41 protein-coding genes, 1 tRNA gene and 1 pseudogene (1 of these 43 running past the window's edge) are annotated in these 46211 nt (G+C 64.3%); 30 read left to right on the top strand and 13 right to left on the bottom strand.

Annotated features, from left to right (window positions below; genetic code table 11):
- Positions 1 to 111 (top strand): annotated as a pseudogene (locus tag FYJ44_RS05025) (IS5/IS1182 family transposase); the annotation flags it as partial.
- A 633-nt stretch (positions 112 to 744) separates the two neighbouring features.
- The gene (locus FYJ44_RS05020) at positions 745 to 7566 is read left to right on the top strand and encodes a VCBS domain-containing protein (RefSeq protein WP_154509734.1); all 6822 of its coding nucleotides are present in this window, start codon (positions 745 to 747) and stop codon (positions 7564 to 7566) included.
- A 271-nt stretch (positions 7567 to 7837) separates the two neighbouring features.
- Here the strand turns inward: FYJ44_RS05020 and FYJ44_RS05015 are convergent, their stop codons facing one another.
- The 4 genes from FYJ44_RS05015 to FYJ44_RS05000 all read right to left on the bottom strand — a co-directional run bounded on the left by FYJ44_RS05015 (position 7838) and on the right by FYJ44_RS05000 (position 12858).
- Positions 7838 to 9388 carry an ATP-binding cassette domain-containing protein gene (locus FYJ44_RS05015; protein ID WP_154509732.1) on the bottom strand — a complete coding sequence of 517 codons (1551 nt, stop codon included), beginning with the start codon at positions 9386 to 9388 and terminating at the stop codon, positions 7838 to 7840.
- Positions 9389 to 9582: 194 nt separating this feature from the next.
- On the bottom strand, positions 9583 to 10419 hold the full coding sequence (locus FYJ44_RS05010; protein ID WP_154509730.1) for a histidinol-phosphatase: 837 nt from the start codon (positions 10417 to 10419) through the stop codon (positions 9583 to 9585).
- A 188-nt stretch (positions 10420 to 10607) separates the two neighbouring features.
- Positions 10608 to 12026 (bottom strand): NADPH-dependent glutamate synthase, encoded by a 1419-nt coding sequence (gene gltA / locus FYJ44_RS05005; RefSeq protein WP_154509729.1) that lies wholly within the window; start codon positions 12024 to 12026, stop codon positions 10608 to 10610.
- Positions 12016 to 12858 (bottom strand): sulfide/dihydroorotate dehydrogenase-like FAD/NAD-binding protein, encoded by an 843-nt coding sequence (locus FYJ44_RS05000; protein WP_154509727.1) that lies wholly within the window; start codon positions 12856 to 12858, stop codon positions 12016 to 12018. The genes gltA and FYJ44_RS05000 overlap by 11 nt, the downstream gene beginning before the upstream one ends.
- A 433-nt stretch (positions 12859 to 13291) precedes the next feature.
- Here FYJ44_RS05000 and FYJ44_RS04995 point away from each other — a divergent pair, with 433 nt between their 5' ends.
- Both FYJ44_RS04995 and FYJ44_RS04990 read left to right on the top strand, forming a co-directional pair.
- A complete protein-coding gene (locus FYJ44_RS04995; protein ID WP_154509725.1) occupies positions 13292 to 13573 on the top strand; it encodes a hypothetical protein in 282 nt (93 codons plus the stop codon).
- Positions 13574 to 13862: 289 nt separating this feature from the next.
- Positions 13863 to 14075: a hypothetical protein gene (locus FYJ44_RS04990; RefSeq protein ID WP_154509776.1), complete on the top strand. Its 213-nt coding sequence runs from the start codon at positions 13863 to 13865 to the stop codon at positions 14073 to 14075.
- Positions 14076 to 14215: 140 nt separating this feature from the next.
- On the opposite strand, the gene cobM is transcribed toward FYJ44_RS04990, so the two are convergent.
- From cobM to FYJ44_RS04970, 4 genes are read right to left on the bottom strand one after another with little or no spacing between them, the layout of a single operon-like run.
- On the bottom strand, positions 14216 to 15016 hold the full coding sequence (gene cobM / locus FYJ44_RS04985; RefSeq protein WP_154509723.1) for a precorrin-4 C(11)-methyltransferase: 801 nt from the start codon (positions 15014 to 15016) through the stop codon (positions 14216 to 14218).
- Positions 15017 to 15026: 10 nt separating this feature from the next.
- Complete coding sequence (gene cbiE / locus FYJ44_RS04980; protein WP_154509721.1) at positions 15027 to 16478, bottom strand: precorrin-6y C5,15-methyltransferase (decarboxylating) subunit CbiE; 1452 nt, start codon at positions 16476 to 16478, stop codon at positions 15027 to 15029.
- A complete protein-coding gene (gene cbiD, locus FYJ44_RS04975) occupies positions 16475 to 17725 on the bottom strand; it encodes a cobalt-precorrin-5B (C(1))-methyltransferase CbiD (RefSeq protein ID WP_288229000.1) in 1251 nt (416 codons plus the stop codon). The genes cbiE and cbiD overlap by 4 nt, the downstream gene beginning before the upstream one ends.
- Before the next feature lie 7 nt (positions 17726 to 17732).
- On the bottom strand, positions 17733 to 18602 hold the full coding sequence (locus FYJ44_RS04970; protein ID WP_154509719.1) for a histidine racemase CntK family protein: 870 nt from the start codon (positions 18600 to 18602) through the stop codon (positions 17733 to 17735).
- A 299-nt stretch (positions 18603 to 18901) separates the two neighbouring features.
- Between FYJ44_RS04970 and FYJ44_RS04965 the strand changes: the two genes are divergently transcribed.
- Together FYJ44_RS04965 and FYJ44_RS04960 are read left to right on the top strand one after the other, a co-directional pair.
- Positions 18902 to 19900: an OmpA family protein gene (locus tag FYJ44_RS04965; protein WP_154509717.1), complete on the top strand. Its 999-nt coding sequence runs from the start codon at positions 18902 to 18904 to the stop codon at positions 19898 to 19900.
- Positions 19901 to 19976: 76 nt separating this feature from the next.
- Positions 19977 to 20555 carry a translation initiation factor 2 gene (locus tag FYJ44_RS04960; RefSeq protein WP_154509715.1) on the top strand — a complete coding sequence of 193 codons (579 nt, stop codon included), beginning with the start codon at positions 19977 to 19979 and terminating at the stop codon, positions 20553 to 20555.
- Positions 20556 to 20766: 211 nt separating this feature from the next.
- On the opposite strand, the gene thrB is transcribed toward FYJ44_RS04960, so the two are convergent.
- Entirely contained in the window at positions 20767 to 21324 is a 558-nt protein-coding gene (thrB, locus tag FYJ44_RS04955; RefSeq protein ID WP_154509713.1) for a homoserine kinase, read from the bottom strand.
- A 291-nt stretch (positions 21325 to 21615) separates the two neighbouring features.
- On the opposite strand from thrB, the gene FYJ44_RS04950 reads away from it, so the two are divergent.
- The 12 genes from FYJ44_RS04950 (at position 21616) to FYJ44_RS04890 (ending at position 32777) form a co-directional block, all read left to right on the top strand.
- The gene (locus FYJ44_RS04950) at positions 21616 to 22275 is read left to right on the top strand and encodes a hypothetical protein (RefSeq protein WP_154509711.1); all 660 of its coding nucleotides are present in this window, start codon (positions 21616 to 21618) and stop codon (positions 22273 to 22275) included.
- 506 nt (positions 22276 to 22781) lie between these two features.
- Positions 22782 to 22916: a 50S ribosomal protein L34 gene (rpmH, locus tag FYJ44_RS04940; RefSeq protein WP_154509707.1), complete on the top strand. Its 135-nt coding sequence runs from the start codon at positions 22782 to 22784 to the stop codon at positions 22914 to 22916.
- A gap of 43 nt (positions 22917 to 22959) precedes the next feature.
- The gene (gene rnpA, locus FYJ44_RS04935) at positions 22960 to 23343 is read left to right on the top strand and encodes a ribonuclease P protein component (RefSeq protein ID WP_288229006.1); all 384 of its coding nucleotides are present in this window, start codon (positions 22960 to 22962) and stop codon (positions 23341 to 23343) included.
- A gap of 112 nt (positions 23344 to 23455) precedes the next feature.
- Complete coding sequence (gene yidD / locus FYJ44_RS04930; protein WP_154509703.1) at positions 23456 to 23719, top strand: membrane protein insertion efficiency factor YidD; 264 nt, start codon at positions 23456 to 23458, stop codon at positions 23717 to 23719.
- Between the two features lie 8 nt (positions 23720 to 23727).
- Positions 23728 to 25383, top strand: a complete 1656-nt coding sequence (gene yidC, locus FYJ44_RS04925; protein ID WP_154509701.1) for a membrane protein insertase YidC — start codon at positions 23728 to 23730, stop codon at positions 25381 to 25383.
- 64 nt (positions 25384 to 25447) lie between these two features.
- The gene (jag, locus tag FYJ44_RS04920; protein WP_154509699.1) at positions 25448 to 26632 is read left to right on the top strand and encodes an RNA-binding cell elongation regulator Jag/EloR; all 1185 of its coding nucleotides are present in this window, start codon (positions 25448 to 25450) and stop codon (positions 26630 to 26632) included.
- Positions 26633 to 26712: 80 nt separating this feature from the next.
- Complete coding sequence (gene mnmE, locus FYJ44_RS04915) at positions 26713 to 28137, top strand: tRNA uridine-5-carboxymethylaminomethyl(34) synthesis GTPase MnmE (protein WP_154509697.1); 1425 nt, start codon at positions 26713 to 26715, stop codon at positions 28135 to 28137.
- Between the two features lie 6 nt (positions 28138 to 28143).
- Positions 28144 to 28794 carry a 3'-5' exonuclease gene (locus tag FYJ44_RS04910; protein WP_229772501.1) on the top strand — a complete coding sequence of 217 codons (651 nt, stop codon included), beginning with the start codon at positions 28144 to 28146 and terminating at the stop codon, positions 28792 to 28794.
- Positions 28791 to 30044 carry a GAK system CofD-like protein gene (locus FYJ44_RS04905; protein WP_154509695.1) on the top strand — a complete coding sequence of 418 codons (1254 nt, stop codon included), beginning with the start codon at positions 28791 to 28793 and terminating at the stop codon, positions 30042 to 30044. Before FYJ44_RS04910 ends, FYJ44_RS04905 begins: the two co-directional genes overlap by 4 nt.
- Positions 30045 to 31094 carry a pseudouridine synthase family protein gene (locus tag FYJ44_RS04900; protein WP_154509693.1) on the top strand — a complete coding sequence of 350 codons (1050 nt, stop codon included), beginning with the start codon at positions 30045 to 30047 and terminating at the stop codon, positions 31092 to 31094.
- A gap of 56 nt (positions 31095 to 31150) precedes the next feature.
- The gene (locus FYJ44_RS04895; RefSeq protein ID WP_154509691.1) at positions 31151 to 31780 is read left to right on the top strand and encodes a DUF47 domain-containing protein; all 630 of its coding nucleotides are present in this window, start codon (positions 31151 to 31153) and stop codon (positions 31778 to 31780) included.
- Complete coding sequence (locus FYJ44_RS04890) at positions 31773 to 32777, top strand: inorganic phosphate transporter (RefSeq protein ID WP_154509689.1); 1005 nt, start codon at positions 31773 to 31775, stop codon at positions 32775 to 32777. The genes FYJ44_RS04895 and FYJ44_RS04890 overlap by 8 nt, the downstream gene beginning before the upstream one ends.
- A gap of 172 nt (positions 32778 to 32949) precedes the next feature.
- Here FYJ44_RS04890 and FYJ44_RS04885 read toward each other — a convergent pair whose 3' ends face one another.
- From FYJ44_RS04885 to FYJ44_RS04870, 4 genes are all read right to left on the bottom strand, one after another.
- The gene (locus FYJ44_RS04885) at positions 32950 to 33171 is read right to left on the bottom strand and encodes a TraR/DksA family transcriptional regulator (protein WP_154509688.1); all 222 of its coding nucleotides are present in this window, start codon (positions 33169 to 33171) and stop codon (positions 32950 to 32952) included.
- Between the two features lie 164 nt (positions 33172 to 33335).
- On the bottom strand, positions 33336 to 34535 hold the full coding sequence (locus FYJ44_RS04880) for an aspartate aminotransferase family protein (RefSeq protein ID WP_154509686.1): 1200 nt from the start codon (positions 34533 to 34535) through the stop codon (positions 33336 to 33338).
- 44 nt (positions 34536 to 34579) lie between these two features.
- On the bottom strand, positions 34580 to 35104 hold the full coding sequence (gene dut / locus FYJ44_RS04875) for a dUTP diphosphatase (protein WP_154509684.1): 525 nt from the start codon (positions 35102 to 35104) through the stop codon (positions 34580 to 34582).
- Positions 35104 to 35565 carry a hypothetical protein gene (locus tag FYJ44_RS04870; RefSeq protein WP_154509682.1) on the bottom strand — a complete coding sequence of 154 codons (462 nt, stop codon included), beginning with the start codon at positions 35563 to 35565 and terminating at the stop codon, positions 35104 to 35106. The genes dut and FYJ44_RS04870 overlap by 1 nt, the downstream gene beginning before the upstream one ends.
- Positions 35566 to 35659: 94 nt before the next feature.
- Here FYJ44_RS04870 and trmFO point away from each other — a divergent pair, with 94 nt between their 5' ends.
- The 12 genes from trmFO to tkt form a co-directional block, all read left to right on the top strand.
- Positions 35660 to 37018 (top strand): methylenetetrahydrofolate--tRNA-(uracil(54)-C(5))-methyltransferase (FADH(2)-oxidizing) TrmFO, encoded by a 1359-nt coding sequence (gene trmFO / locus FYJ44_RS04865; protein WP_407643773.1) that lies wholly within the window; start codon positions 35660 to 35662, stop codon positions 37016 to 37018.
- Between the two features lie 103 nt (positions 37019 to 37121).
- Positions 37122 to 37198 (top strand) — tRNA-Val (locus tag FYJ44_RS04860).
- 149 nt (positions 37199 to 37347) lie between these two features.
- A complete protein-coding gene (gene thrS / locus FYJ44_RS04855) occupies positions 37348 to 39312 on the top strand; it encodes a threonine--tRNA ligase (protein ID WP_154509680.1) in 1965 nt (654 codons plus the stop codon).
- 7 nt (positions 39313 to 39319) lie between these two features.
- Positions 39320 to 39844: a translation initiation factor IF-3 gene (gene infC, locus FYJ44_RS04850; RefSeq protein WP_154509768.1), complete on the top strand. Its 525-nt coding sequence runs from the start codon at positions 39320 to 39322 to the stop codon at positions 39842 to 39844.
- 99 nt (positions 39845 to 39943) lie between these two features.
- Positions 39944 to 40141 (top strand): 50S ribosomal protein L35, encoded by a 198-nt coding sequence (gene rpmI / locus FYJ44_RS04845; protein WP_022655705.1) that lies wholly within the window; start codon positions 39944 to 39946, stop codon positions 40139 to 40141.
- A 290-nt stretch (positions 40142 to 40431) separates the two neighbouring features.
- Positions 40432 to 40785: a 50S ribosomal protein L20 gene (gene rplT, locus FYJ44_RS04840; protein ID WP_154509678.1), complete on the top strand. Its 354-nt coding sequence runs from the start codon at positions 40432 to 40434 to the stop codon at positions 40783 to 40785.
- 233 nt (positions 40786 to 41018) lie between these two features.
- Positions 41019 to 42053, top strand: a complete 1035-nt coding sequence (pheS, locus tag FYJ44_RS04835) for a phenylalanine--tRNA ligase subunit alpha (protein ID WP_154509676.1) — start codon at positions 41019 to 41021, stop codon at positions 42051 to 42053.
- Positions 42054 to 42063: 10 nt separating this feature from the next.
- Positions 42064 to 42444: a translation initiation factor IF-2 gene (locus FYJ44_RS04830; RefSeq protein WP_229772500.1), complete on the top strand. Its 381-nt coding sequence runs from the start codon at positions 42064 to 42066 to the stop codon at positions 42442 to 42444.
- 27 nt (positions 42445 to 42471) lie between these two features.
- On the top strand, positions 42472 to 44877 hold the full coding sequence (gene pheT, locus FYJ44_RS04825; protein ID WP_154509672.1) for a phenylalanine--tRNA ligase subunit beta: 2406 nt from the start codon (positions 42472 to 42474) through the stop codon (positions 44875 to 44877).
- Positions 44878 to 45056: 179 nt separating this feature from the next.
- Positions 45057 to 45398: a MerR family transcriptional regulator gene (locus FYJ44_RS04820; RefSeq protein ID WP_154509670.1), complete on the top strand. Its 342-nt coding sequence runs from the start codon at positions 45057 to 45059 to the stop codon at positions 45396 to 45398.
- 47 nt (positions 45399 to 45445) lie between these two features.
- On the top strand, positions 45446 to 46168 hold the full coding sequence (gene rpe, locus FYJ44_RS04815; RefSeq protein WP_154509668.1) for a ribulose-phosphate 3-epimerase: 723 nt from the start codon (positions 45446 to 45448) through the stop codon (positions 46166 to 46168).
- 22 nt (positions 46169 to 46190) lie between these two features.
- Positions 46191 to 46211, top strand: the 5' portion of a protein-coding gene (gene tkt / locus FYJ44_RS04810; RefSeq protein ID WP_154509666.1) for a transketolase. The gene runs 1977 nt beyond the window's last position; 21 of the gene's 1998 nt are visible here — the first part of the coding sequence; it begins with the start codon at positions 46191 to 46193; the stop codon falls past the right edge of the window.

The following is a 46211-nucleotide window of genomic DNA, read 5'->3' as shown; positions in this document are numbered from 1 at the left end:
TTTGGTCGGCTCAAGGACTGGCGCAGAATTGCCATGCGCTATGACCGATGCGCTCACACGTTCTTCTCGGCCATATGCCTCGCTGCCTCCGTTATTTTTTATCTCAATTAATGAGTCCTGAGCCTAGTTGGAGACGCCGCCGGGCAGAATCCGCCGGGTTCCCAATGTCGGCCCTTTGCCCAGCGCGGCGACCATGCCCGTCCAGGCGAATAATCACAGCGTCATCTATCCCGTCTGCCCGTTTGGGGTGGGCGGGCTTTTTTGTGGCAGCCTCCCGGGTGCGCGGAAATTTCGTATTATCGTGCGTCTCATCCTTACTATTTCCGTGCCGCCGAAGGGTATTAGCTGGTTCGGGCCAAAGGGGGCGGCGGGAAAAGGCGGTCGGGAGTGACCGTCGGCGTATATTTGGCGATATATCAAAATTATGAATAATTTATGCTTGTGAAGGTAAATTTTATGATATATACATTTTTTCAAACGAAATTAAGTCAATTTACGACATAGAAAGTTTTTATTGACCTGCCTTTTTGTTGGAGACGTCGCCGGACAGAGTCCGACAGCTTCCCAATGCCGGACTTCTGTCCGGCGCGGCAACCCCGCCGCCCAAGCGAACTATACCGTAGTGTCATGCAGATGATCTGCCGGATCGTCCGCGTCGGAATGTCAGGTGTTTCCGAAGCGGGATTCGCGCGTATGCTCCGGTAGGCCACTCTTGGGCGGCCTCTCCGGTTTTGTGAGGTTGCCATGTACATACTGCATAAGCCGGAGGCCGCGAAGCGCGTGACCCTGCCCGGCGAAAAAATCCGTGACGCCCAATTGGACTTCAATCTTGCCGATGTGAACGCCGCGCGGCAGGGGGACGATCTTGTCCTGTCCTTTGAGGACGGCGCGCAGTTGGTTTTCACCAACTATTTCCAGATCCACGACGGAAATTTACCCGAGCTGAATTTTGCTGACGGCCTGAAACATCTGGGACCGGACGACTTCCGTTCGGACTGGGAACGCCCGCACGACAAAGCCGAGGCCGCACCCGGCACGCGCGAAGGCGGCATGGACGGGGCGGACGCTTCCGGCAGGCTGGCCGGAGTCAGCGCTGACTCCGGAGCCGACGCCCGGGCGTCGGCTCCGGACAGCTCTTCTTCAAGGCCAACCGCGCAGAGTCCGCAGACTCCGCCACAGGCCGACGCGTCCCGCGCCGGAACCAACAGTCAGGGGCCGGTGCAGGATTCCAATTACCACGTCTGGGACAGTCTGGAACTGCTGGATGGCAGACCCCATCTGGGGCCGCTGGATGTGGGCTGGAACCGGGGCTGGAATCAGGAATGGCAGCGTACAAGCGCGGGCCGCGAGGACGGCGGGGACAGTTTCACGCTGGCGCAAAATACCGTGGTCTCGCCCGCGTCCGGGGGACAGACGCCTCCTCCCAATACCCTGCCGGTCATCGACGGCGCGGACCTGACCCTGCGTGTGGACGAGGCGGGCGTCAGGGGCGACAGGGCTGACCTGAGCGGCCTTGCCGATGCCAATACCCTTCATCCCGGTATTCCCATGGCCTCCGGCAGCGCCGACGCCATGGACCCGGACGGCGACGCACTGACCTGGCTGGTGCGGGGCACGGGGGACAACGGCACAAGCGTCGTGACGCGGTACGGCACTGTGAGCGTCGGCCCTGACGGCACGTATGAATATACGCTGGACGCAAGCCGCAGCAATGCGCTGGCCCAAGGCGAAACGGCCACGGATTCCTTCACGCTGCTGGTCAGCGACGGCAGGGGCGGCACGGCGGAACAGATCGTCACGGTGACCATTACCGGCACTAATGACGCGCCGGAACTGAGCTTTGCCTCTCCCGACCAGGGACAACTGGAGGCTTCCGTCACGCAGGCGCGGAACGACGGCCGGTTCGACGTGGCCGATCCCGACCACGATGGCGCGCTTGGCGGTTCGAGCGGCGGCGCCCCAAATCAGAGCTTCAGTATTGTGGGGAACGGCGCCACCCCTGGCTCAGCCGGACCCAACCCTGATGGCGGCGCTTCGCTGACGACCGCCTACGGCACATTGACCATCCACAAAGACGGCACATACGATTATGTGCTGAACCCCGACGGCGCGGTGAAGAACCTTCCCGCCCACAACGGCGTCCACACGGAAAATTTTGTAGTCACAGTCACGGACGCGCACGGCTCATGGGACAGTCTGCCCATCAGCGTCGTCATTCACAATGACGCCAACAACGCGCCCACTGTGGATGTTTCCGGACCCGGCAGCGTCTTGGACGTCAGCGTCACGGAAGCCGGCGTGCAGGAGGGCGGCAATCTTCCTTTCACGGACACGCCTTCAGCAAGCGGCCGGGTCGTGGCCACGGACGCGGACGGCGACAGTTTGTCCTACAGCGTGGACAGGAACGACGGCACATATGGCAGGCTGGAACTCCATGCCGACGGAAGTTACGTCTACACCCTGGATAATACGAAAGGGGCCACCCAGGGGCTCAAAGCAGGTGAAACGAAGACCGACGTTTTCACCGTCACGGTGAGCGATGACTACGGCGGCACGGTGGAAACCACAGTCACCGTCACAATCACGGTCACCAACGATGTGCCCGAGTTGAGCTTCGCTGACGGCGGGGCCGATGCCGGCAAGCATACGTTGAGCGGACGCGGCAGCGGAGACTCGGGAACGCTTGGCAAGCTGAATGTGCTTGATCCGGACGCGGACGGCAGACTTGGCGACATCATGGAGGACGGCATTACCCCCGCCCAGAGCTTCAGCATTGCCAACGGCGCCGCCACCGTTGGCACGGGTACGGCGCATTCTGACGGCAGCGCCGTGTTTGAAACGGAGTTCGGTTCGCTGACCGTTGACAGAAACGGCAACTATTCCTTCTCCTCCACGAAAGGGGTCACCGCCGACACGACGCTGAATTTTGTGGTCACTACCACGGACGCCCATGGGGCGGTTTCCAATGCGCAGACCATTACCGTCATCCTCACGCCTGATCAGGTTCCGGTCATCACGTCCACGAATCATACCCACAGCGTTACGGAAGCCGGCGTGCGGGAGGGCGGCAATCTTCCTTTCACGGACACGCCTTCAGCGAGCGGCAAGGTCGAGGCCACGGACGCGGACAACGACAGCCTGTCCTACAGCGTGGACAGGAACGACGGCATATATGGCAGGCTGGAACTCCATGCCGACGGAAGCTATGTCTACACCCTGGATAATGCGAAGGGAGCCACTCAGGCGCTCAAAGCCGGCGAAACAAAGACCGACGTCTTCACCGTTACGGTCAGCGACGGCCACGGCGGCACGATCTCGCAGGTTATCACCGTCAATGTCACGGGCACCAACGACGTGCCCGAGCTGAGCTTCGCGTCCGGCACCACGGGCGTACACACGCTGGCGGACAACGGCACGGCCCGGACCGCCACCGGAAAGTTCAATGTCGCGGACCCGGACGCCGACGGCATACCGGGAAACATGGTGCCGGTCGACGGCGGATCCAAAGCCAGTCAGAGCTTCGGCATCGCCGGGACGGACGGAACCATGGGCACGGGTACGCCTCACGCCGACGGCAGCATATCTTTCACCACCGAGTACGGCACGCTGACCATCGACAAAAACGGGAACTATACCTATACCCTGAATCCGAACGCTGAAAAGGTCATCGCGCTGAGTTCCAGCCAGACGCACGACGAGCATTTCACGGTCACGGTCACGGATGCGCACGGAGCTGTCTCCGAAACAAGACCCATAACGGTGACGATCACCGGCAAGGACGATCCGCCCAAAATCCACGGAGCCACGGGCACGCATTCGGTGAAGGAGGAGGGCGTCGCGCCCCAGAGCAATACGGATGATCCAGGCACCCCCTCCGTCAGCGGCATGCTGAACGCGGAACATACGGACGGCGACCGCAGCGACGCCATCATTTTCGACCTGGCGGGCAGTGTGAAGATTAACGGCACGCCGACACCCATTACGCCCGGCGCGGGCGGCACGGTGTTGAACACGGCCTACGGCACGCTGACGCTCAATCCCACGGGCGACAATGCCTGCGCTTACGAATTTGTTCTGGACAATAACGCGGCTATCGTGAACAGACTGGCTGAAGGTCAGACAGTCACCCTGACCTTCCAGGTTCGGGTTACGGACGGCGGCGGCGCCCATTACGAAGATCTGATCATCACCATCACCGGCAGCAACGACCGTCCGGTGATCAGCAGCGTGGGCGCCCCGGCGGCGGTAGCGGAAGATGACGGCTCCCATGCCGTAACGTCCGGCCAGGTCATTGCCTCGGATGTGGATGCGGGCGACAGCCTGAGCTACAGCCTGAATGACCAGGGCGGAAACCAGGTGCAGATTCTGCAGGGCGAGTACGGCCGTCTGGAGATCATCCAGGGCACGGGCGCGTATACCTATTATCTGGACAACCGCAAGGCCCAGTCCCTGGCGGAAGGGCAAACCGGCTATGACGAATTCACGGTGCGCGTCGTCGATAAGCTGGGCGCGTATACCGAGGAAACCCTCCGCATTCCCATCACGGGCAAAGACGACCCGCCGGTGCTGGGCAATCTGAGCGGCAGCGTGACGGAAGATAACGGCGCGCATGATGCCACGCCGTTGCCCGGCGGTTCCGTAACAACCACGGGACGGGTGACCGCCACGGATGTGGATACGCTGGACACGGACAAACATTTCTCGCTGACCGCGTCGGTGGATGCCCCCGGCAACTCCGTCAGCGGCGACGGCAGCGCCGTAGCCCCCTATACGGTGGAAGGAAAGTACGGCACGCTGACCTTCCACAGCGACGGCAGCTATACGTATACCCTGCGGGATAACGCGTTAAACGACATCCAGAAGCTGAACGTGGAAGACCAGCTCACGGACAGCTTCACGATCAAGGCGACCACCGGCCACGACGGCATCGACTCTTCCTCGAGCACCGGCAATCTGGTCATCACCATTCAGGGCAGCAACGACAATCCGGTGGTGGACGCCACGTACACGTATGACCTGAATGTCTCGTGGGACGGTACCGGCGCCGTCACTCCGGAAAACGGGCAACTTGTCGTCACGGACGCGGATGCCAATGAGGCGGTGGTGCAGGATACGTCGAACGCTGGCCATCCCGGCGCGATCACTTCCACCCACCACAACTTTTATTTCCTGACGAAGAACGGCGGGGCCGGCGATCCTGAAAGCGATGACGCCCAGAAATTTCAGTCCGCCGAAGGGAAATTCGGTGTGCTCACCGTGGACCCGTATACCGGAAAATATGTATATACCCTGAACCAGTATGCCCCGAACCTGGACACGGGCGGGGATGAGCGCTTTGTCATTTACGTGGCGGACGGGCACGGCGGCTGGACTTCCCAGGAAATCACGGTGCACGTCGCTCCCGTGCCTTCTCCGCCGATAGGGCCGGGGCCGAGTTATGATCTCACCGGTACGGATATGGTTGTGACGGAGGATAAGCTGGAAACCTTCGGGAGCGACGGCTCCGTCCGCGTGTGGGACGAGGGGCAGGCTTCCGGGGCTCCGAGCGGCGAACTGTACGGTTTTTATGTCAATGGCCATTTCGTCACTACGGTGACCGGCCTCTATGGTACGGCCACCATTGATCCTGTGACGGGCAAGTACGTTTATGTGCTGAACAATTCCCTGGCGGCGGTGCAAGAGCTTCGCCAGGACGCGGAGTTGACGGAAACATTGACGCTGTGGCATGGAGCCGAGTCAAGCAAGATCACTGTCACCATCAAGGGCACCAACGACCGGCCGGAAGTCTCGCTCTCCGATGTCCATCTCTCCGTGACCCAGACGGATGGAGCGGACGCCGCCACGGCGGTGGGCACGGCCTTGGCGACGGACATCGATCAGGGCGATACGCACACCTTCTGGCTGGACGCCGCCTGCACGACAAAAACGCAATACTATGCCTTCACCCTTGACGGCGACGGCAAGATCATCGGAGGGCCGACGCTGACCAGCGCGGCGGGCGCGCACTTCCGCGTGGATATTGATCCGGCCACAGGCAAGTATACTCTGACATATCTGGCGGGCGGACCGCATTTTACGCAGGATGATACGCGGGACGTCAGCTTTACGGTCTATACCTGGGACAATTCCGGGGCCACGGACGGCAGTGACGTGTCCGAGCCGCAAACCGTCACGGTGACCATCAACGGCACCAATGCCGCCCCGGAGTGGCACATCCCCCTGACCAACGCGGTTACGGAAGACAACGGACTGCCGACAACCCCCGCGGGAACGAACGTTACCTGCTCCGGCGCTTTCCTGACCGACGGCGGCGTGACGGACGACACCGGCAACTCGGCGGATTCCGGCCTGTCCTTCAGCATCAACGGCAGCACCTCGCTGCTCAAGGGGATGTACGGCACCCTGCTGATCACCGACGCGCGCACCGGCGCTTATACCTATACGCTGGACAATGCCCTGGACTCGGTGCAGAGCCTGGGCGTCGGCGAACACGTGACGGAAACATTCACCATCCGGGTGACGGACAAGCACGGCGGCTACAGCGAGGAAACCGTCACCATCACCATCAACGGCACCAATGACGCGCCCACGCTGAATGCGTGCTCGGATCTGCATCTGACGGCCACGGCCAACAGCGCGAGCGCAACTTCGGCGAACGCCGCGGCCGTGGGTCACGACGTGGACGTTCACGACAGCCTGACCTACAGCTTCAGCTATGATGCTTCCGCCGGCGGCGACAATCACGGCCTGGACTATAACGACTACGGCACGTTCGGCATTGATCCGAATACCGGCAGGTATACGTTCACTCTGGACAACAGCAAGGATGCGGTCAGAAGTCTTTCCGAGAATGACTCCGTGGACCTGCATTTCAGCGTGACAGTGAGTGACGGGCACGGCGGCACGGCCAGCCAGGATATGGTCGTGCATATTTCCGGCGTCAACGACGCGCCGGAGTTTGTGGACGGCAGCAACCAGCCGCTGGCCGATGGCGTTGCCGTGACCGGTTCGCTTGCCTGGGACGCGGGCATGCCGCTGACAGGCACGGTCCATGCCGCGGATGCGGAAAACGATACGCTGAGCTACGGCATTCAGGGTTCGCTCACGGGCACGTACGGCGATCTGACTATCGACAGCGCCACGGGCCAGTATACCTATACGCTGCACCCCGGTCTGACGCAGGATATGCTGCCGCCGGACGCGACGGACAAGTTCACTCTCGTCGTGTCCGACGGCCACAGTCAGAACGGCACGGATACGGTGGATCTGGGCATCAGCATCACCGGCGGAACAGCCGTTTCCGCCCCCCTTTCCCTGTCCTCGTTGCTGACGGATGTGCCGCAGGAGGGCGATTCCGAGGTAATGGCCAACCTGCTGGCCGAAGGGATGAGCCTGAACGAGTTGCTGGGCGGCGGGGACAGAGGGACTGATGCCGCTGTTTCCGCGCCCGCCGCGCAAGCCGTCGCGGACGCGGCGTCGTTTGCCGCTCCCGTGGATCTGATCTCCCCCCCAGGCGGCGAGGAGGAAGCCATGGTCCGTCTGGTTCTGGAACATCAGGCCGGATAGGTGAAAGTAAAACCCGCATTATTAGAGCAAGTTCACGTTGAAATTGCTTTGGCGGCTGCGAGAGCAACCGCCTGCCACAAAGGCGTGCGTGCAATGTATTTGCGCAGGTAAGCGCCGAAGTGGGCGTCCTTACACGTTACGAATGCACATTTTTAACGTTAATCTGCTCTAAAGAACGGTTCCCGGAACGCACTGTTTCGCGGGAGCCGTTCTTTGTTTCGTCCGTTGCGCTAAAAGGCATCCGGCGCTGATTCGGGCTGATCAGTCCGGATCAGCGCAGAACAGTCAGCCGCCCGTCCTCCATGCGCGCCTCGCGGTTGATGCAGAGCGGAGCGTCCTCCCCGTGGTGGGAGACAAAGATCAGATGCACGCCCAGGCCTCCGGCTTCCGCCGGGGCGGCCAACTGGTCCAGCAGGGTCAGATAGCGGGCACGGCTTTCCGCGTCCAGGCCGGAACAGGGTTCGTCCAGCAACAGGATGTCCGGGCGGCCCATCAGGGCGCGGGCCAGAAACAGGCGGCGCAACTGTCCGCTGGAGAGCAGGCGGATGGATTTTCCCGCCACGCGGGCCGCGTCCCCTTCCGGAAAAAGCCCTGCAATGGCTCGCCGGGCCTCGTCTCGCTCCGCTTCCGTAAAATCCCGGTACAACCCGATGCTGTTGTCAAAGCCGGAGCAGACCAGTTCCAGCCCGCTGAGCGTGAAGCCGTAGAGGGCCTGGGAAAGGTCGGATACCAGGCGCACGCCCTTGCGCACGTCGGCCAGCATTTCCACATGCCCGCCCCGGCCCGGCAGCCAGCGGCTGACGGCGCCCCCGGCGGCCGCGAATTCGTCCCCGGCCAGCAGGCGCAGCAGGGTGGACTTGCCCGAGCCGTTGGCCCCGGCTATCCGCCAGTGTTCGCCTTCGTGCAGACTCCAGGTGACATTGTGCAGAACCTCGTGGCGGTCGATGAAGACCGACACGTTTTCCAGTGAGAGCAGAATACGGCCCGTGGCGCTGTATACCGGACGGTTTGGCTTGGCGCGCGCGGGTTTGCCCGCCCCGGCGCCATGGGCGGACGGGATCGGGGGCGGCGCGTCCAGCAGGCGGCCCTCGCTGATGTAGCGGCGTTCCGCGCACCAGTCCGGCAGGGCGCCGGTCCGGTGCGCGGTGAGAATCACGGTGCAGCGGCCGGAGTATTCCTCCAGCACATCGAAAAAGATTTTTTTATGGGTCGCGTCCAGGCCGTCGGTGCATTCATCCAGCAGCAGCAGGGCGGGCGCGCGCAGCAGGGCCCGGCCCAGCAGCAGCAGGCGCAACTGGCCCTGCGAAAGCGTGGGCAGGTCGCGGGACAGCAGGCCCTGGGCCTTCATGCGGACGGCCAGGGCTTCCACGGCGGCCTCGCGCTCGACGTCCCCCCATGCGCCGGACTGATTGTAGAGCAGGGGCGCGTCCTCCAGGCCGGTGAGCAGCAGGTCGCGGCCCGTGATATCCCAGGCCTGGCGCTGGTAATTCTCCTGTTGTGCCGGGGAAACCAGCGCGCTCATGGCCCGCCCGGCCAAGGGGGATTCTTCCGCTCCTTCCGGCGTATGCCAGTAAATATGCCCCTGCGCGGGCCAGAGTTCGCCGCGCAGCAGGCGCAACAGGGTGGATTTACCCGAACCGTTGGGACCCAGCAGGGCGCAGTGGCGGCCGTGCTCCACCCGCCAGTTGATATGGTGCAGAACCATTTCCTGGCGGGAGTCGCCGGGCAGAAACAGGCTGACGTCGTTCACCGTGACCAGAGGGATACCTTGGGGCCTTGTGACGGCATCGGACAGAGAAGGTCTGGACTGGAATTGGGACATGGCTCGTGTCGGTGTTGCGGTTAGAGCATGTAACACTTGAGCAATCTAGAAGGTGTCGCCATAAGATGAATTTTCGTGTTATATCAAGGAGAAAGAGCCTTTTATGAAGGAAGTGCACTCTTTTGGTACTCGACCGGAATAAAAGGCGAATTTCGACGCAGAGGTAACCGGAAAGACGCGCATGGCGACACCCTCTACAGAGGGAGGGCGGTCATCCGTCCCTTGTCGAAAAACACATATTCCGTGAAGCCGAAGGCCTTGGCGTAGGAGGCCAGCCGCGCGAAGCCGTAAGCCACGTCGTCCGTGCCGTGGGCGTCCGAGGCGAAGCTGACGGGCAGGCCCAGCTCGGCGGCCAGGGCCATGATCGGCGGGGCCGGGTAGATTTCGCGGCAGGTTTTGCGCAGCCCGGCCGAGGAGATTTCCATAGCCATGCCCGCATCGCGCAGGGCCGTCAGGCAGCGGCGGATGTGCGCCAGGCTCTCCAGCTTGGCCAGCCAGATGTGGAACTGCTCCACGGAGAAAATTTTGATCAGGTCCGGGTGGGCCGCGATATTGAACAGGCCGGAGCGGAGCATGGCCTCCCAGGCCGTGAAATAGGCCGTATAGCGGCTTTCGCACTCCTCCTGGGAGGCGTTTTTCCAGGGCTCCACGCCGTCGTCAAAGCCCCAGCGCCCAAGAAAATGCACGCTGCCCAAGAGATAGTCGAAGTCATAGGCCTTGCAGGCGGTGCGGGTAAAGTCCTCCTGCCCGTCCAGCCAGTCCATTTCCATGCCGAAAAGCACCCGGCAGGGGCCGTGCGCCCCTTCGCGCGGCGCGGCCTTGAGCGCCAGCACCTCGCGGGCGTAGTCCGGCAGATGGCGGCTGAGCCGCTCACGGTATTCGTGCTGGTAGTCAAAGCCCTGCGGGCGCGGCGAGTGTTCGGAAAAACCCAGCAGGGTCAGGCCCTTGTCCAGGGCTGAAGCATACATCTCCGCGGGCGTGTTCGCCCCGTGGGAATACTTGGTATGGGTGTGCAGATCGACTGTTATCATAATTTTTTCAGGCGGAGCTTCTCAAAAGCGTCTGTTGCCCCCCGGCCGCGTCAGCCGCCGATGCCGGTCAGGTCTGTATTATAAAGATACTATCCCTGATCCGTCATCGGCGGCTTCCTTGCCGGAAAGCAAAATACATCTTTTGAGAAACGCCGCCAGGTAAAAGTCCGTCTTTTACGACGCCGGTGCTATCCGATGAGTCTCTTTACAATTTCCTGCCCGGCCTTTCGCCCCGCGCCCATGGCCAGAATGACCGTGGCCGCGCCGGTGACGATGTCGCCCCCGGCAAAGACGTTGGGAATGGACGTTTCGCCGGTTTCTTCATTGGTCTGGATGTAGCCCCACTTATTCTGCTCCAGGTCGGGCGTGGCGTCCAGCAGAATGGGGTTGGAACGGGTGCCCAAAGCCACAATGGCCAGGTCCGTGGGCAGGTCGTACACCTCGCCCTCCACGGGCACGGGGCGGCGGCGGCCCGAAGCGTCGGGTTCGCCCAGTTCCATTTTTTGCAAGGTCACGGACTGCAGGCGCATTTCGGCGTCGCCGTTGAAGCGCAGGGGCGCCGCCAGCATGGCGAACTGCACGCCCTCTTCCTCCGCGTGTTCGATTTCCTCGCGGCGGGCGGGCATTTCAGCCTTGGTGCGGCGGTAGACGATGTAGACGTTGTCCGCGCCCATGCGCAGGGCCGTACGCGCCGCGTCCATGGCCACGTTGCCCGCGCCGAAGACGGTGACGTTCTTGCCGGGGAAGGCCGGAGTGTCCTGCTTCGGGAAGTCATAGGCGCGGCCCAGATTCACACGGGTCAGGTATTCGTTGGCCGAGAACACGCCCACCAGGTTTTCGCCGGGCACGCCCAGAAAGACCGGCAGGCCCGCGCCCACGCCGATGAACACGGCGTTGTATTCCTTGCGCAGTTCGGCCACGTCCAGGGTGCGGCCGCCCACGTAGTTCATGTGGAAGCCCACGCCCGCCTGGCGCAGGCCGTTGATTTCCGTGGCGACCACGTTCTTGGGCAGACGGAAGGCCGGGATGCCGTAAATCAGCACGCCGCCCGGCTCGTGCAGGGCTTCAAAGACGTCCACCTTGATGCCCGCGGCGGCGCAGACGCCCGCGCAGGTCAGGGAGGAGGGGCCGGAGCCGATGCAGGCCACTTTTTTGCCGCACTGGGGCACGGCGCAGGCATTGGTGCCCGTGACCTGCTCACAGGCCGTGGCGGCGATGTAGGTGTCGGCCACAAAGCGTTCCAGGCGGCCGATGGCGATGGGCTGGCCCTTGGCCTTCAGAATGCATTTGCCCTCGCACTGGTTTTCCTGCGGGCAGACGCGGCCGCAGACGGCGGGCAGACTGTTGGTGGATTTGATGATCCGGTAGGCCGCGTCCATATTGCCGCGCGCCACTTCGCCGATGAAGTCGCGGATGGGCACTTCCACCGGACAGCCCGAAACGCAGAGCGGCTTTTTGCACTGGAGGCAGCGCGAGGCTTCTTCCACGGCCATTTCTTTGGTGTAGCCCAGGGCCACTTCCTCAAAATTGGAACGCCGCACTTCGGCGGGCTGACAGGGCATGTCCACCCTGGGGGCCAGCGGTTTTTTGGCTTTCTTAGTTTCCATGAGCGCACCCGTTGTAGGAGTCGAAAGAGGTTCTTTCCTGATCGCGATAGGCGGAGAGGCGGCGGCGCAGTTCAGGGAAGTCCACTTCATGCCCGTCAAATTCCGGCCCGTCCACGCAGGCGAACTTGGTCTTGCCGCCCACGCTCACGCGACAGGCGCCGCACATGCCGATGCCGTCCACCATGATGGGGTTGAGGCTCACCGTGGTCTTCACGCCGAAGGGGCGGGTGGTGTCGGCCACGGCGGCCATCATGGGCACCGGGCCCACAGCCACAACTTCGAAAACTGTCTTGTCCTTTTCCAGCCGGTCGCGCAGCAGGTCCGTGACCAGGCCCTTGTGTCCGTAGCTGCCGTCGTCGGTGGAGATCAGCAGTTCGTCCGCGAAGGAGGAGAGCTCTTTTTCAAAGAGCAGCAGATCCTTGCTGCGCGCGCCGATAATGCCCACCACCCGGTTGCCCGCGCGGGAATGTCCCTTGGCGATGTGGTGCATGGCGGCGATGCCCGTGCCGCCGCCCACACAGATCACGGTGCCTTTTTTTTCAATGTGCGTGGGATGCCCCAGCGGGCCGCAGACGTCCGGAATGGCGTCGCCTTCCTTGAGGGTTTCCAGCAGGGCCGTGCTTTTGCCCAGAACCAGATAGACGATGGTGATGGTGCCGTTGGCCGCATCAGTGTCGGCAATGGTCAGGGGAATGCGCTCGCCCGTGGGGGTCATGCGCAACATGACGAAGTGGCCCGGGTGCGCCTTTTGGGCGATGTGCGGCGCGTGCAGGACCAGTTTGCTGGTTTTGCCCGGGATCAGGCTTTCCTTGTGCAGAATGGGTGTCGGCATATGCTCTCCTGTGCTGCAATTGGCCTTTGGCGGCAGACTGGCGTTGCGTCCTCAAGGCAAGGGTGCAACAAGAGGCGCAACACGAGCCGTTGCCCTGGAGGGCAACGCGCCGTCCGAGGCGGCGGAGCGAGTCAAAAACCGCGCTTCCGGCGAAACAATTTGCACTACCGTAGCCGCGAATGAACAGTGTGGCAAGCTTGGCGGACGGCCAAGTGCCTTGTTTCACATGGCTTTGGCGTCCGTCAGCGCCCGGTTTGTTTGAATATCCAGTCAAAATGAATTTTTTTTACGCCCGCCCCTTAAGAGCCTTGTCGACAGGCCGATAAGAACAGTGTTGAGTGGGGAAAGGGGAGAACGTAACAGCAAACCATAAGGAGGCGGATCAGACTACCCCGTTGCAGGGAAGCAGTGATCCATTCAGGGAGGAATGGACATGTCGCTTATCTTAACTGACGCATCCCTAACGGCGAAGGCCGCGCAGGATGACGCCGATCCCGAAGCCAGGCAGGACCTGGCCCGGCTTACGCGTTATCTTGCCATTTTGGAAGACAATAAAAAGGCCAGCCGCTTTGTCCCCGACGACGCGGCCCTGGCTCTGGATATGGCCGGTTTCGTACGCAACCGGCTGTGCGGCGGGCGCGCCGCGCCGGAAAGCTCTCTGGCGCGACTGGCCTTGGCTCTGGTGCAGACCTGCCCTGACGCGCCCGCGCAATAACGCGCCAAACCCATGCCATGCCCCGCATTCACGCGCCGGGCGGGCAAAACAGCCGTAGCGCGGCGTAACCCGCCGCACGGCATAACCGGAACGCATCACCTTTCCGTGACATGAAAGGGGTTGATCTGCTGATCCGTGTTCCAGCATATCTCCACTCAGAATGGGAGGGGCCGTGGGGGCTCCTCCCTTTTTTCGGTCCTGGCGGAGGAAGCGGCGGAAGCGTCCGCGCCTTTGCTTTTTTTGCCCCGTCGTCTAGAATCGAAAAACGGCCATGCGCAAGGGAGGAATCATGCTGCTGCTCAGCCCCAGAATGACGCCGGAGGAATACGCCTTCGCCCTCACGGACGAAGCCTTCGCGGCCTGGCGGCCCGTGGAGGGCAAGCGCCAGTTCTGTTTCGACTATGACGGCGAGATGACCGTGTACCAGAAGCTGGAATATATGGGCGCACTCATGCAGGGCTTTTACCGCCGTTTCAGGCAGGCTGGAGCCGTTCAGGCATGAAATGCGCGTCCTGTTCCGCAAGAATGCGCAAGCAGACGGCTTTGCCCGCCGCGAGCCAGCATTTCAAGCGTTAAATGTCCAGATACGACGGGGCGGGAAGGCGGGGTAATCGGCACGCGGCGCGGCGGGCAGCTCCGGGGTCAGATTTTTCTCCCGCTCTTGCGTCGGCCGTGGCTGAAGTCCGCCGCGTACAGGCGTGAGACCGCGCCTTTTTCCAGTTCGCCGGGCAGAATCAGAAATATGGTCTGGCGGGTGATGCCGTGCTCTTCCACGCAGCGGGCCAGATCGCCCAGCTTGGTCCAGTGCAGCTGCTGGTCCGGCCAGCCCACGCGATGAGCGCAGAGCACCGGCGTTTCCGGGGGCAGGCTGCGGGCCAGTTCGGCCTGAAGGGCCGAGGCCGAATGGGCGGAAAGATAGACGGCCAGCGAGGTTTTGTGCGCCGCCAGGGCGGCCAGGCGTTCGCGTTCCGGCACCGGGGTGCGGCCCTCCATGCGGCTGATCATCAGGCTCTGGGTCACTTCCGGCACGGTAAAGGCCACGCCCGCGGCGGCCGCCGCCGCGCAGGCCGCCGTGACGCCGGGGATCACCCGCCAGGGAATGCCGTCGCGTTCCAGCAGTTCGGCCTGTTCGCGCAACGCTCCATACAGCGAGGGGTCGCCCGTGTGCACGCGGGCCACGTTTTTGCCCGCCAGGGCCGCGTCGCGCACCAGCGCATGGCATTGCTCCAGCGTCAGCGGCGCGGAATCCGCCACCAGCGCGTCAGGCCCGGCGCAGGCCACCACCTCCGGGGGCACCAGAGAACCGGCGTAGAGCACCAGCCCGGCCTCTTCAATGGCTTTACGGCCCTTGATGGTCAGCAGTTCGGGATCGCCCGGCCCGGCCCCCACAAAGGATACCAGACCTGTCACCGCCTGCTGCGGCTTTGTTTCCGTGTCTCGCATGGAAGTTCCTTTACGCGCCGCCGGACGCGGGTTTTTGCGCGGCCAGCAGAAAGACCGGGTTCAGGGCCGCCAGATGCAGATCTCCGGCCAGTTCGCGAGCCTCGGAAGCCTGAACCTGCATGATTTCCAGCGGCCAGCCCAGGCCTTCCAGAAAGCGGCGGCAGAGGCAAAAGGTATCCAGCAGCACGCAACTGGCCACCAGCCGCCCGCCGGGAGGCAGGCGGTGGCAGACATGCCCCAGAATGTCCTCGGCGTCCTCGCCGGACAGGCCTCCGCCGATGAAGACCCGTTGCGGGTCGGGCAGAGAGGGCAGGCATTCCGGAGCCTGGCCCAGGCAGACGTCCAGAATGGCGGCCCCGAAACGGCGGCGGTTTTCCTGGATGCTCATGGCCCGCCCGGCGCTGCGCTCCACAGCCACCACCCGGCCCTCGTGGGCCAGCACGGCGGCTTCCAGAGCCACGGCCCCGGAGCCGGAACCGATATCCCAGACCACATGGCGCGGCCCCACGCGCAGGAGGGACAAGGCGGCGGCGCGCACCGGCTTTTTGGTGATCAGTTTGCCCTCCACGGCCAGTTCTTCCGCGTCCAGGCCCAGATGCGGCCTACGGGGATGCTCGCCGGGAATCAGCAGCAGGGTGCAGGCCGGGCCGAAGGTGCGGCAGGCCGTCTCGGCCAGGCTCAACTGATGCCGGGCTTCGTCGGGTGCGCCCATGCGCTCGAAAATCCAGGCCGTGAACCAGTCCACGCCCCGGTCCAGCAGGTGGCGGGCCAGCACGTCCGGGGTCATGCGGGCGTCGGTGAGGATGCAGAGCGGCGCGCCTTTGCTCGAAGCCGCGTTCAGCGGCCCCAGGTCGTCGCGCCCGTGCAGGGAGAGGCAGACGACCTTGTGCCAGGGCAGGGCCAGACGGGCGCAGGCCTGCTGCAGGGAACTGACCGCCGGGATGAGGCGTACGGCCTCCGCGCCCAACTGGCGCACCAGAGTGGCCCCGATGCCGAAAAAGAGCGGATCGCCGTCGGCCAGCAGCAGCACGCGTTCCCCGGCGGCACGCATCTGGCTCAGGCGGCTGAGCAGGGGTTCTAGCGGCAGGGTCAGGGGCAGCGGGCGGGCCTTGAGGCCATCCCCGTCTTCAAAGGCCGCCAGCAGTTCCTTGCCGCCGCAAAGCACGTCGGCTTCCTGAAGCAGAGCGCGTTGTTCAGCGGTGAGGGCCGCCGGCCCGCGCGCGCCGCCGCAATCCAGCCCCAGCACCGTGATGGGTGCGGGTTCCGGCGTGGTCGGTTCGAAAACAAAAAGTGAATGGAGCATGTCCGCCATGGGCGGCCAGCCGTCGGCCTGGAGCATTGCTTCAGCCGCTGCGGGCGGCGCGCTTTCGGAGCGTTGCTCGCCGGTTTCTCTGATCCCGGCGTCCACGGGTTCCGGCCTTTCCGTAAATGCGATGCCGGGAAGCACAACCTGTTTTTTCATAGCGCCAGCAATTCCCTGCCGTCAGTGTGAAAGAGGTGCAGAGCCACGGGGCGGCCCGCGAAATTTCGCGCGGTCTGGGCTGCCAGACGGGCCACAACGGCCAGCGCGTCCGCCCCGGCGGGGTCGGCCAGCAGCAGTTCCAGCGCGTGCGCGGCGGTCACGCATGCGGCCACGGCCGGGGCGCAGGCCGCGCCCGCTTTTCGGCAGAGTTCCGCCAGTGCGGCCATATCCAGGTCGGCGTCGCGGGCGTGGGTGTAGGCATGCCCTTGGGCCAGCTTGGCGAGCTTGCCGAAAAAGCAGCCCCAGACCAGTCGCTCGAACGGCAGAGATCCGGCTTCGCGCAATGAAAATTCCGCGAAATCGGCGGCCTGGACGAAACATTGGGGCGCGAGGTCCGGATAGCGGGCCATGAGCAGCTTTTCCGAACGCCGCCCGGTGGACAGACAGACAGTCCGGCAGCCTGTGGCCAGGGCTACGCGCAGCCCCTGTTCAATGGTGGCCCGCCAGGCCGCGTGGCTGTATGGGCGCACCGTGCCCTGCGTGCCCAGAATGGAAATGCCGCCCACAATGCCCAGACGCGGATTGAAGGTATGCCGGGCGATGTCCGCACCGCGCGGCACGCTGACGATGACGGTCAGGGGCGGGCAGGGCGCGCCGAGGGCGGCCAGGCGCGCGGCCTCCCGCCCCAGGGCGAAACGGAGTTGCTCTCGCGGTGCGGGATTGATGGCCGCCGCGCCCACGGGCAGGGGCAGGCCGGGCATGGTTACGCGGCCCACGCCGGGGCCGCCCTCAATGTGCGTGAAATCCTGATCATGCGGCGGCAAGGGGCGCGCCGGGCAGTCGCGCAGAACGACGCTGGCCGTAATCAGCGCGCCCGAGGTGGCGTCCGGATCGTCGCCGCCGTCTTTGCGGATGGAGGCGTGGGCCGCCTTGAGCGCGGCGCTTTCATCCGGGCCGGGTGTCTGGCCCGACATCAGATATGATTCAAGTTCCGGGACCGGCCTCTCCAACAGCTCCCGAGCAAGCCCCGGAGCGCAGTGCGCCACGGGCAGCACGCGCCGGTCCCTGGCGCAACGGCCGGAAAAGGAATTTTCCCCGGCAGCGGGCATGAAAGGCGGCAGAGGTACGTCCACGTTTTGGGGCGCGCGGCCCGTGCGCAGCAGGATCAGGGCGGCCAGAGCCGCGCCTGTGGCCGCTGTGCCTGTAGTGAAGCCTTCGCGCAGGGGCTGCGTTACAGTGCGGCTCACGTCGAGCTCACGCCGCGTCGTCAGGCAGCCAGACCTGCCCCCGCGCCACCAGGGAAACCGGGCCGTCCACTGCGGCCAGAGCTTCCCCGCCCTCGTTGAACAGCCGCACGTCCAGAGCCGAGCCGCCGGGTTGCAGAATGGAAAAATCACGCCGCCCGCCCGCGCGGGACAGGCTGAGGGCCAGAGCCAGCGCGCCGGAGCCGCAGGCGCTTTCCAGGCAGGTGGTTTGCGCGTCGCGCACATGCACCAGAGGCAGCATGTCCAGTTGCCCCTGGCGTTCCCGCCACCAGACGGCCCCTACCGCCGCCTCGCCGTCAAGCCCCAGACGCTGGCGGAGCAGGGCCGCCGCCGTTTCGCAGTCTTCGGGGAAGGGATGCAGGGCGGCGTTGAGCAGCACATGGACGATGCCCGGCAGACGCACCAGGGTCATTCCTTCAGCCAGGGACTGCAAAGGACAGACCGGCAGGCGCAGTAGGGCCTCCACCCGCCAGTGGGGGAAATTTCCGCGCACGGTCAGGCGTAACGGACTCCGCCAGCCGGAAACCCGCACCTCATAGTAATGGTCTTTGACAATGTCGGCGTCGCACGGACTCACGGGCAAGCCCTCCAGGGCCGCCTGGCGCGGGCCGTATTCGTTTTCGCTGAAGGCCAACAGCGCGCCGAAAGCCCGGCTGGCGTTGACGCAGAATTCGCCCCCGGCCATGCGCAGCCGCCGTTCGCGCGGGTCCACAAAACCGGCCTGCTCGCCGCCCAGATTTTGAGGGTCCAGGGCCAGACGCGCCAGACGCGCCTGTTCGGCGGCGCTTCTGCCCTCCAGCGGAAAAAAGAGCGTGGTGTTGCCGCCGGGGCTCCATTTGGAAAAAGTCAATGCGGGCATGGCTGCATCCTTTGTCTACCTGAAAAGTATGCCCGAGCCTCGCCTCACTGTCCAGCACGCCGCGTATTCCGTAACGTCCAGCCTATGTCCATTGCGGTTTCCAACCTGCCGCGCGCCCGGAGAAGCCCGGAATTCCCTAATTATAGCTTGCGGTTTTTTCCGAACATGGTTATTGAAAAAGCAGTTACCGTCTCTATGCCCGCGCGGCAACGAGCCGGTAATATTGGCGGGCAAATCGTGATTTACTATTATGTTGACGGTAACTCAACGACACAAAACAACGTCTTTTGGGAGGCACTATGAAATCAATTCGTCTTCTTGTTCTCGCGGCCGCTCTGGTGCTGAGCTATGCCGTGGCGGCCGTCGCCGCCACGCCTGCATGCAACAAAAAAATCGAGAGCTTCGACTTCGTCGTGGACTATTCCGGTTCCATGATGATGCAGAACAAGCAGCTTAAACAAGATAAAATCGTTGTGGCCAAAAATGTGCTGCAGCGCGTGAACGCGGCCATTCCGGCCCTGGATTACAACGGCGGTCTGCACACCATTTCGCCCAACGGCGTCATTGTCGCCCAGGGCCCGTGGGACCGCGGCGCCATGAGCGCCGGCATCAACAAGCTGCGCTCCGGCTTCGAGATCTTCGGCCGCATGACCAGCATGGGCAACGGCCTGCAGAAGTATGAACCCTTCCTCTCCAGCATGAAGCGCGACGCCGCCGTCATTCTGGTGACCGACGGCGACAACAACCGTGGCACGGACGTCGTGGAAGTGGCCCGTCAGCTGTACGCCAGCCAGCGCAATCTGGTCATCCACATCATCTCCTTTGCCGACACCCCCCATGGTGAAGCCGTTGTCAAAGAGATCGGCGCCATGAACCCCGGTTCCGTCGTGGTCCGCGGTGAAGAACTGGCCACCAGCGACGCCGCCGTCGAGCGCTTCGTGCTGGCCGTGTTCTGTCAGGATGAGGACGTGATCGTGCTGCGCGGCGTGCATTTCGCCTTCGATTCCTATGCTCTTGACAGCAAGGCCATGGGTATCCTGAACGAAGCCGCCGGTCTCATCAAGGCCAATCCCAACAAGCGCGTGATCCTCAACGGCTGGACCGACTACATCGGCACCGACGCCTACAACAAGGTTCTGTCGCAGAACCGCGCCAACGCCGTGAAGAACTATCTGGTGAAGCAGGGCATCCCCGCCAGCCGGATGACCGCCATCGGCCGCGGCAAGTCCTACAAGTATGACAACAAGACCGAAGAAGGTCGTTACATGAACCGCCGCACCGAGATCTCCTTCGACTAAGCGGGATACTGTGGCGTAATTGCTGAAAAAGCCGGGCGGCGTTTGCCGCCCGGCTTTGATTATGAGGTATGTGTCCATGCGAATTTTTCTGGCTCTCATTCTGACCCTGGGGCTTGCGACCGGCGGCTGCGCCTGGTTCAGCAGCAGCGACAGTTCCGACACGCAAACGCCTGCCGCGCAGCCCGAGGATCAGGTCGCCGCTTCCGAAGCCGCGCCCGAACCGGCTCCGGCCAAGGCGGCCCCCGGCAAGAGCAAATCCAAGGCCAAGGCTGAAAAGGCCGCGCCCCAGAAGAGCGGCAAAGCCTCAAAAGGCCCCAAGTCCGAAGCTGAAATCAGCGCCGAGCTGAACACCGTGGGCCATAAGCTGGCGGCCCAGGCCGCGCGCACCGTTATGCCTTCCAAAGCCAGCAAGGAAGTGCGCAAGGACGGCAAGGACTATGTGGCGAGTTACGTGGAAGTGGACGCGACGAACCTGACCACGGAACTGCGTCCTGGCGCCAAGGGACAGTATGTGGGCTTTATCCGCTATCTGGAAAAGGTTTATGAATGCCGCGGCGCCAGCAAAAAAGAAGCGCTTTCCGCGCCCTGCCAGCAGGTGCGCACCCGCAGGCTCAATGAGCTGATCCGTTACGACGGCAAGGCCTGGCAGTTTTAGAGCATTTTGCTTTAGACCAGCCCCGGAGCGGAGAATCTGTTTGAAAAAAATTTAAGGGCGGCGGCCCTGAGAACGGATATGTGTCTGTGAGGTCGGCGGATTAATGAGGGCTGAGCTAAGCATATATGCTGTTCCGGGCGGCATGCATTGCTGAAAAGCGGGGTGAAAACCCCGCTTTTCTTGTCCCATCGTAAAAACAGCAAGGAGAAGTTCAGACATCAGCAACGAGCAGATCCTGCGGCAGATGCCTGAGGATCCATTGGGCGCATTCACGCGGATTTTTATTCCGGGCGTCGCAACGCAGACCGGCCCAGGCCGCGTACAAGGCCTCCCGTTCATGAAAGATGTCGGCCAGAGTCTGCCCCGGCGCGATGGCCAGTCCGCGTTGCGGATTGCGGGCAACGCGCTCTTCGATCACAGCCAGCGGCACGTCCAGGTGGACGATAGACCCCAGAGCGGCCAGGTGGCGCATGGCTTCCTCGCGGTAAACCACGCTGCCGCCAGTGCCGATAACCGTGCGGTTTGCCTTGATGGCGCGGATCACGCCGCACTCCGTGTCCAGAAAGGCTTCCTTGCCCAGAGCGTCGGTCAGATCCTGAAGGCGCGCGCCGTAGAGGGCTTCGATCAGATGGTCGCTGTCCAGAAACGCCCAGCCCAACTCGCGCGCCAGCGCGCTTCCCACTGTGGATTTGCCCGCTCCGGCCATGCCGATGAGGATGATGCAGGGGGCCAGCCGCGCTGGGGTCGCGACGAGATCGGGCGTGGTCATATCTTCTCCTTGACCGTAAGGGCGATTGGCAGAAAGCTTGCCCAAGCCGGGGGGGACTGTCAAGAAGCGCGGCGTGTTGAGGTGTTGCGACATGGGAAGGTCGAAAGACCCTGGCGGTTGCGGAAGCGGACGCCCGTGCCCGCGCGCAAGGGAAAACCGTGTTTTTTCCTCAGCGTGCAGGCGGCGCAGCCATTGAAAACAGAATATTCTCAATGGCAACCTGCCTTGGAAGCAGCCGCCCCCTAAACTCCCGTATGACCTGACCGATAAGCACGGTAGAGGTGTAATTTCATGCGCATGCTTATTATATTGGCTGTTTTTTTGAGCTTGGCCGCGCCGGTACACGCCGTGGAATCACGTTCCCTGCCGCTCTCCGCCGCGCCGGGCCATCCCGCCGCACCGGCGGCCCCGCTGGTGAGCACGCCCGCTGTGGGAGCTCCGGCCGTTCCCCTGCCGCCACAGTTGCCCGTCTTGCTCCCTTCGGGCGGCGTCAATCTGGATGAAGCCTGGATTCAGGACGGCGGAGCGCGTCTGTACTGGAACACGTTGGTGATTCCGCGCCAGATCCGGATGGGCGGCGCGCGTTTTGTGGACCCGGCGGCTGTGCCGGAACTTCTTCCCTCCGGCGGCAATAAGGCTGTCCGGCCCGCGCGGCGGCATGCCCGAACCAAGGTTGCCGTCCCTGCGGAAAAGCAGAAAACCGCACAGCGGACGCCGCCCGCCGGAGCTGCTTCCACAGCGCTCAGGCCGCCTGTTGCCGCTCCTGCTGCGAATCAACCCGGCGCGGGGCGTGACAAGGCCACGCCGGACACGCCAAAAGTGGGTGCCGACGCTTCGGCGAAACAGGCCGCTCCATACAGCGGAGCCGCGCCCGCGTCGGCTTCGCCCGTGCCCCTGCCGATCATGCCGGTGGACCCGGTCGCCCCCAGGGCTCCGGCGACGCCCCGTTAGGCCTGTGGACACGATGCTTTTTCGCCCGCGCCTGTTGCGCGCGCCAGCCGTGGACAAGTCCGCTGGCTCTTACGGATGGCGACAGCGGCTTTTTGTTCGGTTGTGGATAACCGGTTGCTTCCCTCATCCGTAAGCGGTTTCTCTGCAACGGCTGAGGCAAGAGCACGCTTTTTCAGAGCAGGTTTATCTTCCTTGCGGGCGAACAAAAATTTCATGTCGCCAACTGTATCTTGCCTGATTTTTTGCAGGAGGCGCCGGGCGGCCTTGCTCTGCCGGGATCTCACGGCTTGCCATGCGTATTGCGCTTGACGGGGCGGCTGCGGGCGTGTATGTAGCTTCTTCCATATATTTTACGTTCAGGGCGGAGACTGTTTTGCGTTGTGGCATGTGCCCGCGCGACAGCGGAAAAGCCCACAACGTCCGCCCCTGTTCCGGGCCGACGGCCAGTTCGTCCGGCGCGCCGACACGGCGGGTGTGACGTATAAAAAAGAGAAGGGAGCAGAATCATGAAAAGAACATATCAACCCAGTAAAATCAGAAGAGCCCGTACCCACGGTTTCCGCGCCCGTATGGCCACCCCCAGCGGCCGCGCCATTCTGCGCCGCCGTCGCGCCAAGGGCCGCAAGCGCCTGAGCGCCTGAGAGCCGGGGGCATGAGCGCCCTTGCCGCACGCCGGGGGTTTTGGTGTCGCGTCTGAGCTTTCCACGGCATGTCCGTGTTCGCCGCAGAGCGGAATTTACCGCCTGTTATGAGCACGGCAGACGTTACCATACCGAGCATTTCCTCCTTTTCGTGCTTCCGCGAGAACATGCCGGCGAGTTGACGCGCACGGGCATGGCTGTTTCCCGCAAAGTCGGCAATGCGGTGGTCCGCAATCGTGTCAAGCGCCTGCTGCGTGAGTTTTTTCGTCTGCATTCCGACCTCCTGCCGGCTCATGCCGATCTGGTGGCTGTGGCGAAACGACACGCCGGCGGAGACGCGCTGGACCTCTCCCGCGTGAGCGCTGAATTTCTGCCTCTGCTGCGGCGGATAGTCCGGCCCCGGCGGACGGCTGCGGCATGCGATTGAACCGAAAACGCCCCATGGGCCGTGCCGGCGCGGAGTCGGCCGGTCCGTGGGTGGGCGTCTTCCCAGGAGACGCCGGGGCCTTGCCGCGCGCGACGGCCCAAGGTGGGGTGTGATGAAAATGCTGCTGCGCAGCCTTTGCGTTTTACCCATACGTATTTATCAGCGCTGCATCTCGCCCGTGCTGCCCCCCGCCTGCCGTTTTTATCCCACCTGTTCCGCCTATGCCGTGGAGGCCATCCTGCGCCACGGCGTGCTGCGCGGCGGCTGGCTGGCGCTGCGGCGTCTGGCTCGCTGCCATCCATGGGGCGGTTCAGGCTATGATCCAGTTCCACCCCCACGGCGTCGCCGCGACGTCCCGCCTCTGTCTCAGGAGTGAGCGTCCACATGCAAGATAGTAAAAATCTGGTTCTGGCTATTGTGTTGTGTCTAGCGATTCTTTTCGGCTGGGGACGTCTCGCCGAATACATGGGCTGGGTGCAAAAGCCCGACCCGGCGGTGGTGGCCCAGCAGCAGGAGGCCGTCCGCCAGGAGGCGGTCAAGGCGGAACAGCGCAAGGAAGAGGCCGCCCAGGCCGCGACGCTGCCCGTGTTCACTCCGGCTCCGGGGCGCGATCTAACCGTGGATTCTCCGCTGTACGAAGCCGTTTTCTATACCGGCGGCGGCCCGTTGCGGTCCTTCAAGCTCAAGAAATTTCAGACCGGTCTTGCGCCGGATTCCCCCTTGGTGAACATGGTGGACGAACGCACCGCCGCCGTGGCGCCGCTGGGGCTGGTGATCAACAGCCAGCCTTCCTGGAGCACCGGCCAGTGGTCGCTGGACGGCGGCGAGCAGGGGTTGAAGCTGAACGCCGGGCAGGAAGGTTCGCTGCGCCTCGTGGGCATGGTGGACAACCTGCGCGTGGTCCGCGAGCTGACCTTCAATGCGGACTCCTACCTGATCAAGGAAAAAATCCGGCTCATCAATGCCGGCGAGCAGCCCCGCAGCGTGCGCGTGGGCTACACTGTGGCTTCCGACGCCAGCAACGCGGCCGGAGGCCGTTACGACTCCATGCGCGTGGCCTGGGACAACGACGGCAGCCTTTCCGAGGAATCTTCGGGCAAGACTCTGGAAAGCACGGGCGTGCAGGCCACGGGCAAGATCTACTGGGCGGGCGCCATGAGCACGTATTTCCTGGCCGCCGTGCTGCCCGGCGAAATCAATGACGTCACGGTCAAGGGCCTGTTGCAGAAAACCGTCTACCGCACCGCGGTGGAAGAGCCTGAAAGCATGCTCGCGCCGGGGCAGGAAAAGACGCTGACGGTTTCCTACTGGCTGGGACCCAAGGAGCGCGCCCAACTGACGGCCGTGTCCGAGCAACTGGCCAAAAGCATTGATCTGGGCATGTTCAGCATCATCGCCAAGGGCCTGCTCTGGCTGCTGGAATTCTTCCACAAGTACGTCAACAACTGGGGCTTGGCCATCATTCTGCTGACCGTGGTCATCAAGGCCGTGTTCTGGCCCCTGACGGCCAAGAGCTACGCTTCCATGGAAAAGATGAAGAAACTGCAGCCCATGATGACCGCCATCAGGGAAAAGCATAAGGACAACAAGGAGCTCATGAACAAGGAAGTCATGGCTCTGTACAAGACCTACGGCGTCAATCCGGCCAGCGGCTGCGTGCCCATCCTGATCCAGCTGCCGGTCTTCTTCGGCCTGTACCAGGCACTGCTCACGTCCATTGAGCTCAGGCACGCGCCGTTCATCACCTATCTGCCTTTTACGGACAAACTCTGGCTGGCCGACCTTTCGGCCAAAGACCCCTTTTACATCACGCCGATCATCATGGGCCTGACCATGTTTCTGCAGCAGCGGATGAGCCCGCCCGCCACGGATCCTACCCAGCAGAAGATCATGATGTTTCTGCCGCTGATCTTTACGGTGCTGTTCCTGGGCTTCCCCGCGGGCCTCGTCATCTACTGGCTGGTCAACAACATCCTTTCCATTTTCCAGCAGTGGCTGATGATGCGTAAAAACAAGGCCGCCGCGCGGGCCGCGGGCTAGACAGGCCCGTTTGCCGTGCCGGCATTGAGCCGGTCCCGTTTGTCGTTGCGTGAGTGAGGTTTGTATGGAAGGGTTTAAAGAATTCCAGGGCAAAGACCTGGATGGCGCCATTGAGGAGGCCTGCGGCTACTTCAATACGGCGCGTGAAAAATTGGAGATTGAAATTCTGCAGGACGCCAAGTCCGGCATCTTCGGCATCGTGGGGGCGCGCAAAGCCAAAGTGCGTGCCCGCCGGGCTCATCTGCGCGAGGCTGTGGAAAGCATTCTGGGCAAAAAGGGCGGCGCAGCCGCCCGCGACGGAGAAGAGAACGCCGCCCGCGCGGCTGCTTCGTCCGCCTTGGCCGCCACGGATAAAAATGCCCGGCAGGAGCAGCCCAAAAACGGACGCGAACGCAATCAGGAACGCGGGCGCAAAAGCGGTGCTGCCACCCCTGTCCCCGCTTCCATGGAGGCGGCGGCCTGCGTCTGCGCGGCGCAGGCCGCCGGCAATGGCGAGGCCGCGCCCGAGGCGGCCGCCGCCGACAATTCCTGCGCGACGGGTATGGCCGCTGCCGCGCCGCAGCCGGAAGCTTCCGACGCCGTCGAGTCCCCTGTACGGGAGAAAAGCCGCTCTGAAGGACGGCGTGAGCCGTGCCGTGCCTCCGGCCGGGGCCGACCCCGGCGCGAGGAGAGCCGTGCGCCCGCTCAGGACGGCGCGCCCGTCGCCGGCCTGGATTCCGGAGAGGATCTGGACGAAGCCGGGGAGGGCTTGCCCGTAACGCCTGTGGAACAACTGGACGCCGCTCGTCTGGAGACCCTGACCCAGGAGGCCGTGCGCGAACTGGTCCGGCCCATTGTGGGCACGGAAGTGCGCCTTGAGGTTGCGTTGGGCGGCGGCCGGGTGCAGGTCTGCGTGGATTGCGACGAGGATTCCGGCCTGCTCATCGGACGTGAGGGCCAGACCCTGGCCGCGTTGCAGTATCTGGTGTCGCGCGTGGTTTCGCGGGGCATGAATTCCGCCGTGCGCGTGCAGCTGGACGCTGGGGAATATCGCCAGCGCCAGGACGAGAAATTGCGTGAAATGGCCCTGGCCCTGGCCGACAAGGTGCGCCAGAGCGGGCGTTCCTATTCCACGCGGCCCCTTTCCTCCTATCACCGGCGTATTGTCCATGTCTGTCTTCAGGACGCCGCCGACGTGCAGACCCGCAGCACCGGCGACGGACCCATGAAACGGGTGGTCATTATGCGCCGGAAGGCGGAAAAAAACTAACCGCCTGTTACGTATTTCCTTGCCGGCGGCGCGTGCATTCCGCGGCCGGCTGTCCACAGCGCAGGGAGTTCGTGCCGTCCATGCCCACCATCGCCGCCATAGCCACGCCGCCGGGAGCCGGGGGCATCGGCATTGTGCGCCTTTCCGGTCCACGGAGCAAAGCCTTGCTGGCGCGTATATTCCTGCCGCTTTCGCCGCGTTTTGAAAATTTTCGGCCCTGGTTCATGCACCGAGGCCGGGTTCTGGATCAGCATGGCGAAGCCCTGGACGACGTTCTGGCCGTGTTCATGCCCGGCCCGCGCACATTCACCGGCGAGGATATGGTTGAAATCCATTGCCACGGCGGGCCGCTCATCGTGCAGGCCGTGCTGGAAAGCGTCCTGCGTCTGGGCGCGCGTCAGGCGGAACGGGGCGAATTTTCACGCCGGGCCTTTGTCAACGGACGGATGGATCTGAGTCAGGCCGAGGCTGTGGCCGAACTCATCGCCGCGCCTTCGCGCGAGGCTCTGCGCTACAGTCTGAACCGCCTGGACGGCCTGCTGGGTCGCAGGGTTCTGGCCCTGCGGGAAGAACTGGAGGCCCTGCGCGTCCAGGTCTGTCTGGCCGTGGACTTTCCCGAGGAAGAGGTGGAGTGCCTCGCGCCTGCGGATTTCGGCCGGGCCGTGGGCGAAGTGGCGCATTCCGTGCGGCTTCTTCTGGCCGGACAGAAGCGGGCGAAAGTCATGCAGCAGGGGGCCGTGGTCGTGTTGGCCGGGGCGGTAAACGCGGGCAAATCGAGCCTGCTCAACGCCCTGCTGGGGCGCAACCGGGCGCTTGTCACGGATATTCCCGGCACCACCCGCGATTTTCTGGAAGAGGCCTGCGATCTGGACGGCCTGCCCGTGCGCCTTACGGACACCGCCGGTTTGCGCCGGCCCGACGCGGACGCTGCCGCAAGCGGCGGCGCGGACGCCGTGGAGGCTCTGGGCATGGCCCTGAGCCGGGAAAAACTGGGCCAGGCGGACTGCATTCTGCTGGTGCTGGACGGCGCGCGCCTGGGCGAGGCCGGAGCCGCTGCCGAAACCTGCCCGGATGCGGCGGCCCGTCAGGTGCTGGAACTGGCCGGTGACACGCCCGTGCTGCTGGTCTGGAACAAGAGCGACCTCTGCGCCCCGGCCGTGTTTCCGCCGCGCTGGTCTGACGGACGTTTTTGTTGTATGGTCAGCGCGCGCTCGGGCGACAATGTGGACGCTCTGGCCCAAAGCCTGCGGCAAATTCTGCTGGCCGACGGGCTCGACAATCCGCCGTCCGACGGTCTCGCGCCCAACGCGCGGCAGGCTCTGGCTCTGGAAGAGGCCCTGGCCGAACTGGAAGAGCTGGAAGCGGACGTCCGTGCTGGCCGCTCCTATGACTGTTGCGCCGTGCGCCTGGATACGGCGGCGGCGCGGCTTGGTGAAGTGACGGGCCTGTCCAGTCCGGCGGAAGTGCTGGACCGGGTTTTTGCCCAATTCTGCATCGGCAAATAAATGCATATGGATCTGGACATGCTGCGCCGCCGTCTGAGCGGCGATGAAATCAACGCCATGCCTCTCTGCCACTATGAGGGGCCGGTGCATGTGATCCGCGTGCTGGAGGACTGGAAGCAGGCCTTGCCCGACCTGCGCGCGGACGGCGTGCTGGGATTCGACACCGAAACCCGGCCCACCTTCCGCAAAGGCAAGGTCAACGCCCCGGCGCTGATCCAACTGGCCACGGAGCGGGCGGTCTACCTGATTCAGCTGGCCTGGCTGCCCTTCGGCCCGCATCTGGCCGAACTGCTTGCCGATCCGGACATTATCAAGGCCGGGGTGGGCATCCGCGACGACATGCGCGAGTTGGCCAAACTGCACGAGTTCGAACCCGCCGGACTGGTGGATCTGGGCAATGTGGCCCGCGCCCACAAGCTCTCCAGCCAGGGATTGCGCACGCTGGCGGCCAACCTTTTCGGTTGGCGCATTTCCAAGGGGTCGCAGTGCTCCAACTGGAGCCTGATGCAACTGAGCCAGCGCCAGATCGCCTACGCCGCCACCGACGCCTGGATCGGCCGCCTGATTTTTCTGCGTATGCGCGAACTGGGCCTCGTCCCCCAGAGTACGAGGAACCCGGCCGCCTCTCCCGCCATGTCGGAGCCGGGCGGCGCATGAACATCGACGGCCAGAAACCCGGGGCGGCCTGTGCGCCTCCCCCCGCTTCCGGTCTGGTTCCGGCCTTGGGGCCGCGTCTTGTTTTTTTCACCGGCGGCACGGCTCTGCGCGATCTCAGCCGCCAACTGACCCGCTATACTTACAATTCCGTTCATCTGATCACGCCCTTTGATTCCGGCGGCAGCTCCGCCGTCCTGCGCCGTGCCTTTGCCATGCCCGCCGTGGGCGACATCCGCAACCGCCTGCTGGCTCTGGCCGACAGCGCGCTGGTGCCGCAAAGCGTGCTGGAGTTCTGCGCCCGCCGTCTTCCCGCCGCAGGCGATGCGGACGACCTGCGCGCCGAACTGCGGGCCTTGGGCGCGCAGGATCATCCGCTCTGGGCGGGCATGCCGGAAATCTTCGGCGGGGCCTTGCGCCTGCACTTACGCTTCTTTCTGGAGCGCATGCCCCAGGATTTCGATCCGCATCTGGCCAGCTTGGGCAATCTGATTCTGGCCGGGGGCTATCTGCACCACAAACGTAATTTCGGGCCCGTGCTGGCCTTTTTCAGCCGCCTGCTGCAAGTGCGCGGCGTGGTGCTGCCCATTGTGGGCGAAAGCCTGCATCTGGCGGCGGAGCTGGACGACGGTTCGCGTCTGGTGGGCCAGCACCGTTTCAAGGAACTGACGCGGCCCGTGCGTCGCCTTTTCCTCACCGTGCACGAGCCGGAGCGCCCGGGTCAGGCGGGCAGCGCGGAGCGTGCCGTCAACCCCCAGACGCCCTGCCGTCCGCCCCTGGCTCCGGCGGCGGCGGACTATCTGCGCTCGGCCGGGGCCGTCTGCTATCCCATGGGCAGCTTTTACACCAGCGTCCTGGCCAATCTGCTGCCTCAGGGCGTGGGCCGGACCGTGGCCGCCGCGTCCTGCCCCAAGATTTTCATCCCCAATTCGGGCCGCGACGCGGAGTTGCACGGTCTTTCCCTGGCCGGGCAGGTGGCCATGCTGCTGCGCCATTTGCGCGACGACGCGCCTGAGGCGCGCACCGGCGAACTCCTGCACTGGGTGCTGGTGGACAGCCGGCACGGCCGCTATGAGGGCGGCCTGGGGCCCGAGGTTCGCACGGCCCTGGCGGATATGGGCGTGACCCTGGTGGAGCGGGACATGGTGCGCGAGGACGACCCGCAACGCCATGAGCCGGAACTGACGGCCAGGGCCTTGCTGGACCTGCTGCCCGGCGGATTCACAGGACCCGGCGGGGAGCCGGAACGCTAGATGCCCGCGCGTGAACTGCGTGTTGACGCCGCTCTGGCCGGCCAGCGGCTGGATCAGGCCCTGGCCGCGTTGACGCCGGAACTGGGACTGCGCGGCCGTCGCCGTCTGATCGCGCGCAACGCTGTTCTGGTCGGCGGACGGGCCGCGTCCGCCGCCCGCCGCCTGCGACCCGGCGAGCTCATCACCCTGCGCGACACGGCGGCGGAGGGGGAGCACACCGCCTCCCGCCCCGCGGACAGGCCGCGTCTGCTCTCCCGCCAGGGGGAGTACTGTTTTCTGTATAAGCCCGCGGGACTGCACAGCGCGGCTCTGGCCGGGGGCGGCGGTTCCAGCCTGGAGGCCGCTTTGCCCGCGTTGCTGGCGTCCTTGCCGGACGGCGGCGCGGCGCGGCTGCTGCAACGTCTGGATTACGGCACGTCCGGCATTGTCTGCGCGGCTCTGACCCCAGAGGCGGCTCTGGCCTTTCGCCGCGCGGAGCGGGCGGGCCGGTGCGAAAAGCGCTATCTGGCCCTTCTGCGCGGGGTTCTGGCCGCACCGACCACCGTGCGGGCGGCACTGGATACGGCGGACCGCCGTCAGAGCCGCCTGCTGGCGTCCACAGACGACAGCAGGCGCTGGACGGAATTTTTGCCCCTGCATGTCTGGGAAGGCGCGGCAAACCTGCCGCCGGGGCCGGCGGAAGGTTCAGGGCCAATCAACGGCCCGACCGGGCCGTCCGGTCAGGTCGGGCTGACCCTGGCCGCCTGCCGCATCCGTTGCGGCGCGCGCCATCAGATCCGGGCGCATGCGGCCGCGCTGGGGCATCCCCTTTGGGGGGACGGGTTGTATGGTTCCGCCTCGGCTGAACCCCCGGCGGGGGCGGCCGCGCCCGCAACAGTGTTTTTTCTGCACCACGGGGCCTTGCTGCTGCCCGGCGCGGCCTGCGTGCTGCCGCCGTCCTGGCCGTTGCCGGAGGCCCAGGCCGGAGCGGTCAGGAAATGGCTTGAAAGCCCGCCTCAATACGATATATTGAGGCGTGGGCATCGTGCCGGTCCGGACCCTCGGCCGTAACAGGATAAAGAACATCCTCACCCGGCTTTGCCGGCCACTTTTATCCAGGAGAGCGCATGTTTGCCGCCTTGCTACCCAAGTCCGCGCCTTTTTTCGCCATGCTGGATGAGCAGAACGGCCTGTTGCGACGCATGGCCGGACTGCTGGTCGAAATGCTCGAGGACACGTCCAAGATGGACGACGTCCACAAGGAAATCGCCTTTCTGGAAGAAGAGGCCGACCTTCTGCACACCCGGATCGTCCGGGCCCTTTCCCAGACCTTCATCACCCCCATTGATCGCGAGGACATCCTGCGCATCAATCAGGAGCAGGAAGAGGCCATGGACTGCCTGCAGAGCCTGAGCACCCGTCTGCACATCTTTGAGTTCACGCGGGTGCGCTTCCCGGCTCTTCAGATGGCCCGGACCATCAGCGCCATGCTCGACCTCACCCGGCAGATGCTGGAAGGCCTCGCCCACCGGCGCGACTGCCACAAAACCCGTGCATTCCGCACCCTGCGGGGCGAGAGCGACATGCTTCTGGCCGTGGGTCTGGCCGAGTTGATGGACGAGCAGCAGGAAATCACGCCAGCCCGGATCATGCAGATTCTGAAATGGAGCCAGGCCTACGAGCGCATGAGCATGCTGCTGGAGCAGGTCAACACCCTGGCGGAAACTATTGAAGAAGCGGTACTGAAAAATGTTTGAGGTGCCCCTTCTTCTGGCGCTCATCGTGCTGGTGGCCCTGGTTTTCGACTTCACCAACGGCGCGCATGACTGCGCCAACGCCATCGCCACCGTGGTGTCCACCAAGGTGGTCACGCCGCGCTTCGCCGTGGGCATGGCGGCCCTGCTCAATCTGGGCGGGGCGCTGTTGGGCACGGAGGTGGCCAAGACCCTGGGCAGCGGCATCGTGCTGCCGCAGGTGGTGGAAGGCAGCCACGTGCTGGTGCTGGCCGCCCTGGTGGGGGCCATCGCCTGGAATTGCATCACCTGGTATTACGGCATCCCCTCGTCGTCCTCGCATGCCCTGATCGGCGGGCTGATCGGCGCGGCCGTGGCTGCCCAGGGCTTCGACGCGCTCAACGTCAGCGGCATCGTGGACAAGGTGCTGATTCCCCTGGTGGGCTCCCCCCTGGCGGGCTATGCCGCCGGTTTTCTGATCATGTGGCTGATTTACTGGATTTTCGGGCATGTCCACCGGCGCAGGGTCAACTGGACCTTCCGGCATCTGCAACTGGTGTCCGCCGGTTTCATGGCCACCAGCCACGGTCTCAACGACGCGCAGAAGACCATGGGCATCGTCACCCTGGCCTTGGTGATCTTCGGAGAGATCGACAGCGTGGAAGTGCCCCTCTGGGTCAAGCTGGCCTGCGCCGGGGCCATGGCCCTGGGCACCGCCGTGGGCGGCTGGAAGATCGTCAAGACCATGGGACACCGCATCTTCAAGCTGGAGCCGGTGCACGGCTTCGCCGCCGAAAGCTCGGCGGCCCTGGTGATCACCGGGGCCTCCATGCTGGGCGCGCCGGTGAGCACCACGCACACCATCTCGGCCTGCATTTTCGGGGTGGGCTCCACCAAGCGGCTCTCGGCCGTGCGCTGGAATGTGGCGGGCAATCTGGTCACGGCCTGGATTCTGACCCTGCCCGCTGCCGGAAGCGTGGGCTTTATTTCCTACAAGCTGCTGCACTTCATCTGGAACTAAAGCGGATCAACATTCGCCCGCGCCCGCCGGGCTTTTCAAGACCGGCAGTCTCCATGAAGGCGGCGTCGGCGGCACGATGCGCGCCGGGACGCGCGGCAAGAACGACGCGATGGCGTTTCGCGCGCGGCCCGTGCGGACCCGCGCCCCGGCGGCGCGAATGTGGGGAAATGATTCAGCGGTTGCTGTTTTCTCGTTCTTCCTGACAGGCGCGGCACAAGCCCACGCCGGGCAGCGCATCCAGACGCTTCTGGGGGATGGGGTCGCCGCATTCGCGGCAGCAGGCCACGCCGTTGATCCATTCCGGTCCGCCGCGATCCATGGAAGCGCGCGCCCGCACCAGGGCGGACTCCCTGTCCAAGCGTTCCAGTTCGGTGGCCTGATCAAACACGTCCATCACTGTCTCCTTGTTTCCTGCATTGCGGCTGTCCGCCGTCTTCAGGCAAAGTAAGCGGCAACCCCGCCGGAGCGGGGTTGCCGTATATTTTTCGCCTGTGGTTTTTCCAAAGGGTGCTTCTCTAGCACAAGAAGCCGGAGCTGTAAACCTTTGATTTACGTCAGTCAGTTCGCCCGCAGCACGTCTTCCAGCACGCGCGTGAAGCCGTCCAGGTCCGCCTGGTCAATGGTCAGAGGCGGCAGCAGGCGCAGGGTCACGCCGTGGCTCAGGTTGCAGATGTAACCCCGGCGCAGCAGTTCTTCCCAAACCTGCGGGCCGCCGCCGGTCAGTTCAATACCCAGCATCAGACCCACGCCGCGCACCTCACGGATTTTTCCGGGCAGGCGCTGTTGCAGGGCTTTCAACTGCTCCTTGACCTGCGCGCCCAGCGCATCCGCGCGTTCGGCCAGATGGTCGCGCAACATGATTTCCACGGTTTTGGCGGCCACGGCCGAGGTGAGCGCGCCGCCGCCGAAGGTGGTGGCGTGGCTGCCGGCCTCAAAGCCCCGGGCCATTTCGTCGGTGGCCAGCATGGCGCCCATGGGCAGGCCGTTGGCCAGGGATTTGGCCATGCTGATGGCGTCGGGTTCCAGGCCGTAGAGTTGGAAGGCCCAGAATTTGCCGGTGCGGCAGAGCCCGGCCTGTACTTCGTCGCAGAGGAAGAGGATGTCTTTTTCCCGGCAGAGGGCCTGCACCCCGTGCAGGTAGTCCGCGGACAGGGGCACCACGCCGCCTTCGCCCTGGACCACTTCCACCAGCACGGCGGCCGTGGTGGGCGTGACGGCCGCGCGCAGGGTCTCCAGATTTCCGGCCGGAACCTGCTTGAAGCCTTCGGGCAACGGCGTGAAGCCCTTGCTCAGGCTTTCGCGGCCCGTGGCGGCCAGCGCGCCGAGGGTGCGCCCGTGGAAGCAGTCCTTCAGAGTGATGATTTCATAGGCGTCGCGCTGCTTGACCGTGCGCATGTAGCGCCGGGCCAGCTTGATACAGGCCTCGTTGGCCTCGGCCCCGGAATTACAGAAAAAGGCCTTGCCGTGGTGGCTGGTGGAGAGCAGCAGTTTCGCCAGATCGAGCTGTTCCTGCTGATAAAAAAGATTGCTCACGTGCCAGAGCTTGCGGGACTGGCGTTCCAGGGCCTCGCAGACTTCGTCGTTGCAATGGCCCAGACCCGCTACGGCGATGCCCGCCAGCAGGTCCACATATTCCTTGCCGTCCACATCCCAGAGGCGAGCCCCCTTGCCCCGCGCAATGGCCAGCGGGTAGCGGCTGTACGAGCGGCAGAGCAGGTGTTCTTCCTCGGCTTTGACGGCATTGAAGGCTTGCGACATGGAATGGACTCTCCTTGTGGAATGGGATCCGAAAACGGCCCGGGTCAGCGGCCCGTGTGACCGAAACCGCCCGCGCCGCGCCTGGTGGCGGCCAGTTCCGGCACTTCCTGCCAGAGGGGGCGGACATAGGGCTGAAAAATCAACTGGGCCATGCGCTCGCCGCGCGCGAGGCGGCGTTCCTCCCCGGAGGTGTTCAGCAGCACCACCAGAATCTCCCCGGTATAGTCCGGGTCGATGACGCCTACGCCCTGGGCCACGGTAAGCCCGTCGCGCGCGCCCAGGCCGCTACGGGAATAGATAAAGCCCGCCAGGCCCGCTTGTTGCGGCTGCACGCTGAGGCCTGTGGGCACGCACAGCCGGGCGCCCGGCGCAATGCGCGCTTCGGGCGTGTCCAGGCAGGCCCGAAGGTCGAAACCGGCGGAAAAGGCCGTAGCCGGGGCCAGAAAGTCTTCCCGCTCCCGCGCGTAAAGCTCGCGCGCGCCGGGACGGACAAAGGCGATATGCACCGGAGCGCCGACAGAAGCCGCGTCCGGCGTCTGGCCGGAAGGAATGGGTTTGTTTGTGGTCATCACGCCCAGTCATGTAGCGCAGGACGCTGACGGGGGCAAGTGTGCGGAGGGACGGCGGCGTCATATTTGTCGTCTGTGGGCGGCGGAGTGAAATCAAAGGAGGACGGGAAGCACGCGGCGTACAGATAGACCGCCAGCAGCACGCAAGGCACGGCAACGGCCGCCGAGGCCAGGGAGAGCAGCAGAAGGACCGCGTTGCGCATGGTCCGGCGCAGCAGCGGACGCGCGGCGAAAGTCAATAGCGCCGTGCCCACCAGGGTGGCGAAAAATTTGTTGACGGCCGAAACGGACGGGTCCAGCGCGCCCGCGCCCCAGAACAACAGGGCGGCAAACAGGACGCCCGGCAAAAGCAGGTTCCTGAAGCAGCGGAATTCCTCAGGCTCCAGAATCAGTTTCGCCGGCCAGAGCATGCCCGCCACAGTCAGCAGCAGAGCGCCCAAAAGCGTCAGAGCGGTTCCCATGCCGCAGCATAGCGCAAAAGCCCGGCGGGGGCCAGAAGCGTCCGCCTTGCTTTTACCCCTGTTTTCTTACAAGCTGCCGGGCAGAAAAGGAGCCATGATGAATACGACATCCATTGCCGTGGTGGGCGGCGGCCTGGCCGGTTGCGAATGCGCGCTGCGCCTGGCCCGCGCGGGTCTAGACGTGACCCTTTTTGAACAGAAGCCCGGCTTTCGCTCACCGGCGCATGTGAGCGACTGTCTGGCCGAACTGGTCTGTTCCAATTCGTTGCGTTCGGACGAAGCCGCCTCGGGCGTGGGGCTGCTCAAGGCGGAAATGCGCGCTCTGGACAGCGACTTTATGGCCGTGGCCGACGCCTGCCGGGTGCCCGCCGGGAAGGCTCTGGCCGTGGACCGCGAAGCCTTTGCGCGGGCCATGACCGCGCGCGTGGCCGCCGAGCCGCGCATCCGCCTGGTGAAACGCCGCATCGACGCGCTGGACGATCCCGCCCTGGCCGGGGCCGAGACCATCATCATCGCCGCCGGGCCTCTGGCTTCGGAGGAGCTTTCCGCCTCGCTGGCCCGGGCGCTGGGCACGGAACATTGTTATTTTTACGACGCCATCGCGCCCATCGTCTGGACGCACTCCCTGGACATGAGAGTGGTCTTCCGGGCCTCCCGCTACGGCTGCGAGAACGGCGGAACGGCGGGGCAGGGCGATTATCTCAACTGCCCCATGAACCGCGAGGAATACGAGGCATTTTACCAGGCCCTGCTGGAGGCCCGCAAGGTGGAGGCCCGCGCCTTTGAGCGCGAGACGCATTTCGAGGGCTGCATGCCGGTGGAGGCTCTGGCCGAACGCGGCCCGCGCACCCTGACCTTCGGCCCGCTCAAGCCCGTGGGTTTTGTGGACCCCCGCACGGGCCGCCGCCCCTGGGCGGTGCTGCAACTGCGCGCGGAAAACGCCAACAGCGAAACCTGCAACCTGGTGGGCTGCCAGACCAAGCTGACCCAGCCTGAGCAGGCCAGGGTGTTCCGGCTGGTGCCGGGGCTGGAGCGGGCGGAGTTCGCCCGCTACGGCAGCATGCACCGCAACACCTATGTCAACGCGCCCGAGGCCCTCAACGCGAACCTTTCCCTCAAAACCCGCCCGCACGTCTTTCTGGCCGGGCAGATCACCGGCGTGGAAGGCTATGTGGAGTCCGCCGCCTGCGGCCTCTGGCTGGGACTGAGCCTGGCGGCCCGCGCGCGCGACGCGGACCTGCCCCGGCCCCCGGCGCAAAGCGCCCTGGGCGCGTTGCTGAACCATCTGCAAACGCCGGTCAAACGCTTTCAGCCTTCCAACGCGCACTTCGGCCTCATGCCGGAACTGGGCGAAAAAGCCCGCAAAAAGGACCGCAAGGCTCTGTACGCGGCGCGCGCCCAGGCGGCCTTCGCGGCCTGGCTGGCCGAAAGCAGGGATGCGGGAGCGCTGTAACAGGAAAGCGGGGCGGCCGCATTACGGCAAAAGTTGCGTAAATCCGTCAAAAAAGAGTTGACGCTGGACGTTGCAGCGGCTATATAGCCTCTTGCCTCTATGTAGGAGCGTAGCTCAGGTGGCTAGAGCACTTCCTTGACACGGAAGGGGTCAGCAGTTCAAGTCTGCTCGTTCCTACCAAATGAAATTCCGGGGATTTTCCCCTCAGCATAGAAGGCGCGCCGCGTGAAAGGCGGTTCGCGTCCGGGTGTTCGGCACTGTGGGGAGGTTTGCCTCCCCATTTGTTTTTGGGGCGTTGCGCATGGGGCCCCGTCTAGAAGGAGTTTGTCATGGATGTCCGTGTGGAAGGGCAGGTGGTGGACGTTCCCGCCGGGGTCGAGGTTGCGGCGGCGCTGCAAAAGGCCCTGAGCGGCAAAAAATTCAAGGCTGTGGTGGCCGCCAGAGCCTTGGCGGACGGCCCCGATGACGCGTCCTCGTCCGGCGCGTTGCTGGATCTTTCCGCGTCGCTGCCTGAAGGCTGTTCCGAACTCGTGCCCGTCTACGCCGATTCGCCCGAAGGCCTGCGGATGATCCGCCATTCCACGGCCCACGTCATGGCCGCCGCGGTCAAACGGCTTTTCCCCACGGCAAAGGTGACCATCGGCCCGGCCATCGACAACGGCTTCTATTACGATTTTGACGTGGAACGCCCTTTCTCCAGCGAGGATTTTCCGGCCATTGAGGCCGAAATGCAAAAGATCGCCGCCGCGCGCGAGCCGTTCAGCCGCGAAGTGCTTTCCAAGGCCGAGGCCGTGGCGCGCTTCAAGGCCATGGGCGAAACCTACAAGATAGAGCTGATCGAAGGCATTGAGGCGGATACGGTTTCCCTCTACACCTGCGGCGACTTCACGGATCTTTGCCGTGGCCCGCACGTGCCGCACACGGGCTTTGCCAAGGCCTCCAAGCTGATGTCCGTGGCCGGGGCCTACTGGCGCGGGGATGAGAAAAATCCCATGCTTTCGCGCCTCTACGGCACGGCCTTTGCCGACGAAAAAGCTCTTGCCGCCTATCTCAAGCAGCTTGAGGAGGCCAAGCGCCGCGACCATCGCAAACTGGGGCGCGAGTTGAGCCTGTTCACCTTTCAGGAGGACGTGGCCCCGGGCATGGTTTTCTGGCTGCCCAAGGGCATGCTGGTGCGCGCCATTCTGGAAGACTTCTGGCGCAAGGAGCACCTCAAGCGCGGCTACGACATGGTGCAGGGCCCGCAGCTGCTGCGCGTGGAAACCTGGCAGCGTTCCGGCCACTACGATCACTACCGTGAGAACATGTATTTCACCCGGATCGAGGACGACGCATACGGCATCAAGCCCATGAACTGCATCGCGCACATGCTCATCTACAAGAATGAGCTGCGCAGCTACCGCGATCTGCCCCAGCGCTATTTCGAACTGGGCGTGGTCCACCGCCACGAAAAAAGCGGCGTGCTGCACGGCCTGTTGCGCGTGCGTCAGTTCACCCAGGACGACGCGCACATCCTCTGCGCGCCCGAGCAGCTTGAGAACGAGATTCTGGACGTCATCCACCTGATCCGCGACCTGATGCACCTCTTCGGCTTCCAGTACAAGGTGGCGGTTTCCACCCGGCCCGAGAGCAGCATCGGCACGGACGAGGCCTGGGAACTGGCCACCAGCGCCCTGATCCAGGCCGTGGAAAAGGCCGGTCTGCCCTATGAGATCAACGCCGGTGACGGCGCGTTCTATGGCCCGAAGATCGACGTGCGCCTGCTGGACTGCATCGGCCGCGAATGGCAGTGTTCCACTATTCAGGTGGACTTCACCCTGCCCGAGCGCTTCGACCTGACCTATGTGGGCCAGGACGGCGAGCGCCACCGCCCGGTTATGGTCCACCGGGCCATCATGGGTTCGCTGGAACGCTTCATCGGCGTGCTTATCGAGCAGTTCGCCGGAGCCCTGCCCACCTGGCTCGCGCCGGAGCAGGCCCGGCTACTCACGGTCACCGAGGGCGGCGACGCCACGGTGGAACGCATGCGCGGCGAATTGCAGGCCCTGGGCATCCGGGTGACGGCGGACACGCGCAATGAAAAGCTCGGCTTCAAGGTGCGCGAGGCCCAACTGGCCAAAACGCCCTATATTCTTGTGGTAGGAGAAAAGGAAGTGCAGGCTGACGGCGTGAACGTGCGCCTGCGCAGCGGTGAAAATCTGGGGCTCAAATCTATTGCGGATGTGGCCGCCCTGATCCGGGCGGACGCGGAAGAGCCTTTCAAACAAGGAGGGATGCGCTATAGCTTCGCCTAATATGAGAATGCGGCGCGACATGCCGCAGGACGGCGTACGCCGTAATGAATTGATCCGCGCGCGCGAAGTGCGCGTCATCGGCGCGGACGGTGAGCAGCTGGGAATTTTGCAACGCAACGAAGCCATCGCCCTGGCCAAAGAGGGGGGCATGGATCTGGTGGAAGTGGCTTCCACCTCTGAGCCGCCCGTCTGCCGGATCATGGATTACGGCAAGTTCAAGTACGAGCAGCAGAAGAAAAAAGCGGAAGCCAAAAAGCGCCAGACCGTGGTGCAGATCAAGGAAATCAAGGTCCGTCCCAAGACCGACGACCATGATTACGAAACCAAGCTGCGCCATATCCGCCGTTTTCTGGAAGACGGCGACCGCTGCAAGATCACGGTATTTTTCCGCGGCCGCGAAATCGTCCATAAGGACCGCGGCCTGAGCATACTGGAACGCGTTGTGCAGGATCTGGCGGATGTGGCCAAAGTGGAGCAGGAGCCCCGCGCCGAAGGCCGCACCTTGCAGATGCTGATGGTGCCCAAGAAATAATCTTCTTGCGGCCGACTGTTTTTTAAGGCACTATGCCTTCCCCGGCGGTCTGAGCAGGACGCCGGGCATATCCGTTTTTTGTTCTGTAAGGAGTACGCCATGCCCAAGATCAAAACCCGGCGCGCCGCGGCCAAGCGCTTTCAGCTTACCGGCAGCGGCAAGTTCAAGCGTCGCCGTCAGAATCTGCGCCACATCCTGACCAAGAAGGCCCCCGGCCGCAAAATGCGTCTGGGCCAGGCCACTCTGGTGGACAGCACCAATGAGAAGGCTGTCCGTCGCATGCTGCCCAACGGCTAGCAAGCGCGGCCTTTTGCCCGCTGACGGCGTCAGCCTTCGCTTTTTATTCCGGTCACGGACCAGAAGAGTCCGCTCCCGTCATAAAAAGCTCGGTTTCCTTGTCAGTGCCCAAAAATCCGCGCTTGCGCATTGCTGGGCGCGGCGGTTTTTCCTTTTTGATCCTTTCGGGTCGGCGGCACGCGTGGAGCCGCGAGCAAGCTTCAATCCGCGTCCCCCGGCAGGGGGCCTGATCATTTTTATCCACCCGGCGGGCTTTCCTCCGCCTGGCCGGTGTGAAGGAGGGTACGCCCATGCGTGTGAAGAGAGGTCTTGCCAGTCATCGTCGCCACAAAAAATATCTGAGCGCCGCCAAAGGTTTCCGTGGGGGCCGCAGCCGCCTGTACCGCACCGCCCGCGAGGCTGTGGAGCGTTCGCTCCAGTATGCCTTCATCGGCCGCAAGAACCGCAAGCGCGATTTCCGCACGCTCTGGATTCTGCGCATCAACGCCGGTGCGCGCCTGAGCGGGCTGTCCTACAGCCGTTTCATGCACGGCCTGAAGCTGGCCGGCATCGAACTGAACCGCAAGGTGCTGGCGGATCTGGCCGTCTATCAGAAAGACGATTTCGCCAAGGTGGTGGATTTGGCCAAGGCTGCCCTGAAGTAGGCGGCATGCGGCCTTTTGCGCGCTGGCCGCGTCAGAGGCCCCGGCGCGCCTTGGTTACATAGCCGGCTATGCGCCTGTGGCGCGCCGCTTGTTTTCCTTGCCGGCGCACAAAAATTCCACATGCCGCTTCAGCGCGAATTACGACGACGTCTTATGCCGGGCGGCGCGGCCAACAGCCCGCCGCCCGTGTTTATGAAAGCCTCAGCGCCGCACAGGCGGCATCGGGAATCTGCATGGACCTGATTACAGCATTGGAAGGCCTGGTACCGGAACTCGAACGAGGGCTGGACCAGGCTTCTTCTTTGGAAGACCTGGAAGGCTTGCGGGTGGATTTTCTGGGCCGCAAGGGCCGTCTCGCCCAGATCATGAGCCGGTTGCCCAAACTCGCGCCCGCCGAGCGGCCCGCCGTGGGGCAAACCGCCAACAGTGTGAAAGAGCGCTGCAACGCCCTGTTCGAGGCGCGCAAAAGCGCTCTGGAAGCCGGGCGCGAAGCCTCGGCCCTGGCGCGTTTCGACCCTTCCCTGCCGGGGCGCGCGCCCTGGCGTGGTTCGCTGCACCCCACCACCCTGGTCATGGAGGAGATCTGCGGCATCTTCAAGGGCCTCGGTTTTGACGTGGCCTCCGGCCCGGAGGTGGAGATCGACCGCTACAATTTCGAGTCCCTGAACATGCCCGCCGAACACCCGGCCAGGGACATGCAGGACACCCTCTACATCACCGAAAAAGTGCTCATGCGCACCCACACCTCGCCGGTGCAGGTGCGCACCATGCTGGCCCGCAAGCCTCCCGTAGCCGTGGTGGCCCCCGGCAAGGTCTACCGGCGCGACTCGGATCTGACCCACACCCCCATGTTCCACCAGATTGAGGGACTGATGGTGGGGCACGACATCAGCATGGCCCATCTGCGCGGCACCCTGACCGCCTTTGTGCGGGCCGTGTTCGGCGCCGACACCAAGGTGCGCTTTCGCCCGAGCTTTTTCCCCTTCACCGAACCCTCGGCGGAAGTGGACATCTCCTGCTGCATGTGCGGCGGCAAGGGACATGTGGACGGCGAACCCTGCCGCGTCTGCAAGACCACCGGCTGGGTGGAAATTCTGGGCTGCGGCATGGTGGACCCGGCGGTATACGCCGCCGTGGGCTATCCCGAGGACGTGAGCGGTTTCGCTTTCGGCTTGGGCGTGGAGCGCGTGGCCATGCTCAAATACGGCATCGGCGACCTGCGTATGTTCTTTGAGAACGATGTGCGTTTTCTGGGGCAGTTTGCCTGAGGCCGCAAGCATGAGGCGCCTTCTGACCCTGCTTGCCCTCTGCGCCGTCCTTTGCGCGGGAGCGGTTCTGACGGACGGGACCGGACCGGCTCCGCACGCGGCTTTGGCCGCCTCGGCCCTGAGCCCGCGTCACTCCGGCCTGGAACCGCCGGGCGGCCCCAAGCCCCTGGAAGGCCTGCCACCCGCCAGTGCGCCGTCGCGCACGGCCGAGGGCGGCATGGGCTATACCGACGCCTACGGCAACACCATTGAAGACCGCCCGCCCGAGGAAAAAGCGCCCCGCAAGCGCCCGCGTCCCGGAGCCTACGGTTCATACGGTTCCAGCACCGATTCCCGGCCCTTGCCGGACCCGGACGCCAAGCCGGAAACCCCGGCCTGGTCATTCAAATAGGCCTAATCAAGCCCACAGGAACGAGATATGCTGCTTTCCCTTTCATGGTTGCGTGAATTTACGCCTTACGAAGGCACTGCCGAAGCGCTGGGCGACCGGCTGACCATGCTTGGCCTGGAGCTGGAAGACATCCAGCGCCCCTACGACGCCATCAGCGCCATTGTGGTGGGCTACGTGGCGGAATGCGTCCAGCACCCCGACTCCGACCATCTGCACTGCTGCAAGGTGGATGCCGGGCAGGGCGAACTGCTGGATATCGTCTGCGGCGCGCCCAACGTGGCCGCCGGCCAGAAGGTGCCCGTGGCTCTGGTGGGCACGCGCCTGCCTGACGGCACGGTGATCAAGAAAGCCAAACTGCGCGGCGCGCCGTCCTTCGGCATGATCTGCTCCGAGCGGGAACTGGGCCTCACCGAGGATCACAGCGGCATCATGGTCCTGCCGGACTCCGCCGCAGTGGGCGCGCGGCTTGTGGATGTGCTCGAACTGGACCGGGAAGTGCTGGACATCTCCATCACGCCCAACCGCGCGGACTGCCTCTCCGTGCTGGGCTTGGCGCGTGAGACGGCCCTGGCCTTCAACCTGCCCCTGAGCGTCCCGGAACTGCCCCTGCACCTGGACGCCAACGGCCCGGAAGCCATCGTCCCTATTGAGATTACGGAGCCCGAGCTTTGCTGGCTGTATTCGGGCCGGGTCATTTCTGAGATCAAGGTGGCCCCGTCGCCCATGCGCGTGCGCCATCGCCTGCATGCCGTGGGCGTGCGCCCCATTTCCAATATCGTGGACGTGACCAACTATATTCTGTTCGAATGCGGCCAGCCCCTGCACTCTTTTGACCTGGACAAGCTGCGGGGCGGCCGCATCGTGGTCAAACCCGCCCGCGAAGGCGAAAAGTTCGTCACCCTGGACGGCCAGGAGCGGATTCTGACCAGCCGTGACCTGTGCATCTGCGACGCGGAACGGCCCGTGGGTCTGGCCGGGGTCATGGGCGGCCTGAATACGGAAATCACGGCTGAGAGCCGCAACGTCTTTCTGGAAAGCGCGGTCTTCCGGCCCGGTGCCATCCGCAAGACCTCGCGACGGCTGGGGCTTTCCTCGGAAGCCTCCTACCGTTTTGAGCGCGGCATCGACCAGCAGCGCACGATCTGGGCTCTGGACCGGGCCTGCGCCCTGATGGCGGCCTTCGGCGGCGGCGTGGTGCGGCGCGGCCTCTCCATTGAGGAACCCCGGCCCTTTGTCCCGGCGCGCATCGCCTTCCGTCCGGCCAGGGCCGACGCCCTGCTGGGCGTGCGGCTGAGTCCGGAATTCGACGAAAAAACGCTCTCCGGCATGGGCTGCGCCGTGGAAAAGGACGGCGACGCCTGGCGGGTGGAGCAGCCTTCCTGGCGACCCGACCTCACCCGCGAGGCGGACCTCATCGAGGAGGTGGGCCGGGTGCACGGCCTGGACACCATCCCGCCCGTGCTGCCGCCCGTGCAGCTGGATCTGGCGCGCGCGGCCGAGCCGGAATCGCGCTATGCTTTCTGGCTGCGGCTCAAGCACTGGGGCGCGGGTCTGGGCCTCAACGAAGCCGTCAACTATAGTTTTGTGGGCCACAAGGATCTGGACCATCTCGGCCTGCCCGCCGAGGGCCGCATTTCCATCATGAATCCCCTTTCGGCGGAACAGGACGCCCTGCGCACGGCCCTGGCGCCGGGGCTGCTTCAGGATCTGCGCAACAATCTGGCCCAGGGCGCGCAGGGGCTGCGGCTGTTCGAACTGGCCCATGTTTTCGAAGCCGACCCGGACTCGGAAACCACAGCCCATGAAACCGGCATGCTGGGCATCCTGCTCTACGGCGCGCGCCACGACACTGCCTGGCCTCATGCCGAAGCCGACATGGACTACGCGGACCTCAAGGGCGTGGTGGAACACCTGCTGCATTTTCTGCATCTGCCCGCGCCGGTCTGCCGTCAGGCCGAAACGCATCCCTTCCTCCTGCCCTGCGTGGAAGTGCTGGTCGAGGGCCGCCGCGTGGGCCGCATGGGCCGGGTCAAACCCGCCCTGGCCGAGGATTTCCACGCCCGCAAAGCCGTCTGGCTGGCGGAACTCAACCTGGAAGTGCTGCGCGAACTGCACGACAGGGCCGTGATCCGCTTCGCGCCTCTGCCGGTCTACCCGCCGGTGCGCCGCGACATCACGGTCATGGCCGGGCCGGAACTCAAGGTCGGCCAGGTGCTCGATCATCTGACCGGGCTCGGTCTGCCCCTGCTGGAGGACGCAGTGCTCGTGGACTGCTTTGAACCCCAGGGCGGCCCCGGCGTTGAAGCGGGGCGCAATCTGACCTTCCGCCTGACCTTCCGCCACGCCGGGCGGACCCTCAAGGATGCGGAAGTGGACAAGGAGCGGGAAAAGGTGGCAGAATCACTCGTGAAGAATTTGGGCGTCCGCGTTTAGGAGCCGTTTCTAAATGGTCCTTTCGTCCTCATGCGGAAACAGCTCCCGCGTATGGCCTTTTCCTTCTCCGGCGGCGTCCCGTCGTCTGTTATGAAGGGTTCATGCCTTTCATAACAGACCCGGTTTTCTTGCGGGAGAAGGAAAATCCTCATGCGCCTGAGATTCAGGAGGACGGTTCTATGCCGGAAAAAAACTACCGCATCGGCGAGGCGGCGGAGCTGCTCAATCTCAAAACCCATGTCCTGCGCTTCTGGGAGACGGAATTCCCCCAACTGGCCCCCCTGCGCACGGACAAGGGCCAGCGCCTGTACACGGAAAGCCATCTGGCGCTCCTGCGCCGTATCCGGCAGTTGCTGCACGAGCAGGGCATGACCATTGAAGGCGCGCGCCGCGTGCTGGAGGGCAGCGCCGTGCTGGATGAGAATCTGCCCGAGCGGGTGGCCGCCGTGCCGGACCCGGCCTTCATGCAGATGCTCAAGCGGGAGCTGACCTCGGTGCGCCGTCTGCTGGCCGGTCAATGACGCCGCGGCGCCGTAAACGCGCCGGATGTAGCAAAAGGTTGTTGTCCATGATTCTTTCCCCATCCCTGCTTTCCGCCGATTTTTCGCGTCTGGCCGAGGAACTGGCCGCCCTGGAGGCCGCCGGGGTAACCTGGCTGCATCTGGACGTGATGGACGGGGCCTTTGTGCCCAACATCACTTTCGGTCCCCCGCTGATCAAGGCCCTGCGGCCCCACAGCGGGCTTTTTTTTGACGTGCATCTCATGGTTGAGGAGCCGGCCCGCTATCTGCGCAACTTTAAAGAGGCCGGGGCCGATCTGCTGGTCATCCATGCCGAGGCGGACCGCCACGCCCAGCGCACCCTGACCGAGATCCGCAAGCTGGGCCTCAAGGCCGGGCTGGCCCTGAATCCCGGCACGGACCTTTCCGCAGCCCGCTGGCTTGCGCCGGACCTGGACCTTCTGCTGCTGATGAGCGTCAATCCCGGTTTTTCCGGCCAGGCTTTCATTCCCCAGACCTATGAGAAAATCCGTGCGGCCCGCGCCCTGCTGGCCGAGGCCGGAGCCGCCGGAGCGCTGATCCAGGTGGACGGCGGCGCCTGTCCGGAAAACGCGGGCCAACTGCTGGAAGCAGGGGCCGATGTGCTGGTGTCCGGTTCCGCCTTTTTCGGGCACAAGCCCTATGACGCGCGTCTGGAGGCTTTCATGCGTGCGGCCAAGGGGCTCGCCGAGCGTCCCGGCCTGCGCGCCGCCCGCGCCTGGCGGCCTGCCGCGCCGCATTCCAACCCGTAACGCCAAGAAAGGAAAAAGAGTCATGCCCACCCGCAGACAGTGC

This window comes from Desulfovibrio porci, from assembly GCF_009696265.1.
GTDB lineage: Bacteria > Desulfobacterota > Desulfovibrionia > Desulfovibrionales > Desulfovibrionaceae > Desulfovibrio > Desulfovibrio porci.
Note: the sequence above shows the minus strand (reverse complement) of the source record. Positions and strands in the feature narration are given on the sequence as shown.

Excerpts from the sequence above, each read along its gene's own strand:
- FYJ44_RS05020 (WP_154509734.1), top strand. The coding sequence starts at position 745 with ATGTACATACTGCATAAGCCGGAGGCCGCGAAGCGCGTGACCCTGCCC.
- FYJ44_RS05015 (WP_154509732.1), bottom strand. The coding sequence starts at position 9,388 with ATGTCCCAATTCCAGTCCAGACCTTCTCTGTCCGATGCCGTCACAAGG.
- FYJ44_RS05010 (WP_154509730.1), bottom strand. The coding sequence starts at position 10,419 with ATGATAACAGTCGATCTGCACACCCATACCAAGTATTCCCACGGGGCG.
- gltA (WP_154509729.1), bottom strand. The coding sequence starts at position 12,026 with ATGGAAACTAAGAAAGCCAAAAAACCGCTGGCCCCCAGGGTGGACATG.
- FYJ44_RS05000 (WP_154509727.1), bottom strand. The coding sequence starts at position 12,858 with ATGCCGACACCCATTCTGCACAAGGAAAGCCTGATCCCGGGCAAAACC.
- FYJ44_RS04995 (WP_154509725.1), top strand. The coding sequence starts at position 13,292 with ATGTCGCTTATCTTAACTGACGCATCCCTAACGGCGAAGGCCGCGCAG.
- FYJ44_RS04990 (WP_154509776.1), top strand. The coding sequence starts at position 13,863 with ATGCTGCTGCTCAGCCCCAGAATGACGCCGGAGGAATACGCCTTCGCC.
- cobM (WP_154509723.1), bottom strand. The coding sequence starts at position 15,016 with ATGCGAGACACGGAAACAAAGCCGCAGCAGGCGGTGACAGGTCTGGTA.
- cbiE (WP_154509721.1), bottom strand. The coding sequence starts at position 16,478 with ATGAAAAAACAGGTTGTGCTTCCCGGCATCGCATTTACGGAAAGGCCG.
- FYJ44_RS04970 (WP_154509719.1), bottom strand. The coding sequence starts at position 18,602 with ATGCCCGCATTGACTTTTTCCAAATGGAGCCCCGGCGGCAACACCACG.
- FYJ44_RS04965 (WP_154509717.1), top strand. The coding sequence starts at position 18,902 with ATGAAATCAATTCGTCTTCTTGTTCTCGCGGCCGCTCTGGTGCTGAGC.
- FYJ44_RS04960 (WP_154509715.1), top strand. The coding sequence starts at position 19,977 with ATGCGAATTTTTCTGGCTCTCATTCTGACCCTGGGGCTTGCGACCGGC.
- thrB (WP_154509713.1), bottom strand. The coding sequence starts at position 21,324 with ATGACCACGCCCGATCTCGTCGCGACCCCAGCGCGGCTGGCCCCCTGC.
- FYJ44_RS04950 (WP_154509711.1), top strand. The coding sequence starts at position 21,616 with ATGCGCATGCTTATTATATTGGCTGTTTTTTTGAGCTTGGCCGCGCCG.
- rpmH (WP_154509707.1), top strand. The coding sequence starts at position 22,782 with ATGAAAAGAACATATCAACCCAGTAAAATCAGAAGAGCCCGTACCCAC.
- yidD (WP_154509703.1), top strand. The coding sequence starts at position 23,456 with ATGAAAATGCTGCTGCGCAGCCTTTGCGTTTTACCCATACGTATTTAT.
- yidC (WP_154509701.1), top strand. The coding sequence starts at position 23,728 with ATGCAAGATAGTAAAAATCTGGTTCTGGCTATTGTGTTGTGTCTAGCG.
- jag (WP_154509699.1), top strand. The coding sequence starts at position 25,448 with ATGGAAGGGTTTAAAGAATTCCAGGGCAAAGACCTGGATGGCGCCATT.
- mnmE (WP_154509697.1), top strand. The coding sequence starts at position 26,713 with ATGCCCACCATCGCCGCCATAGCCACGCCGCCGGGAGCCGGGGGCATC.
- FYJ44_RS04910 (WP_229772501.1), top strand. The coding sequence starts at position 28,144 with ATGGATCTGGACATGCTGCGCCGCCGTCTGAGCGGCGATGAAATCAAC.
- FYJ44_RS04905 (WP_154509695.1), top strand. The coding sequence starts at position 28,791 with ATGAACATCGACGGCCAGAAACCCGGGGCGGCCTGTGCGCCTCCCCCC.
- FYJ44_RS04900 (WP_154509693.1), top strand. The coding sequence starts at position 30,045 with ATGCCCGCGCGTGAACTGCGTGTTGACGCCGCTCTGGCCGGCCAGCGG.
- FYJ44_RS04895 (WP_154509691.1), top strand. The coding sequence starts at position 31,151 with ATGTTTGCCGCCTTGCTACCCAAGTCCGCGCCTTTTTTCGCCATGCTG.
- FYJ44_RS04890 (WP_154509689.1), top strand. The coding sequence starts at position 31,773 with ATGTTTGAGGTGCCCCTTCTTCTGGCGCTCATCGTGCTGGTGGCCCTG.
- FYJ44_RS04885 (WP_154509688.1), bottom strand. The coding sequence starts at position 33,171 with ATGGACGTGTTTGATCAGGCCACCGAACTGGAACGCTTGGACAGGGAG.
- FYJ44_RS04880 (WP_154509686.1), bottom strand. The coding sequence starts at position 34,535 with ATGTCGCAAGCCTTCAATGCCGTCAAAGCCGAGGAAGAACACCTGCTC.
- dut (WP_154509684.1), bottom strand. The coding sequence starts at position 35,104 with ATGACCACAAACAAACCCATTCCTTCCGGCCAGACGCCGGACGCGGCT.
- FYJ44_RS04870 (WP_154509682.1), bottom strand. The coding sequence starts at position 35,565 with ATGGGAACCGCTCTGACGCTTTTGGGCGCTCTGCTGCTGACTGTGGCG.
- trmFO (WP_407643773.1), top strand. The coding sequence starts at position 35,660 with ATGATGAATACGACATCCATTGCCGTGGTGGGCGGCGGCCTGGCCGGT.
- thrS (WP_154509680.1), top strand. The coding sequence starts at position 37,348 with ATGGATGTCCGTGTGGAAGGGCAGGTGGTGGACGTTCCCGCCGGGGTC.
- infC (WP_154509768.1), top strand. The coding sequence starts at position 39,320 with ATGCGGCGCGACATGCCGCAGGACGGCGTACGCCGTAATGAATTGATC.
- rpmI (WP_022655705.1), top strand. The coding sequence starts at position 39,944 with ATGCCCAAGATCAAAACCCGGCGCGCCGCGGCCAAGCGCTTTCAGCTT.
- rplT (WP_154509678.1), top strand. The coding sequence starts at position 40,432 with ATGCGTGTGAAGAGAGGTCTTGCCAGTCATCGTCGCCACAAAAAATAT.
- pheS (WP_154509676.1), top strand. The coding sequence starts at position 41,019 with ATGGACCTGATTACAGCATTGGAAGGCCTGGTACCGGAACTCGAACGA.
- FYJ44_RS04830 (WP_229772500.1), top strand. The coding sequence starts at position 42,064 with ATGAGGCGCCTTCTGACCCTGCTTGCCCTCTGCGCCGTCCTTTGCGCG.
- pheT (WP_154509672.1), top strand. The coding sequence starts at position 42,472 with ATGCTGCTTTCCCTTTCATGGTTGCGTGAATTTACGCCTTACGAAGGC.
- FYJ44_RS04820 (WP_154509670.1), top strand. The coding sequence starts at position 45,057 with ATGCCGGAAAAAAACTACCGCATCGGCGAGGCGGCGGAGCTGCTCAAT.
- rpe (WP_154509668.1), top strand. The coding sequence starts at position 45,446 with ATGATTCTTTCCCCATCCCTGCTTTCCGCCGATTTTTCGCGTCTGGCC.